Here is a 50,121-nt window from a genome sequence, read left to right as displayed (position 1 = left end):
CGGTTCCGCGGTGCCGGGGCGGACGCCGCGGAACCGTCCAGCCCGCCGGCCCCTCCTCGGCCGCGGACCGCGCCCACCACGGCCGGCATTGCATACCAACCGGTCGGTATGTTGTGATCGAGGCGCGCGCCCCGGCAGGCGGGCGCCCCCCGGACGGAGGTCACCCCGGATGCGGACGTTCAGCGGTGTGGACGACTACGCGAAGGCCGTCGGAACCCACCTCGGCCACAGCGAGTGGCACACGATCACGCAGGAGCAGGTGGACCGGTTCGCGGACGCGACCGGCGACCACCAGTGGATCCACATCGACCCCGAGCGCGCCGCCGGAGGGCCGTTCGGCGCGACGATCGCGCACGGCTACCTCACGCTCTCGCTGATCCCCATGCTCGCCGCCGAGATCTACCGGGTCGAGGGCCTGCGGATGGGCGTGAACTACGGGACGGACAGGGTCCGCTTCCCGGCACCGGTGCCGGTCGGCTCGCGGGTCCGCGCGGGGGCCGAGTTGCTGGCGCTGGAGCGCGGCCCCGCGGGCGCCCGCGCCACGGTCCGCGTGACCATCGGGCGCGAGGGCGGCGGCAAGCCCGTCTGCGTCGCCGACACGCTGTCCGTCCTCGTCGAGTGATTGACGGCGGCGGGCCGCGGAAATTATTGTGAACCGACCGGTCGGTATGTGCTGAATTCAGCGCCGTCCCGGCCCTTCCCATCGCCGTCGCGCGCCTTCGGAGAATTGCCATGATCCCCAGCACGATGCAGGACTTCCCGCTGTCGGTCGCCGCGATCCTGCGGCACGGTGCGCGCGTCTACGGCGGTAGCGAGTGCGTCACCTGGACGGGCGGTGGCCCGCCCCGGCGGGCGACCTTCGCCGAGGTCGCCCGCAACGCCGGGCGGCTGGCGTCCGCGCTGGCCGGGCTGGGCGTCCGCCGCGGCGGCCGGGTGGCGACCTTCTGCTGGAACAACCAGGAGCACCTGGAGGCGTACTTCGCGGTGCCGGCCATGGGGGCGGTGCTGCACACGCTGAACATCCGGCTGTTCCCCGAGCAGCTGTCGCACATCGTCAACCACGCCGACGACCAGATCATCATCGTGGACGACAGCCTCGTCCCGCTGCTGGCGCGGGTCGTCCGGGAACTCCCGGCCGTCGAGGCGTACGTCGTGGTCGGCGACGGCGACGCCACGGCGCTGGAGGACAACGGCAACGGCGCCCCCGTCCTGCGCTACCGCGACCTGCTCGCCGCCGAGGAGCCCGGCTACGCGTGGCCCGACGTGGACGAACGCTCCGCCGCGTCCATGTGCTACACGAGCGGCACCACCGGCGACCCCAAGGGCGTCGTGTACTCGCACCGCTCGACGTTCCTGCACGCGATGGCCGTGCAGTCGGCGTCGATGGTCGGGATCACCGAGGCCGACCGCGTCCTGACCATCGTCCCGATGTTCCACGTCAACGCGTGGGGCCTGCCCTACGGCGCCTTCCTGTCGGGGGCCACGCTCCACATGCCGGGGCCGTTCATGCAGCCGGAGCACCTGACGAGGTTCATCGCCGAGGAGAGGAGCACGCTCGCCTCCGCCGTCCCCACCATCTGGAACGGGATCCTCGCCCACGGCGAGCAGCACGAGATCGACCTCTCGTCGCTGCGCTCGGGCACGTCCGGCGGCGCGGCCGCTCCCCGCGTCCTGCTGGAGCGCTTCGAGCAGCGCTACGGCCTGCGCATCATCCAGGGCTGGGGCATGACCGAGACCAGCCCGCTCGGCGGGATGGCGTTCCCGCCGCCGGGCGTGGAGCCCGGCACCGGCGAGGACATGGAGTGGCGCCTGAAGTCCGGCCGCGTCGCCGCCGGCGTCGAGATGCGCATCGTGGACGACGCCGGCGCCGAACTGCCGTGGGACGGCGAGGCCGTCGGCGAGATCGAGGTCCGCGGCCCCTGGATCACCGGCTCCTACCACCGCGACCCGGCGCCGCGGAAGTTCGACGGCGGCTGGCTGCGCACCGGCGACATCGGCACCATCGACGACCGCGGCTTCTTCCAGATCACCGACCGCGCCAAGGACGTCATCAAGTCGGGCGGCGAATGGATCTCCTCCGTCGAGCTGGAGAACCACCTGATGGCCCACCCCGCCGTCGCCGAGGCCGCCGTCATCGGCATCCCCGACCCGCGCTGGGACGAGCGCCCGCTGGCCTGCGTCGTGCTGCGCCCCGGCGCCACCGCGACGCCGGAGGAACTGGCGTCCTTCCTGGCCGGCAGGGTGGCGCGCTGGCAGGTCCCCGAGAACTGGACCTTCCTGGACGAGATCCCCAAGACCACGGTCGGCAAGTTCGACAAGAAGCCGCTGCGCGCGAACCACGAGAACGCGACCCTGAAGATCGAGCGCATCGAACGCTGACCGGACGGCGTCCGGAGGACGTCGGCGGTGGCCGGCGCCGCCGGGCGCCGGCCACCGAGTGGTTCCCGCGGCGTGGTGGCGATGCGGTCAGGGGGCCGGGGGGACGGGGTCCTTCAGGCCGTTGAGGAACAGGTCGACGTAGTGGTCGCTGATGGCCTCGGTCTTCAGGGTGCCGCCGTGGCGGTACCAGACGCCGATCTGGTGGACGGTGCCGAAGAAGAAGTGGACGGCGATGTCGGCGGGGACGGCGGTGCGGAAGCCGCCCTCCCGCTGGCCCTCCTCGACCAGGGCGCGGAAGCGCTCGTGGTAGCGGCGGCGCTCGGCGCGGACGGCCTCGCGGCGGTCGCGGGCGAGCAGGTGCGTGGAGCGGAAGAAGACCGTGAAGTCGTCCAGGTAGCGGAACGAGGTGTTGAGGACGTCGACGGCGGCGGCGCGCAGGCGCTCCTCGGCGGTGCCGCCGCCGTCGGCGATCTGCCGCAGGCGGGACATCTGCAGGTCGAGGAGCCGGTGGTAGATCTCGTAGAGGAGGTCGTCCTTGGAGCCGAAGTAGTGGTACATGGCTCCCTTGGTGACGCCGGCGGCGTTCACGATCTCCTGGACGGAGGTGTTCTCGAAGCCCTTCTCGGCGAACAGGCGGGTCGCCACGGCCAGCAGCCGGTCGGGCAGCGGCAGGTTGCCGGGCAGCCGGCCTACGGGCGCCTGCGTCATCACTCCTCCTCGTGCCGGGAATCCCCCGGGGTCGCGCCGCCCCGGCACGGCCGCCCGCAGTCCGCCGATCAGCCTACCGGCCGCGCGATGGTTCGGCGCGCTAGGTGATCGGGCCCGCGAATCGGCTGTTGACCGGAGCCGCCCGATGATTCTATCTTCATGGAATCCGACCAGTCGGTATGTGTATTTCGGCCTCGGCGGATTTCGCGCTGATTCATCGGCGAGGTGAGGCGTTATGTCCGGCTCCTCTGCGAACTTGGAACTACGAGAGGTGACCGTCCGCTTCGCCGGGCTGGTCGCACTGGACGGCGTGTCCCTCTCCGCGCCGCAGGGCCGGGTCACCGGTGTGATCGGCCCGAACGGCGCCGGCAAGACCACCCTGTTCAACGCCGTGTGCGGCTTCGTCCGGCCGGAGTCGGGCGAGGTGCGCTGGCGCGGCCGGGTGCTCGGCCGGCACCGGCCGCACGATCTGACCCGGCTCGGCATCGCCCGCACCCTGCAGGGTCTCGGGCTCTTCCCCGGGCTGACGGTCCTGGAGAACGTGATGGTCGGCGCCGACCGGCGCGCCGGGGCCGGGTTCTGGTCCGGGCTGCTCGCGCTGCCGCGCGCCGACCGCGACGAGGCCGCGCTGCGGGAGCGCGCGCTGGAGCGGCTCGCGGAGCTCGGCGTGGCGGGAGAGGCGGCGCGGCTGCCCGGCCAGCTGCCCTACGGGGTGCAGAAGCGGGTCGCGCTCGCGCGGGCGCTGGTCGCCGAGCCCGAACTGCTGCTGCTGGACGAGCCCGCGGCCGGGCTGTCGGCCGCCGAGATGGACGAACTGGCCGAGCTGATCCGCGGGATGCGCGGCGGGCCGGCGGTCGTCCTCGTCGAGCACCACATGGACCTGGTGATGAGCGTCTGCGACCAGGTCGTCGTGCTCGACTTCGGCAAGGTCATCGCCGCCGGCGCGCCCGCGGACGTGCGCGACGATCCGGCCGTGCTCGACGCCTACCTGGGGGAGGAGGTCGCCGGTGCTTGAGGTGACGGACCTCACGGTCCAGTACGGGGCCGTCCGCGCGCTCGGCGGCGTCGGGCTGTCGGTGGACGAGGGCTCGGTGACCGCGGTGCTGGGGGCGAACGGGGCCGGGAAGACCACGCTGCTGCGGACGATCTCCGGCCTGCTGCGCCCCCGCGCCGGCCGCGTCGAGCTGGACGGGAGGGACCTCACGCGGATGCCGGTCGAGGACATCGTCCGGCTCGGCGTCGCGCACGTCCCGCAGAGCGGCGGCGTCATCACCGAGCTCACCGTCGAGGACAACCTGCGGCTCGGCGGGCTCTGGCGCCGCGACCGGGCCGCGCTGGCGCGGCGGGTCGCCGAGATGTACGAGCTGTTCCCGCCGCTCGCCGAGCGGCGGGCGCGCACCGCCGCCACCCTGTCCGGCGGGGAGCGGCAGATGCTCGCACTGGCGCGGGCGCTCACCGGCGCGCCGCGGCTGCTGCTGGTGGACGAGCCGTCCCTCGGCCTGGCGCCGCGCGTGGTCGCCCAGCTCATGGCCGTGCTGCGGCGGCTGTGCGACGAGGACGGCCGCACCGTGCTCCTCGTCGAGCAGAACGCGCGCAGCGCGCTGTCGGTCGCCGACCGCGCGGTCGTGCTCGACCTCGGCGCGGTCGTGGCGGCGGAGGACGCCGCGGCCATCGCCGCCGACGACCGCCTCCGCCACGCCTACCTGGGGTTCTGATGGTGCGCTTCATCAATCTCACGCTCGCCGGCATCACCTCCGGCGTGGTCTTCGCGGCGGTGGCGCTCGCGCTGGTGCTGATCTGGCGGGCCACGCGGGTCGTGAACTTCGCGCAGGGCGCGATGCTGATGTTCACGACGTTCCTCGCCTGGAGCGTCATCGACGCCGGCGGGTCCTACTGGCTCGCGCTCGGCGTCGCGCTGGCGTCCGGGCTCGTGCTCGGCGCGGTCATCGAACGGGTGGTGGTCCGGCCCGTGGAGAACAAGCCGCCGCTGAACGCCGTCATCGTCACGCTCGGCCTGTACGTTCTGCTGCAGGCGGCCGCGGGCATGATCTGGGGCGACACGCCGCACTCCTACCCGCCCGCGTTCACGATCAAGGGGCTGTCGGTGGCCGGGACGCGGCTGCTGCTGTCCCCGTTCGACCTGTTCGTCATCGGCGCGGTCGCGGCGGTCATGGTGCTGCTGACGCTGCTGTTCGTCCGCACCGACCTCGGGCTGCGGCTGCGGGCGTCCGCGTTCGCCCCCGAGATCGCCCGGCTGCAGGGGGTCCGCGTCGGCCGGATGCTGACGCTCGGCTGGGCGCTCGCCGCGCTCGTCGGGTCGCTCGCCGGGGTGCTGATCGCCCCGTCGGTGTTCGTCGGGCCGGCCCAGTTCGACGCGATGCTCGTGTTCGGGTTCACCGCGGCGGTGATCGGCGGGCTGGACAGCCCGGCCGGCGCCGTCACCGGCGGGCTGGTGCTCGGCTGCGCGCTCAGCTACGTGTCCGGCTACGTCAGCTCCGACCTCGTCACGTTCGGGGCGCTCGCCGCGCTCATCACCGTCCTGATGGTCAGACCCAACGGCCTGTTCGCGGCGAGCACGGGACGGAGGGTCTGACGAGGTGGACACCGTCCTGAACGTCCTGCGCCGCTCCACGCTGACGCGGCACACCGCCGGCGCCCTCGCGGCGCTCGCCGCGCTGTACGTCCTGACCACGGCGGTCGGCCCCTACCGGGACCTGCAGATCGCCCAGGTCGCCTACCTCACCTGCGCGGTCGCCGGGCTGACCGTGCTGACGGGGCTCGGCGGGCAGATCTCCCTCGGGCACGGCGCGTTCATGGCCGTCGGCGCCTACACCGCCGCGCTCGTCATCGGGCACTGGGGCTGGCCGCTCGCGGCGGTCCTGGCGGCGGCCGCGGGCGTCACCGCCCTCGCCGGCGTGCTGGTCGGGGCGGTCGCCGCCCGGCTGCACGGCCCCTACCTGGCCGGCGCCACGCTCGCGTTCGCGGTCGGGCTGCCCGGACTCGCCAACTACGCGCCGCTCACCGACCTGCTCGGCGGGCAGAACGGGCTGACGCTCGTCCCGCCGATCCCGCCCGAGTCGCTCGGCGCGACGTTCCCGCTGGAGCGCTGGCAGGCGTGGATCTCCTGCCTCGGCGCCGTCATCACGCTGTTCCTGCTCGCCAACCTCACCCGCGGCCGGTTCGGCCGGACGCTGCGGGCCAGCCGCGACGACGAGATCGCCGCCGCGCTCGCCGGGGTCCGGGTCGCCCGGCTGCGGATCACCGCGACCGTCGTGTCGGCGGCCTGCGCCGGCCTCGGCGGCGGGCTGCTCGCCGTGGTCGCCACGCTCGCCGCGCCGGGCGCGTTCCCGCTCACCCTCTCCCTCCAGCTGATCGCCGCGATCATCATCGGCGGGCTCGGCAGCCTGGCCGGCGCCGTCTGGGGGTCGCTGATCCTGGTCTACGTGCCGACGTGGGCGTCGGACCTGTCGTCCTCGTCCGGCCTGTCGCACAACGTCGCCTCGAACCTGCCCCTCGCCGTCTACGGCCTCGTCCTCATCGTGGTGACGCTGGCCTTCCCGCGCGGTCTCCACGGAGGACTGCGCGACATCGGCGGCGCCGTCCGGCGCCGCGTGCCCACGAGGCGCGACCGTGCTCCCGGGTCGCGCGGTTCCGCAACGACCAGCACATCGGGGCCCACCACCACGCACCCAGGAGGAGCAGATGAATCGATTGCGGACGAGGGCGCTCGCCGTGATGACCGCGGCGACGCTGGCGGTCGCGGCGAGCGGCTGCGGCGGTGACGGCGGCGACGACGGCGGCTCGGCGGCGCCCGGCGTCACCGCGACCACCGTCACCATCGGCAGCCACCAGCCGCTGACCGGCCCGGCCGCGCCCGGCTACAGCGCGAACTCGGCGGCGTCGAAGGCGTTCTTCGACTACGTCAACGCCAACGGCGGCATCAACGGGCGCAAGATCGTCTACAAGTACGTGGACGACGCCTACAACCCGACCCAGACCGTCAGCGTGACGCAGAAGCTCGTCCTGCAGGACAAGGTCTTCGCGATCTTCAACGGGCTGGGCACCCCCACCCACTCCAAGGTCGTCGACTACCTCAACGCCCAGCGCGTCCCCGACCTGTTCGTCGCGTCCGGCTGCGGCTGCTGGGACGAGCCGCAGAAGCACCCGCAGACGTTCGGCTGGCAGGTCGACTACATCCGCGAGGGCAAGATCCTCGGCGACCACATCAAGAAGACGTTCGCCGGGAAGAAGGTCGCCTACTTCTTCCAGAACGACGACTTCGGCCAGGACGGCGTGAAGGGCCTCGACAAGTACATCCCGAAGGCCGACGTGGTGTCCCGGCAGTCCTACCAGCCCGGTAGCACCGACATCGGCGCGCAGGCCCAGGCGATCGCCCAGTCCAAGGCCGACGTCGTCGTGCTGTTCAGCATCCCCACCTACACCGCGCTGTTCCGGCTCGCCTCGCTGAAGCTGAACTACAAGCCGACGTTCGTCGTCAGCAACGTCGGGTCCGACCCGATCACCCTCACCGGGCTGCTGGAGAGCTTCGCCAAGAAGGGCGGCGCCGACGTCAAGGGCAGCCCGCTCATCCAGGGCATGATCACCGACGGCTACCTGGCGGCGCCCGGCGACGCCTCCAACAGCTGGACGCAGCTGTTCAAGAAGATCCACGCCCAGTACATCCCGAAGCTGCCGTTCAACGGCAACATCGTCTACGGCATGTCGGCCGCCTACACCTTCGTGCAGGCGCTGCAGGCGGCCGGGAAGAACCCGACCCGCAAGAGCCTCGTCGAGGCGCTGGAGAAGTCGCACTTCACCGGGCCGGGCGTCGTCCCGTTCGCCTTCAGCAAGGAGTCGCACGCCGGGTACACCGGCGCGGTGATCGGCACGATCAAGGGCGAGAACGTCGTGCCCGAGGGCCAGCCGCTGACCACCGACGACGGTGACGGGCCGATCCAGCCCTACACGACGCCGCAGCCGCAGGCGCCCGCCAACGGCATCCCCCCGGCCGGCTGACGGGCCCGCCGCCGTCCCGCGCGACCGCCCCCGAGGGCGCGGGACGGCGGCCCCGCCGCCCGCCGGCCGCGGCCGCCGCTCAGGCCCGGACGATCTCCGGGCCGGCGGCGGCGAGGTCGGCGGCGAGGTCGGTGTCCAGCCCGGTGTCGGTGATCAGCACGTCGATCTCGGCCAGGCCCGCGAACCGCACCAGGTGGTCGTGCCCGATCTTGGTGCGGTCGGTCAGCAGCACCCGCCGCCGCGACGAGGCGATCATCGCCTTCTTCACCGCCGCCTCCGCCTGGTCGGAGGTGGTCAGCCCGCGCTCGACCGAGCAGCCGTTGGTCGCCATGAACGCCACGTCCACCCACAGGTCGGCGAGCGGGCGCAGCACCCAGTCGTCGACCGTGGCGAGCGTCCGGCCGCGCACCCGGCCGCCCAGGATGATCACGGTCAGGTTGGGGCGGGTGGCGAGCACCGCGGCGTGCGGCGGCGAGTTCACGATCACGGTCAGCTCGCGGTCGGTCGGCAGCAGCTGGACGAACCGGGCCGTGGTCGTGCCCGCGTCCACGATGATCGACCCGTCGGCGGGCAGCTCCGCCAGCGCCGCCTTGGCGATGCGCTGCTTCTCCTCGGTCATCACCGCGTCCCGCGCCGCCAGCTCCGGTTCGAAGCCGAGCCGCTCGACCGGCATCGCGCCGCCGTGCACCCGCCGGACCGTCCCGGCCCGCTCCAGGACGGTCAGGTCCCGGCGGATCGTCTCGGTCGTGACCGAGAACTCCTCGGCCAGCGCCACCACGTCCACCCGGCCCTTCGAGCGCGCCAGCGCAAGGATCGCCTGCTGCCGTTCCTCGGCGTACATGCCCCTCCCACCCGTCCCGCGTCAGGTCAGCTCCGTCCCGCGTTCATTGTGGCGGGTCCGGGCGATCTCGCGCGCCTCGGCCGGATTATCGGCGGCGAGAACGTGCCCGGCCGGCTCCGCGCACCCGGCGAACGTGAACCGCAGCAGCGCGGCGCGGACGGCCCGCAGTGCGGCGGAGGGACCTCGACCATCACGCCGGCCAAGGGCAGCCCCAGCGACCGGGCGAGGATCGCGGTGTGCCCGGTCGGGCCGCCGCGCTCGGTCACCAGCGCGAGGACGGCGGCGGTGTCGAGCGCGGCGGTGTCGGCGGGCGACAGGTTGTCCGCGACGAGGACGAACGGGTGCCCGGCACCGGCAGGCCCAGCACGGCGGCGGCGGCGCGGCCGGACAGGTCGGTGAGGTCGGCGCCCCGCTCGGCGAACACGCCGCCCGCCGCCAGCAGCGGCCGCGCCTGCTCACCGAACGCGCCGTGCTGCGCGTGCGCCGCGTCCGCGCCCTCCTCGACGCGGCTGCGGACGCCGGCGGGCGGTATCGGGTCGCCGGTGATCGCCGCCTGCGCCGCGAGGATCTCGCGGGCCTCCGGCGTCGGCGCGGTCGCCGCCCGCTTCTCCAGCTCGGCCGCGACCGCCGCCGGCGCCCGGACCGCCGGCCGCTCCTCCTCCGCCGCGGCGTCGGTGCCGGCGCGCGGCGGCGGGAGGGCGGGCGGCGGCGCCATCACCTCCACCGGGCCCGCCGCCCCGGGGCCCACCCGAGACCGGTCGGCTCACGCATGGTCGGGCTCCTCGGCGTCCAGGTCGCGGGCGAGGAGGCCGGCCAGCTCGTCCAGGGCCTCGGCGGCGCCGTCCCCGTCGGCGGACAGCGTCACCTCCGTGCCCTGCGCGGCGCCGAGCGACAGCACGCCGAGGATGCTGTTCGCCGGGACGGGCGCGCGGTCCCCGACCCGGATGGACACCGGGACGGGCTGCTGCGCGGCGATGTGCACGAAGATCTTCGCGGGCCGGGCGTGCAGGCCCTGCGCGGAGCCGATGATGACGCTGCGTTCGGGCACGGCTGCCTCCTTGGGGTGATGGTCAGGGTTCGATCGTGACCTTGATGGCCGCGCCCCGGGTGACGAGGTCCAGGGCGTCGTGCAGGGCGTCCAGGGGGAGCCGGTGGGTGATGAGGTCCTCGACCGGGACCTGCCCGGAGCCGATCAGCTCCAGCGCGCGGGCGTTGTGCGCGGGGCTGGACCCGTTCGCGCCGACCAGCGACAGCTCCCGGTAGTGGACGCGGTTGGCGTCCACGGAGATCACCGGGTCGTCCTTCGGCAGGCCGCCGAACAGGCTGACCCGGCCGCCCGGCGCCATCAGCCGCTGCGCCTGCTCCTGCGCGGCGGCCGACGCGGCGGCGGTGATCGCGACGTCGGCGCCCCGGCCCCCGGTGCGGGCGAGGACCTCCTCGACCACGTCGGTGGCGCTCCCGTCGATCGCGGCGTCCGGCTTGACGATCGCGGCGGCCCGGTGCAGCCGCTCGGCGTTGACCTCGACGAGGAACACGCGGGCGGCGCCCCGGGCCCGCGCGACCCGCACGTGCAGGCAGCCGACCGGGCCGGAGCCGAACACCACGACGTCGTCGCCCTCGCCGACGCGCGCCAGCTCCTGGCCGTTCAGGACGCAGGCGAGCGGCTCGGCCACCGACGCCTCGGCGAACGACACGCCGTCCGGGATGCGGTTCACCCCGTCCACGGCGAGCACCTTCGCCGGGACGATCATGTACTCGGCGAACCCGCCGTCGTAGTGGTACCCCATCGACTCCTGCGCGGTGCAGACCGTCATGCGGCCGCGGCGGCACTCGGGGCACGTCCCGTCCGGGACGGCCGCGATGACCTGGACGCGGTCGCCCGCCGCCCAGCCCTCCGCGCCGTCGCCGGCCGCGACGACCTCGCCGGCGATCTCGTGGCCCATCACCCGCGGCGGGACGATGTGGTGGTGCCCGAAGCGGGAGATCTTCACGTCGGTCCCGCAGGTGGAGCAGTTCCGGACGCGGATCTTCAGCTCGCCGGGGCCGGGCTCCGGCTCCGGGGCCTCCTCCAGCCGGATGTCGCCGGGTGCGTAGAAACGGGCGACCTTCATACGGTGTGTCCCTGTTCTGTCGGTTGCTGGTCTTCTGCCTGAGGGGCGAGCAGCGCGAGCACCTGCTCGGGCTCGGTGGCCTCGCGCAGCGCGCGGGCCCGGCCGGGGTCCATGAGGATCTCGGCGAGCTCGGCGAGGATCTCCATGTGGCCGCCGCCGCGCGCGGCGATCGCGATGCACACGGTGACCTCGTTGCCGTTCCAGTCCGCCCCGTCGGGGAACCGGACGACGGCGAGGGCGTCCCGGTGGATGAGGTCGCGCCCCTCGCTGGTGCCGTGCGGGATCGCCACGCCCTCGCCGAGGTAGGTGGAGATCGAGCGCTCCCGCTCCAGCATCGCGTCGATGTAGCCGGGCTCGACGGCGCCGGTGTCCACCAGGACCTGGCCGCACAGCCGGACCGCGTGGTCGCGGCCCGCGGCGCGGGCGTCCAGCCGGATCGCCTCCCGCGCGAGCAGGCCGGCGGCCCGGTCAGCCACCGACCTCACCGCCGTCCTTGATCGCCTTGACGAGGCGGTCCACGGCGGGGTCGCCGATGTAGACCTCGAAGGTGATCACCGGGGTGTCCCCGGCGCCGCGCCGGGCCCGGTCGGCGAGCCCGGTGTGGGTGACGACCACGTCGGCGTCGGCGGGGATCGAGTCGACGGGCGTGTGCTCGACCGTCACGTCGCTCTTCTTCAGCTTCTTGCGCAGCTGGCCGGCGAGCATGACGCTGCTGCCCATTCCGGCGTCGCAGGCGATCACGAGCTTGCGGATGTCCTTGCCGTTCATCGTTGCCGTGCCCTTCCTCGGACGGTTCGGGGGATGGTTCAGGACGCGGCCGCCTTCTTCGCGGCCGCCTTGTTCTCCGCCGTCTTGCTCTTGGCCTCTGCCAGCTCGTCCTCGGCCGCCGACTCGTCGTCGTCCTCCTCCTTGGGCTCGGCGAGCCTGCCGAAGCCGAGCAGCGCGGCGCCGACCCCGAAGGACACGGCCGCGGAGGCGAACAGGCCGGTGTAGACGCCGATCCAGTTGCCGACGCCGCGCGGCGTCTGGGCGAGGTAGGCGAAGATGCTGCCGGGGGACGGGGTGGCCACGAGCCCGACACCGGTCGCGACGAAGATCGCCACGCCGGTCATGCCGCCGGCGATCGCGGCGAGGATCATCCGCGGCTTCATCAGGATGTAGGGGAAGTAGATCTCGTGGATGCCGCCGAAGAAGTGGATGATGGTGGCCGCCGGGACGCTCGGGCGCAGCCGCCGCGGGCCGAAGAACCAGTAGGCGAGCAGGACGCCGAGGCCGGGCCCGGGGTTGGACTCCAGCATGAACAGCACCGACTTGCCGTGCTCGGCGGCCTGCTGCACGCCGAGCGGACCGAGCACGCCGTGGTTGACGGCGTTGTTCAGGAACAGCACCTTCGCGGGCTCGATGAGCAGGGACGTGAGCGGCAGCACGTCGTGGTCGACCAGCCAGCTCACCCCGTCCCCGGCCCAGTCGGAGAAGGTGTTCATGATCGGGCCGATCACCAGGTGGCCGGCGACCGCCATGGCGCCGCCGATGATCCCGGCGGAGAAGTTGTCCACCAGCATCTCGAACCCGGTCCGGACGCGCTCCTGGACGAGGCCGTCGAACAGCTTGATCAGGTACGCGGCCAGCGGGCCCATGATCATCGCGCCGAGGAACATCGGCACGTCCGCGCCGACGACGATGCCGACGGTCGCGACGGCGCCGACCACCGCGCCGCGCTGGCCGTGCACGATCCGGCCGCCGGTGTAGCCGATCAGCAGCGGCAGCAGGAACTTGATCATCGGATCGACCAGCTCGGCCAGGTCCTTGTTCGGCAGCCAGCCGGTGGGGATGAACAGCGCGGTGATCAGACCCCAGGCGATGAACGCGCCGATGTTCGGCATCACCATCCCGGCCATCTTGCCGCCGATGCGCTGGACGGTCGCCCGGAGCCCGCTGCCGGTGGGCTCCGGTGTGTACGTGTCGGCCATCTCCGGCCTCCCGTCGATCGGGGGTGGGTACTGCGGAATCGTCAGGTGGGTCGTCAGGTGAGGAGGGGCCGGGCCAGGTCCGGCCGGGGGTGGATGCGGACGATGTCGCGCCGGACGTCGGCGGCGCCCGGCATCCGGCTCGCGGGCATCCGCACGGCCGCGGCGCCCCAGGCCAGCGCCTCGGTGAGCGCGCGGGCCCCGCGGGCGCCCGCGGCGAGGAACCCGGCGAGCAGGGCGTCACCGGCGCCGACCGTGCTGCGCGGGCCGGCGACGGGCGCCTCGCCGGTGAGGACGCCGTCGTCGTCGACGAGCACCGCGCCCTCGGCGCCGAGGCTGACCAGGACGGCGCGGGCCCCCCGCGCCCGCAGCTCCGCGGCGGCCCCGACGACGTCGGCGACGGTGTGGACCGGTCCGCCGACGGCCTCGGCGAGCTCCTCCCGGTTCGGCTTGATCAGGTCGGGGCCGGCGGCGACGGCGGCGCGCAGCGCCGGGCCGCTGGAGTCGACCGCGACGCGGATGCCGTCCGGCGCGAACCGGCGGCACAGCGCGGCGTAGGTGTCGTCGGGGACGCCGGGCGGGAGGCTGCCGCAGCCGACCACCCAGCTCGCCGCGCCGGCCTCGGCGACCACGACGGAGCCGATCTCCTCCAGTTCCGCGGCCGTCAGCGCGCCGCCCGGCTCGTTGAGCTTGGTGTCGACGCCGCCGGGCTCGACGATCGTCACGTTGGACCGGGTGCGCCCCTGGACGCGGACGGCGCGGACGCGCATGCCCTCGGCGGCCAGCAGCCGGTGCAGCTGGTCGCCGTCGGCGCCGCCCACCGCGACCACGGCGGTGGACGCGACCCCGTTGGCGAGCAGTGCCCGGGACACGTTGACGCCCTTGCCGCCCGGGTCCAGCCGCGCCGACCGGGCCCGGATGACGGCGCCGCGGGTCAGTACGTCCACCTCGATCGTGCGGTCGAGGCTCGGGTTGAGCGTCACCGTCACGATCATGCGCGGGCCGTTCCCCGGTACATGTTGCTTCCCTTCCGTTTGATTTTGTTTCCCTTGTATTTAGGCCCGTTTAGCGCCGTCGTCAAGAGGTACCGACGGGTTTTCACCCCGGAGGACGCGTCCGCCGCCAGAGTCCGGAACGGCTGCGCGGGAACCGGGCGCGACCGGGGGAGGACGCGCGGCGGGAGGGCAAGTCGGGGCGGCCGTTCATGGTCGTCTTGTCCGATCGTGGGGAGGATGGACGGAGGGGGTGGAGCGATGCGCGAGGCGGGAGGGGCGTCGTGACCCGGGCCGGCCCGGCCGCGTCCGGAGCGGAGGACGGGGACGGCGACGGGGGACGGGCGGGGTCGGCGGCGCGCGAGATCGTCACCGCGCTGGCCGTCCTGGTCGTGTACCTGGTGTTCACCCACGCGTTCAGCGGCGACCGCGCGGCCAGCGACGCGCACGGGCGCGCGCTGCTGGACTTCGAGCGCTGGGCCCGCCTGGACGCCGAGCGCCCGCTGAACGACCTGCTCGCCCGGCACGGCGGGCTCGGCGCCGCCGCCGCGTGGGAGTACGCGACGACGTACGTGATCGGTACCTTCGGGTTCCTGATCTGGCTGTGGTGGCGGCGGAACCCGGCCTACGAGTGGGCGCGCAACACGCTGATCCTGGTGACGCTGATCGCGATCTGCTGCTTCGCGGTCTGGCCGACGACCCCGCCCCGGCTGCTGCCGGGCGAGGGGTTCACCGACATCATCGCCATGCACCATCCGCCGGCCACCTGGGGCAGCGAGGTCGTGTCCGCGGGCGCCAACCCGTACGCGGCGATGCCGAGCCTGCACATCGGCTGGGTCGCGTGGATCGGGGTCGCGGCGGTGCGGGCCCGCTGCCGCCCGTGGTTCACCTGGCTCTGCGCCCTGCACCTGGTGGTGACGGGACTGGTGATCGTCGCGACGTCCGCGCACTACGTCGTGGACATCCCGGGCGGGCTGCTGCTCCTCCCGGCGGCCGCCGCCGCCGAGCGGGCGCGCGCCCGGCTGATCGGCGGACGCCGGACGCCGGGCGGCGCGGCAGTGGGCGAGGCGGCCCTGGGCAGAGCTGCGCCGGGCAGGACGGTGCCGGGCAGGGCGCGAGCGGGCCGCGCAGGGCGGCGCAGGGAGCAGCGGGTGGCCGCCGCCGACGCGTTCTTCCTGCACGTGGAGAGCCGGGCCGTCCCGCAGGTGGTGGGCGGGGTCGCCGAGTTCGCCGGGCCCGGGCCGCCGGCGGAGCGGGTGCGCGCGCTGTTCGCCGAGCGGCTGCCCCGGCTGCCGCGGCTCACCCAGCGGGTCCGCCCCGGCGGCGCCCTGCGCCGGCCGCGCTGGGTGGACAACGGCGCCGTCGACCTGCGCCGGCACGTCCAGGTACTGGAGCTGCCCGCGTCCGGCGGGCGGCGCGCGCTGGACGGCCTCGTCGCCCGCCTCGTCGCCGAGCCGCTGGACCCCGGGCGCCCGCTGTGGCGGTTCTGCCTCGTCCGCCGCGGGCCCGCCGGCCCGGACGCCGTCGTGGTGCTGTTCCACCACGCGATCGCCGACGGCATCGGCGTCGTCGACATCCTGCGCGGGATCCTCGACCCCGCGCTGCCGGAGGCGGCCCCGGCGCGCGGCCCTGGCCGCCTCGCGCGGGCCGCCGCCGTCCTGCCCGGCCTGGTCCAGCTCGGCCTCGACGGCGCCGCCCGCACGGTGTCGGTCGCCGGCCCGCTGGGCCCGGAACGCTTCTTCGGCACCGCCACGCTGCCGCTCGACCGGGTCCGGGCCGTCGCCCGCGCGGCCGGTGCGCGGGTCACCGACGTGCTGCTCGCGCTGGTCGGCGAGGCCGTCGCCGGCGTCCTGGCCGAACGCGGCGAGCCGGTGGACGGCCGGCCGCTGCGCACCGCCGTCCCGATGACGCTGCGCGCCCCCGAGCCGCCCGGAACGGGCCGCACCGCCGTGCCGGGCAACCTGACCGCCGCGCTGCGCCTGGACGTGCCGGTCGGCGCGATGCCGGTCCTGGACCGGCTGGCCGCCGTGCACGCGGCGGCCGAGCGGCGCCGCAGGTCCGGCCGGGCGCCGGCGAGCACCGCCGCGATGCGGCTGATGGGCGCGCTGCCGCCGCCGCTGCACGCCCGCGCCGCCCGCCGCACCTACCGGGCCGGCTTCTTCGGTGGGATCGTGTCCAACATGCCCGGACCGCCGCTGCCGATGTCGCTCGTCGGGGCGCGGCTCGGGGACGTCCACCCGATCCTGCCCCTCGCCGACGGGGTGCCGTTCGCCGTGGGCGCGCTCAGCTGGAACGGGGCCCTGCACATCTCGGTGACCGCCGAGCCGAACGTGCTGCCGGAGGGGGCCGCGTTCCCGGACGCCCTGCTGCGGGCCTTCGAGCGGCTGGCCGCCGCCACCGCGGGCGACGGCGCGGGGAGCGGCGCGGGCAGCGAGGCGCAGAGCGGGACGGCCTGATGGCGTGGTCGGTGGGCTTCGCCGTGCTCGCGGCGTTCCTGTTCGCCGCCGCCGCCGCGCTGCAGTACCGGGCCGCCCGGCGGGCGGTGCGCGGCGGCTCGGACGCCGGTGCCGCGCACGGGCTGCTCCGGCGGCTGGTCCGGGACCCGGTGTGGCTGACCGGGTGGGGGGTGAACCTCGCCGGCTTCTGCGCCCAGGCGATCGCCCTGCACTTCGGCTCGACCGCGATCGTCCAGCCGCTGCTGGTCACCCAGCTGGTCTTCACGATCGCGCTCGGCACGGTCGGCACGGGGCGCCGCCCCGCGCGGATCGACCTGCTCGGCGGGGTGTTCGTGTCGGCGGGCCTCGCCGTGCTGTTCACGGTGCCGGGCGCGATCCCGCCGGAGGGCGAGCCGTCCCGGCCCCGGATCTTCGTCGCGGGCCTGATCGCGGCGCCGGTCATCGTCCTGCTGTCCCGGGCGGCGTGGCTGCGCGCGGGCCCGACGCGGGCGGCGCTGCTCGGCGTGTGCGCCGGGCTGTTCTTCGCCGCCACCGCCGTGCTGATCAAGCTCACCACCGCCGACCTCGTCGATCACGGGATCGCCGCCACCGCCGCCGACTGGCCCGGCTACGCGCTCGCCGGCAGCACGCTGCTCGGGCTGGTCCTGGAGCAGCGGGCGTTCGCCGCCGGGTCGCTCCCCGCCGCGATGACCGCGATGACGATGACCAACCCGATCGCCTCCTACCTGGTGGCCGCCTTCGCCTTCGCGACGCTGCCGCCCCGGACCGCCGCGGCGTTCGTCGCCGTGTCGTTCACCGTCGTGCTGCTCACCATCGGGGTCGCGCTGCTCTCCCGCTCCGCGCACGCCGCCCGCGGGCACGACGAGCCCCGTACACTCCCGCCATGAGGGATCGCAGTTGATCACCCGCCGCGCGCTCCTGCTGGGCGGGCTCGCCGGCGCCGGTGCCGCCGTGGCGATGTCGGGCACCGGATACGCGCTGGTGGAGAACGAGGTGCTGCCCGGCAAGGTCCGCCTCGACCGCGCACTCGGCCGATGCGGGCAGGTGCCCGCGCCGCCCGCCGCGTCCGCCGCCGTCCAGCGGATGACGTGGCGGTCCGCGCACCGGCGCACCACCGTCACCGCCACCATCGTCCCGCCGGCGCGGGGCCGCTCCCTGCGCGGCCTGCCGGTCGTGGTCGCGCTGCACGGCAGCGGCGGCACCGGGGCGAGCGCCGTGTCGGGCCTCGCGCTGGACCACTACCTGCCGGACGCCGTCGCCGGCGGGGGCGTCCCGCCGTTCGCCCTGGTCGCGGTGGACGGCGGCCCCGACACCTACTGGCACGCGCGCGCCGGCGGCGACGACCCCATCGCGATGATCGTGGACGAGCTGCTGCCGCGGCTGCGCGAACGCGGCGCCCGGACCGGCCGCATCGGTGCGATCGGCTGGTCGATGGGCGGCTACGGCGCGCTCGTGCTGACCCGCAGGCTCGGCGCCGGGCGGATGGCGGCCGCGGTCGCCTCGTCCCCGGCCCTGTTCACGTCGTACGAGGACGCCCGCGCCACCAACCCGCGCGCCTTCGACGACGCGGCCGACTACGCGCGCAACGACGTCTTCGCCGCGCTGGACGAGCTGAAGGGCGTCCCGCTGCGCGTCGACTGCGGGACGAGCGACCCCTTCGCCGCCATGGCGCGCAGGTTCCGGGACCGCGTCCACCCGGCGGGCGCGATGGCCGGCGGCTGCCACGACGGCGCCTTCTGGCGTCCGCGCCTGCCCGCCCAGCTCGCCTTCCTCGGCCACCGCCTGGCCGGCGGCTGATCAGGCCGTCCGGGCGGCGCGGCCGGCGCGGACCAGCCAGCTCAGCATCAGCATGAGGTCGAGCCGGCCGTCCACCTGGGTGAACCGCCCGCCGGTCAGCTCGGCGATGCGGCGCAGCCGGTACCGGACGGTCTGCTCGTGGATGTGCAGCCGCTCCGCCGCGATCACCGCGTTGTCGCCGCACTCCAGGTAGGTCAGCAGCGTCTCGGCGAGCGGCTGGCGGCGCGCCGGGGGCAGTTCCAGCAGCGGCCCGAGGACGGCCTCGGCGGTCGCGCCGATCAGCTCGTCGGCGGCGAGCGCGGCCAGCGACGCGATGTGGTCCGCGCACCGGACGGGGGCGTCGCGCGGCAGCAGGCCGCGCTCGGCCAGCGTCAGCGCGTGCCGGGCCCAGCGCAGCGAGACCGCGCCCTGCCCGAGCGGCACCGTCGGCCCGATCGCGGCGGTGCCGAGCCTGCGCAGCACCGGCCACAGGCGATCCTGGCCGGGGCCCTCGGGGTCGGGCACCACCAGGAACGGGACCGGCGCGTCCCAGTCGGCGAGCACCCCGGGCGGCAGGATCCGCGCGCCGCCGGGCGCGCCGGCCGGCAGCGCGACCAGGGCGATGCTGCGGGGCGGCTCCCAGCGGGCCGCGACCGCCAGCTCGGTGATCGTCTCCGCGGCGGGCGGCGGCTCGGCGACCAGCAGGTCCCGCAGCCGCTCGCGGCGCCGCTCCCGCTCGGTCGCCAGCTGGCCCTGCTGGCGGGCGTACCCCTGCGCGGCGGCGTCGGCGACCCGCGCCAGCAGCATGAACAGCGAATCGGTCAGCCGGCTCAGCGTCTCCCGCGACCAGCCGAGCCGGTAGGCGTCCTTGATGAACCGCCGGCAGGCGACCTGGCTGCTCACCCGCATCGCGTTCTGCAGCGCGCCGAGGCTGCGGCCCTGCCGGGCCTCCTCCTCGCCGAGCCGCAGGTACAGCTCGGTCAGCTGCCGCGCGTCGGCGTTCGGGTGGTCGACGGAGTCGACGAAGAACGCGACGGTGTCGGCGACGGTCCGCTCCACCCGCTTGGCGTACTCGCCGCCGTCGTCGCCCGCGTACTCGGGGACCTGGTCGCGGATCTCGCGTTCCATCTCGTCGACGGCGGCCTGGAGGTGCTGCCGCAGAAGTTCCGGCAGCTCGGCGGGCATGGGCCCTGATGTCATCCGGTGTCCGTTCCGACGGGCTGGGGGCTGGGCGGATCGGCCTCACCCTAAGCAAGAACCGGGTGGCTGTCATCACTCGGCCCCCGGCCCCCGGCCGCCGCCGGACGGCGGTCAGGAGCGGGTCGGCTGCGGGGCCGTGTTCGAGGCCGTGTTCGGGGCGCCGCCCGCGCCCGCGCCCGGGGCGGCTCGGTGCCGGGCCGTGAGGCGGCGCCCGAGGCGCTGCGCGGGGCGTTCGACGTACCGGTGGGTGAGCGCCGCCGACACCAGCACGCCCGCGACCAGGACCACGCCCCAGGCCGCCCGGACGGGGACGGGCAGGCCCCAGGTGTCCTCGCCGGCCGCGTACCAGACCACCTGGACGACCAGCGGATGCAGCAGGTAGAGGGAGTAGCTGACCAGTCCCGACCACACCAGGAACCGGGGCATGCGGCGGCCGCGGAGGGCGAGGCCGGCCAGGAAGGTCAGCCACGCGGCCGCCACGGCGATCGTCCAGTCCCGCCCGAGCGGGTTCGGGTTGGCGTACAGGGCCCAGGACGTCGGGGTGCGCAGGCCCGCCACGAGCGACAGGGCCGGGACGACCGCGACCATCGCGACGGCGGGCCACCTGCGGAGCCGCCCCTCCTGGATGGCCCGGACGGCCGTCCCGGCGAACATCGTGGCGATGATGCACAGGCTCTCGATGGCGCCGATGCGGCTGTTGAGCACGAGCAGCGTCAGGGCCAGCCCCGCGACGACCGCGACCCCCGCCCGCCGCGTCGCGCGCCGGTTGCCGAGCATGGCGGCGAGCCCGCCGACCAGCAGCAGCGCGGCCGCGATGATCGTCCCGCCGGGCCAGCGGGAGGCCAGCAGCCCGGACGGCAGCGCCACGCCGAGGATCGCCGCGCCCACGCCGAACCCCAGCGCGACGCGGGCGCTGGAGCGGTGCACCCCGGCGACGAACATCGCCGTGATGAGCAGGTAGAACACCATCTCGTAGGACAGCGTCCAGAGCACGTTGACGGCGTTCGGCACGCCCAGCAGGTCCTGCAGCATCGTCAGGTGGGCGAGGGCGGCCTCCCAGGGCCGGTCGCCGAGCGCGGCGGGCAGCCCGTAGGTCACGCCGGCCGTGGCGAGGACCAGGGTGAGCACCAGCGACACGCCCCAGGCGGGGTACAGCCGGAAGAACCGCCCGGTCCAGAACTCCCGGACGTTGCCACGCCGCTGCAGCGAGAACGGCACGACGTAGCCGCTGACGAGGAAGAACACGAACACCCCGTACCGGCCGAAGTCGAACCAGGGGCTGGCCGTCCGGCGCACCTCGGGCAACAGCACGTCGAGGGAGTGCTCGAACACCACCACCAGGGCGGCGAGGCCGCGCAGGGCGTCGAGCCACCCCATCCGCGAGGCGTGTCCCGATGCGGTACCGGTCGTCTGGGCTGGAGGCAGGGTGTTCGTCGGCATCGGGGGCCACCATAGGGGCCGAACCGTTACCTTCTCTAACGGGTGAATGAGATTTTTGTGGGATAACGGCCCGCCGGCTGACTCAGCGTAACGGGGCGGAAGCAGCCGTACGGCGGGCCGGAGCAGGGCCGCCGCCGGACGGGACCGGAGCCCGCGCCGGGATGCCGGTGTGATCAACGCCACACCCCGCCGGGAGGCGTCAGCGGACGCCGACGGCACCGTACAGCAGCGGGCCGCCGAGGGGCGCCGGGCCGGTGATCGGCACCACCCCGGGCGGGAGCGGCCGGAACGGTCCGAGCAGGCGCGCCACGTCGGCGCCGCCGCGCGGGTACAGCGGGACGCCGCTCGCCTCGCGGTAGCGCCGCGCGGCCTCGGCGGCCGCGGCCGGGGCGAAGTCGGCGGTGAGGTGCGAGACGACCAGGGCGCTGCCCGGCGCGGCGGACGCGGCGAGCCGGGAGATGAGGCCGCCGGCGCCGGGCAGGAAGTGCAGGACGGACGACAGCACCAGCGCCACCGGCTCGGCCGGGTCGATCAGCCGGCGCACCTCGGGGCTGCCCAGCACCGCGTCCGGGTCCCGGACGTCGGCCCGCAGCGCCGCGATGTTGCCGCCGTCGATCAGCAGCGCGCGGGCGTGGGCGATGACGAGCGGGTCGCGGTCGACGTAGACGACGCGGGTGCCGGCGATGTGGCGGGCGGCCATCTGGTGCAGGTTGTCGGCCCGGGGCAGGCCGCAGCCGAGGTCGACGAACTGCCGGACGCCGCGCTCGGCCAGCAGCCGGACCGACCCGGCGAGGAAGGCGCGGGCGGCGCGGGCGGCCTCCGCCGCCTGCGGGAGGACCTCCAGGATCCGGTGCGCGAGCAGGCGGTCGCAGGAGTAGTTGTCCTTGCCGCCGAGGAGGTAGTCCTGGACGCGGGCCGGACCCGGCCTGTGCAGGGCGAGCGGGGCCTCCGGCGCCCGCGTCCCGGCCGTGGTCATGTCGTTCACCTATCGCCTTCCCTGAGGGGAGGAGTGCAATGGCTCCTTCCGACGGTAGGCGGCCGGGCCGGGGAGCGCGCGGCCGGGTCCGGTGGGCGGGGGGCGGGCGGCGCGTCCGGTGGCCGCATCGGGCCAACCGTGTTTGGCGGGCGCCCCGCCGGGCCGGGGGGCCGCGCGGCGGGCATCAGGAGCGCGGCGGGGGACGGACGGTCGCCGCGCGCTCACAGCGGCGTGCGGACGCGCGCGGCGCGTGGCCGCATCCGGCCATGACACGGACCTGACCGCCGCGGTCGGCGCCCTGTCGGAACCTGGTTCAGCTCCCCTGCCCGGGGTCCCGCCACATGAGCCAGACCGGCGGGCAGCCCCGCCCCGGGAGGGCCAGCTCCCGGGTCACCCGGAACCCGAACCGCTCGTAGTAGGGGACGTTCTGCTCCTTGGAGCTCTCCAGATAGGCGGGGATCCCCGCGGTGTCGCAGCGGTCCAGCCGGGACCGCAGCAGCGCGCCGCCGAGGCCGCCGCCCTGCGCCGGGGGATCGGTGCCGAGCACCGACAGGTACCAGTGCGGCTCCCGGGGATGGTGCCGCTCGATCGCGCCGAGCGTGCGCAGCGTGACCGGCACCCGCGCGCCGAGGATCCGCAGCAGCGGCACCGCCTGCGCCGCCTGCAGCCGGACCGGCACCCGCCAGTGGCCGGGCGGGTCCCACAGCGCGGCCGCCGCGACCGCGCCGTCCCGGCCGGCCGTCTCGGTGGCGCCGTGCCGCAGGTGCACCCGCCGCAGCAGGACGCCGAACAGCCCGGTCAGCCGCCGCACCCGCGACGCGTCATCGGGCAGCAGCCAGCGCCAGACCGGGTCGTCGTCGAAGGCGCGCGCCAGGACCGGCGCGATCGCCGCCGCGTCGGCGCCGGCGGCCGTGCGGACGAGCGGGGACGGCTGGGAGGGGGATGTCATGGCGCGGCCTCCAGGAGGGACGCGCCGATCCTCTCACGCGCAGAAGCGGCGGCGGCGGCGCCGGTCGCCGCGCGGCCGGGTCAGCTCGTCCAGGACCAGGCTCGCGCCCGCCCCCACCAGCCAGGTGTCCTTGGCGAGCGCGATGCCCTCCTGGGTCGGCCGGATGCCGCCCTCCTGGCGCATGCCCGGGAGCCGCAGGTAGAGGCCGGCCAGCCCGGCGGAGAACGCGGTGAGCGCCGCGCCCGCGACCAGCGACGGCACGAACGGCGCCAGCAGCGCGCTGCCGAGCGCGAGCTCGGCCCGGGCGAGGTTGCGGGTGAAGGTCCGCGCGTCCTGCGATTCCAGGAACGGGTAGGCGGTCTTCGCCATGCCGTGGGTCGCGTCGGCCGACTCGTCCAGGGCCTGGATCTTCGACAGGCCCGAGTTCAGGATGAAGGCCCCCACGGTCAGCCGGATCGGGACCTGGTGGGCGCGAACTAGAAAACGCATCGTTCCCCATAACGATCGGTGGATCGGGCGCAGGGATCATTCCCGCCGTTCGTCCGCCGCACCTGAAGCCGGGGTCAAGTCTCGCCCTACCGGGGCGCGGGCCGGCAGGCGCTCCGCTCGCCCAGGTAGACGCGGGTCGCGGTGCCGTGCGGGCCGGTGTGGACGCGGACGAGGTCGGCGAGGTGGTGCACCAGCAGGATGCCCCGGCCGCCGTGCGGGCTCATGTCCGCGGGCCGCCGGCCGGCGAGCGGGTCGGTGATCGTCCCGGCGTCGCTGACCTCGCAGACGGCCCGGCCGTCCTCCGACCAGAACCGGGCGGTGCCGGCCCCGCCGCCGTGCAGGCAGGAGTTGGCGGCCAGCTCGCTGACGGCGAGCTCCATGTCGCCCGCGGCGTCGGCGCCGAGGCCGAGCGCGGACGCCCAGCGGCAGGCGAACTCGCGGAGGCGGGGGAGCGCGTCCAGGTCGAAACGCATCGTGACCGCGCCCCGCGGTTCCGGCAGCGGCCGGTTGTAGGCGCGGATCACGCGGTGCGGCGCGTACTCGGCGCTCGCGCGCTCGCCGCGCCGGTCGATCACGGTGGGATGGGTGGCGCGGGCGTCGGCGAGCGCGACGGGGTCCAGACCGGACTCGTCGTAGGGGCACAGGATCGACACGCCGCGGCCCGCGAACGCCAGGTTGATCAGCGCCTCGTGCTGGGCGCAGGCCGGGTACTCGGCGGCGGTGCGGCCGGGCCAGACCGGCTCGCCGATGATCCGGACCCGCCCGCCGGTGTGCCGGTCGGCGAAGTCGCGCAGCACGCCGGGGATGATGCGGCCGGGGTTGCGCCCGGCCTCGGCCATGTCCAGCCAGGTGACCTCGCCGGCGGTCGCGCCGAGCGCGTCGCGCAGCAGGCCGAGGCGGCGGCCCGGCACGGCCACCGCGACCGGTTCGCCCGCCGCCCGCCCCGCGCGGACGAACGGGACGGTGCCGGCGAGGTACTCCTCGTCGTCCCGGTAGAAGAGCGCGGGGTGGAGGAACGGGCCCCGTGGCGCCACGCCCGGTGCACCGGGCCTGATGCTCATCTCGCGGTCGCTCCGTCCGGGCTCGCTGCGGTCACCTGCATCGGATCGAGGGTACGCGCCTGGGCACGGCGGTGCGAGACGGGCCCATGGTGGCGTCCCCCGACGTCAGCGATGACTGGTTCAGACCAGTGGTACCCACGCCTGACCGGGGAAAACGGGGGAAATGTGCAAAATTGTCTTTTCGCACCGCGGGGGCGCCCGGCGGCTCACCGGCCCGGGAGCAGCGCCGCGTCGACGACGTCGGCCAGCCGGCCGCGCCTGCGGTAGGCGGCCCGCTGCCGGTCGGCGCCCGTCCCGCCGGCGAGCAGCCGCCAGACGCCGGCGGTGACGAACGCCGCCTCCCCGGCGTCGCCGAGCGCGGGCAGCACATGCGCCAGCAGGTCGCCGGCCTGCTCCCGGAAGCCGGCCGGACGGCCCGTGCACACGTCCACGCCCCGGCCCGCGAGGCCGTCCCGCGCGGCCAGCCAGTACGCCGCGCGCAGCATCTCCTGCGGCGGGTCGGGCGCCCGCTCCCCGGCCTCCACCGCCCGGGACGACACCCGCACCAGCGCCCGGACCAGCGCGGCGAAGACGGCCGCCTCGGCGCTGGTCGGGGCGACGTCGGCGAGCCGGACCTCCACGGTGGGCAGCCGCGCCGACGGCCGGACGTCCCAGAAGACCGTGCCGGTGTCCAGCAGGGCGCCGCAGCCGAGCAGTGTCCCGACGAGGTCGTCGTAGTGGGCGGCCGAGGCGAAGAACGGCGGCGGGCCCGCCACCGGCCAGCGCGCCCACGCCATCGCCCGCCAGCAGGCGTGGCCGGTGTCGCGGCCGGCCCAGTACGGCGAGTTCGCCGTCAGCGCCAGCAGCGTCGGCAGCCACGGCCGCAGGTGGTTGCCGACCTGGACGGCCCGCTCCCGGTCGGGCATCTCGACGTGGACGTGGCACGAGCAGATGCTCTGCTCGTCGTCCAGCCCCCGGTAGACGGCCAGGCTCTCGGCGTAGCGGGGGCCGGCGCCGATCGGCGCCGGGACCACCTCGCCCAGCACGGGCGTGCCGGTGGCGGCGAGCCGGACGCCCTCGGCCGCCGCCGCGGCCGCCATCGCGGCCCGCATCGCGCGGATCTGCTCGCGGAGCTTGCCGAGGTCGTGGCACGGCGAGGTCTTGGCCTCGGCGAGGAACGCGACCAGCTCGGTGGAGGCGCGCTCGCCCAGCGCCGCCCCGGCCCGCCGGACCACGGCGGGGGCACGGGGGACGACCTCCCGGGAGACGGGATCGACGACGAAGTACTCTTCCTCGACTCCGAATCGCAGGGTGGTCCACCACCTCGGTCTCGGGGCGACGCAGCCGGCCACGCTTCCCTCGACCGTACGTCGGCGCCGCCGCGCCCGCACGTGGCGGTCCGTCCGTAAACGGTGGTAATGGATCTTCTTGACCCTCCGCCGACCCACCGACCCGCCGGCCGGGGTCAGGGGGCGGTGCTCGGGCCCGGGTCGAAGAAGTACATCGACAGCGCGATGACGTGCGTGATGACGACCACGGCGATGCCGAAGAAGAACAGCATCTTGGCGGGCGCGTGCGGGAAGACCTTCCCGGGCTTGAGGGGCCCGAGCTCGCGCTGCCGGGCGGCGATCCGCTCTTCCAGCGGAGGGCGGCCGAACATGGCTAGTGCCCGGGTCCGTCCGCGACGACGTCGCTCATGATGTCGACGGCCAGCGCGAAGATCCCGCCGATCACGATCACCGCGGCGCCGATTCCGGTCACGACCCAGTCGGGCCCGAGGGTGATGCCGACACCGCCGACGACGAAACCGACGAAGATGATGGCCACGGCGACCCAGGACTTCGGGCGCCCGGCGTGGCTGCCAGTCGACATGTGCTGCTCTACCTCTGCAAGGATCCGGTGGGGCGGTACGGCGCCGACTCTAGCAACGCCCCTGGCCGGTGGGGCTTCCGGGGTGCCTCCTAGATCGTCCCGGGGGAGGGGCGGATCACACGAACGCGCCCATTCCGGTCGCGGCCCGGCCGACGATCAGCGTGTTGATCTCCCGGGTGCCCTCGTAGGAGTACAGCGCCTCCGCGTCGGCGACGAACCGGCCGATGCCGTAGTCGAGGACGATCCCGTTGCCCGCCATCAGCTCGCGCGCCCAGCCGACGGCCTCCCGCATCCGGGTGGTGCAGTACGCCTTGGCGAGCGCTGAGTGCTCGTCGCGGTAGAGGCCGTCGTCCTGCAGCTGGGCGAGCCGCACCACCATGCCGAGGCAGGACGTCGCGTTGCCCAGCATCTTGACCAGCAGGTCCTGGACGAGCTGGAACTTGGCGATCGGCCGGCCGAACTGCTCGCGCTCCACCGCGTAGTCGCGGGCGATCTCGTAGGCGGCGAGCATCACCCCGGCGGCCTGCCACGCCACGCCGCTGCGGGTCCGGCGCAGGATCGCCGCGGTGTCCCTGAAGCTGTTCGCGCCCGCGAGCCGGTCGGATTCGGGCACCCGGCAGTCGGTGAGCGCGATGTCGGCGTTCTGGACGGTCCGCAGCGCGATCTTGTTCTCGATCGGGGTGGCGGTGAACCCCGGCGTCCCCGCGGCGACGACGAAGCCCTTCACCTGGTCGTCGGCCTCGTCCCGCGCCCAGACGACGGTGTGGTCGGCGAACGTGGCGTTGCCGATCCAGCGCTTCGCGCCGTTCAGCACCCAGTGGTCGCCGTCGCGGCGCGCCGTGGTGCGCAGCCCGAGCGCGACGTCCGAGCCGCCCTCGGGCTCGGTGAGCGCGAACGCGCCGATCTTCTCCATCCGCCCCATGGCGGGCAGCCACCGCTCGCGCTGCTCGGGGGAGCCGCACCGGCCGATGCTGCCCATCGCGAGGCCGGTGTGGACGCCGAAGAAGGTGGCCATCGACGGGTCGACGCGCGCCATGTCCATCGCGAGGAACCCGGTGAGCAGGCTGCTCGGCCTCTCGCCGGGGCACTCGTCGTAGGCGAGGCCGGCGATGCCGAGCTCCCCGTACTGCGGGATCAGGTCGAAGGGGAACCGGGCCCGCGCCCAGCAGTCGTTCGCGATCGGCGCGACCTTCGACTCCAGGAAGGCGCGCACCCGCCCGACGATCTCCTTCTCCCGCTCGTCGAGGAGATCCTGCATGCGGTAGAGGTCGCCGGGGAGCGCATCCAAGGTCATGGGCGTGCTCTTCCCGGACGCCGCGCCGCTAACCGGCGCGCCGGTTGGCGGCGGGCCGGGCCGTCCCGGATTTCTGGTCACCGGGACCCGATTCAGAGCGGCGTTCGGTCGCTCGCCTACGATCCTGGGCATGACGGTGCCGCCTGAGGAACTCGAACTGGCCGCCGCCTTCCCCCCGGCCGAGCGCGACCGGTGGCGGGAGATGGTGAAGGGGGTGCTGCGCAAGTCCGGCGCGGCGACCGACGACACCCCCCTTGAGGAGATCGAGGGTCTGCTGACCCGCGAGTCCTACGACGGGGTGCCGGTCGCGGCGCTCTACACGCGCGGCGACGCCCCGCACGGACGGCCCGGCCTGGCCCCCTACGTCCGGGAGGTCCGGCCGGACGGGGAGGGCCTCGCCGGATGGGACGTCCGGCAGTGCCACGCCGGCGCCGACCCGGCCGCGGCCCGCGAGGCGATTCTCGCGGACCTGGAGAACGGCGCCACCTCGGTCTGGCTGCGGCTCGGCGAGGGCGGCCTGCCGGTGGCCGGCCTGCCGGACGCGCTGCGCGGCGTCCTGCTCGACCTCGCGCCCGTCGTGCTCGACGCGGGCGCGGCGGCGGGCGAGGCCGCGGACGCCTTCCTCGCCCTGGTGACCGAGCGCGGGAACGCCGCCGACGCGTCCGGGAGCCTCGGCGCCGACCCGCTCGGGCTGCAGGCCCGCACCGGCGCCGCCGGATCGCTGGACGGGGCCGCCGCGCTGGCCGTCCGGTGCGCCCGCGAGTTCCCGAAGCTGCGTGCGATCACCGTCGACGGCACCCCTTACCACGACGCGGGCGGGAGCGACGCCGAGGAACTGGGCGCGGCCGTCGCCGCCGGCGTCGCCTACCTGCGCGCCCTGACCGGCGCCGGGCTGAGCGTGGACGAGGCGTTCGGGCAGATCGAGTTCCGCCTCGCCGTCAACGCCGACCAGTTCTCCTCGATCGCCAAGCTGCGCGCCCTGCGCCGCCTGTGGGCGCGGGTCGCCGAGGTAAGCGGCGCCGCCGACGGCACGGCCGCGCGGATCCACGCCGTCACGTCGTCGGCGATGATGACGCGCCGCGACCCGTGGGTGAACATGCTCCGCACCACCATCGCGGCGTTCGCGGCCGGCGTGGGCGGCGCGGACGCGGTCACCGTCCAGCCGTTCGACGCCCGCCTCGGGCTGCCGGACGGCTTCGCCCGCCGCATCGCCCGCAACACCCAGACCCTCCTGCTGGAGGAGTCGAGCCTCGCCCGCGTCGTCGACCCGGCCGGGGGCTCCTGGTACGCCGAGAGCCTCACCGAGGACCTCGCGCGGGCCGCGTGGTCGTGGTTCACCGGGATCGAGAAGGCGGGCGGCCTCGGCGCCGCGCTCGGCTCCGGGCTCGTCGCCGACCGGATCGCCGCGACCTGGGCGCGGCGCCGCGCGGACATCGCCCGGCGCAGGGCACCGCTCACCGGCGTCAGCGAGTTCCCCAACCTCGCCGAGACGCCGCCCGCGCGCGACCCCGCACCGGCCCGGCCCGGCGGCGGCCTCCCGGTCGTGGCGTACGCGCAGGACTTCGAGGCACTGCGGGACCGCTCCGACGCCCACCTCGACGCGACCGGTGAACGCCCCAAGGTGTTCCTCGCGACGCTCGGGCCCATCGCCGTCCACACGGCGCGCGCGTCCTTCGCCGCCAACCTCTTCCAGGCGGGCGGCATCGAGACCGTCACCGGGGCCCCCGAGGAGTTCGGGACGTCCGGCACCACCGTTGCCTGCGTCTGCTCCAGCGACGGGCTGTACGCGGAGCGGGCCGCCGACGCCGCGCGGATCCTGCGCGAGGCGGGCGCGGTGAAGGTCTGGCTCGCGGGTAAGGGAACGTACGAGGGGGTCGACGCCAACGTGTACGCCGGATGCGACGCGATCGGTGTCCTGGAGACCGCCCTCCACGATCTGGGAGTGAACGAATGATCCCCGACTTCACCGAGATCGAGCTCGGAGCGGCGCCGTCCGCCGACGAGGCCGCCAAGCGCTGGCGCGCCGCCGTCCCCGACGGCGACGCCGAGACCTGGGACACGCCCGAGGGCATCGGCGTCAAGCCGCTCTACACCGGCGACGACCTGGCCGGGCTCGACTTCCTCGACACCCTGCCGGGCATCGCGCCGTACCTGCGCGGCCCCTACCCGGCGATGTACGCGACCCAGCCGTGGACGATCCGCCAGTACGCCGGGTTCTCCACCGCCGAGGAGTCCAACGCCTTCTACCGCCGCAACCTCGCGGCCGGGCAGAAGGGCCTGTCGGTCGCGTTCGACCTCGCCACCCACCGCGGATACGACTCCGACCACCCGCGCGTGGCGGGCGACGTCGGCATGGCCGGGGTGGCGATCGACTCCATCTACGACATGCGCCAGCTGTTCGACGGCATCCCGCTGGACCGGATGAGCGTGTCGATGACCATGAACGGCGCCGTCCTGCCCGTCCTGGCGCTGTACATCGCCGCCGCCGAGGAGCAGGGGGTGAAGCCGGAGGCCCTCGCCGGGACCATCCAGAACGACATCCTCAAGGAGTTCATGGTCCGCAACACCTACATCTACCCGCCGCAGCCGTCGATGCGGATCATCTCCGACATCTTCGCGTTCACCTCGCAGCGGATGCCGAAGTACAACTCCATCTCGATCTCCGGCTACCACATCCAGGAGGCCGGGGCCACCGCCGACCTGGAGCTGGCCTACACCCTCGCCGACGGCGTCGAGTACATCCGCGCCGGGCGCGACGCCGGCCTCGACATCGACGCGTTCGCGCCGCGGCTGTCGTTCTTCTGGGCGATCGGCATGAACTTCTTCATGGAGGTCGCCAAGCTCCGCGCCGCGCGGCTGCTGTGGGCGAAGCTCGTGCGGCAGTTCGACCCGGGCAACCCCAAGTCGCTGTCGCTGCGGACCCACTCGCAGACGTCCGGCTGGTCCCTCACCGCGCAGGACGCCTTCAACAACGTCGCCCGCACCTGCATCGAGGCGATGGCCGCCACGCAGGGCCACACCCAGTCGCTGCACACCAACGCGCTGGACGAGGCCCTCGCGCTGCCGACCGACTTCTCGGCCCGCATCGCCCGCAACACCCAGCTGCTCCTGCAGCAGGAGTCCGGGACGACCCGCACCATCGACCCGTGGGGCGGCAGCGCCTACGTCGAGCGGCTCACCTACGACCTCGCCCGCCGCGCCTGGGGCCACATCAGCGAGGTCGAGCAGGCCGGCGGCATGGCCAAGGCGATCGACGAGGGGCTGCCCAAGCTGCGCATCGAGGAGGCGGCGGCGCGCACGCAGGCCCGCATCGACTCGGGGCGGCAGCCCGTCATCGGCGTCAACAAGTACCGCCCGGACACCGAGCAGGAGATCGAGGTCCTGAAGGTCGACAACGCCTCCGTCCGGGCGCAGCAGATCGACAAGCTGCGCCGCCTGCGGGAGGAGCGCGACGAGGCCGCGACCCGGTCCGCGCTGGAGGCGCTGACGCGTGCCGCCGGGGCCGCCGAGGACGGCACCCGCGCGTCCGGGCTGGACCACAACCTCCTCGCGCTCGCCATCGGCGCCGCCCGCGCCAAGGCCACCGTGGGCGAGATCTCCGACGCCCTGGAGAAGGCGTACGGGCGGCACGCGGCGCAGATCCGTACGATCTCCGGTGTGTACCGGGAGGAGGCGGGCCAGGTGACCGCGATCGAGAAGGCGCGCGCGGCGGCCGCCGCGTTCGAGGACGCCGAGGGCCGCCGCCCCCGCATCCTCGTCGCCAAGATGGGCCAGGACGGCCACGACCGCGGCCAGAAGGTGATCGCGACCGGCTTCGCCGACCTCGGCTTCGACGTCGACGTGGGCCCGCTGTTCCAGACCCCGGCGGAGGTCGCCCGGCAGGCCGTCGAGGCCGACGTGCACATCGTCGGCGTCAACTCCCTCGCCGCCGGCCACCTCACGCTGGTGCCGGCGCTGCGCGAGGAGCTCGCCGCGCTCGGCCGCGCCGACATCATGATCGTCGTGGGCGGCGTCATCCCGCCGCAGGACTTCGACGAGCTGCGCGCCGCCGGCGCCGCCGCGATCTTCCCGCCCGGCACCGTGCTCGCGGACGCGGCGACCGGACTGCTCGACGAGCTGACCGCGCGGCTGGGGCACGTCTCGCCGTGAGGCCGGGGCTCGACGACTACGTGACCGGGGTGCGGGACGGGTCGCGCGCGTGGATCGCACGGGCGGTCACGCTCGTGGAGTCGACCCGTCCCGACCACCGGGAGCTCGCGCAGCGGCTGCTGGTCGAGCTGACCCCGCACGCCGGGGACGCCCGCCGCGTCGGGATCACCGGCGTGCCGGGGGTCGGCAAGTCCACGTTCATCGACGCGCTCGGCACGAAGCTGACCGGGGAGGGGCACCGGGTCGCGGTGCTCGCCGTGGACCCGTCCTCGACCCGGACGGGCGGCAGCATCCTCGGCGACAAGACCCGCATGCAGCGCCTCGCCGCCGACCCGGACGCCTTCATCCGGCCCTCCCCGACCGCCGGCACGCTCGGCGGCGTCGCCAAGGCCACCCGCGAGGCGATGGTCGTCATGGAGGCCGCCGGGTACGACATCGTCCTCGTGGAGACCGTCGGCGTCGGGCAGTCGGAGACGACCGTCGCCGAGATGGTCGACTCCTTCCTGTTCCTCACCCTCGCCCGCACCGGCGACCAGCTCCAGGGCATCAAGAAGGGCGTGCTGGAGCTGGCCGACGTCATCGCGGTGAACAAGGCCGACGGCGACCACAAGATGGAGGCCAAGCGCGCCGCGCGCGAGCTGTCGGGGGCGCTGCGGATGCTGCGCAGCGACGAACGCGTCCGCGACACCCCCGTCCTCACCTGCAGCGCCCGCGAGGGCACCGGGCTGGACGAGGTGTGGGGCCAGATCGTCGAGCACCAGGAGCGGCTGCGCGACTCCGGCGGCCTGGAGGCCCGGCGGCGCCGCCAGCAGGTCGGCTGGACATGGGCGATGGTGCACGACCGGCTGCTCGCCGAACTGCACGCGCACCCGGGCGTCCGGAGCCTCGTGCCGGGGCTGGAGCGGGAGGTCGCGGACGGGACCCTCACCCCGGCCCTCGCCGCCGACCGCATCCTGGCCGCGTTCTCGCGGGACGGCTGACCCCGGTTCCGGGCACCGGATGTCCGGGGTCGCGGCCGCGGCGGGCCGGGATCCGGTACAAAAGTCTGATGGACGTCATCGCGCTCGACGCTCCGACGGACGCGCAGATCCGCGCGTGGCACGAGGTGCTCGCGGCCGTCCACGCCGCCGACCCGGCCGGGGACCCCGCCCCGGACCCGGCCGGCACGGCGCGGCGGCTGCGGTCGGCCGAGCCCGGCTCGCGGCAGCGGCTCTGGGCGGCGGCGGACGGCGGACGGCTGGTCGCGGTCGCGGCGCTGCGGCTGCCCGGCGAGCCCGGCACCGGCCGTCCCGGCGAGATCGACGTCCAGGTCCGTCCCGGGTACCGCCGCCGCGGCATCGGCCGCGAACTCCTGACCGCCGCCGCCGAGGGGATGCGCGCCGACGGGTGCTCCAGCGTGATCGCGCAGGTCCTCGCGGGGACCCCGGCCGTGCCGTTCCTGGAATCGCAGGGGTTCGAGTGCGTGCTCACCCTGCGCGGCATGCTGCTGCGCCTGGACGACGTCCCCCCGGACCGCGTCACCCGGCTCCTGGCCGGCGCGCCCGCCGGGTACGACCTCGTCCGCTGGCAGGGCATGGTGCCGGACGGGCACGCGACCGCGCTGGCCCGCGCCAAGCACGCCATGGCCGACCTCGCCGAGTACGAGGGCGCCGTCTGGGACGCCGACCGCGTCCGCGAGATGGCCGAGGTCGTCGCCAAGCGCGGCGACGACCTCTACACGGTCGCCGCCCTGGACGGCCGCACGATCGCGGGCTTCACCGAGATCGTCGTCCCGCACGACTCGGCCGGCCGGGCCGCCCAGTACGACACGGCCGTCGTACCCGAGCACCGCGGCCGCCGCATCGGCATCTGGGTGAAGGCCGCGATGCTGGCCTGGCTGACCCGCGAACGCCCCGACGTCCGGGAAATAGAAACAGACAATTCAGGCGATAACGCGCACATGATCGCCGTCAACGAGGAACTGGGCTTCCGCACCGAACGCGAGTCCCTGGAATACCAGGCCGCCATAACAGCCCTCCCCTGACCCCGCCATCCCCCACCGTCGCGCGTACACGACGCCAGAACCCTTTCGCGGCCACCCCCTGCGGCGACCGGGGGCCGTGTCGCGCCACCCCTGAACCCCCCACCACCCCGCACGGGCGTCCGTATGGGACGTCAGGAGCCTTTTGCAGCCGCCCCTGTGGCCGCCGAGGCCGTGTCGCGCTACCCCGACCCTCGACCCCACCACCCTGCGCCGGCGTATGTGCGGGACGTCAGGAGCCTTTCGCGGCCGCCCCCTGCGGCCACCGGGGGCGTGTCACGCCGCCCCTGAACCGTGGCACTGCCGTCCAGCGGGCGCGTCGGCGTGGGTTATCCACAGGTTCGCGTTCCGGGGCGGTCGGGGTGGCGTGGGGGTCAGGGTGGGGGCGTCGGCAGGCCGGAGCGGGCGTGCCTCGGCGGAGGGGCGGGACATGGAGGAGCGGTTCGTGCTGACGGTGCCCGGCGTGGTGACCGCGCGGTTCCTGGTCGCGACGGACGCGCGCGCCGTCCCGGGGGCGGGCTACCTGCGGGACGCGGTCGGCCACCGGGGGCCGGGCCGGGTCGCGGCGGGGCTTCTCGGATCGGGGCGGCTGACGGTCGAGCCGGTGACCGAGGTCACCGGGGAGCTGAAGGAGCGTCTGCACCGGCTGGGCGGGCCGCCCGAGCGGCTGCGGGACGTGTTCGGGGCGGCCCGGCACATCACGGTCACGGCGGCCACGGCACCGGACGGCCGGCCGCGCGGCGCGCAGGCGGCCCGGCTCACCGCACGGGTCCTCGCCGCCGCCGTGCGCGGGACGGTCGCCGACCTGGACTCCGGCCGGATCCTGCCGCCCGAGGACGGCCCGCCCGCCGAACCGGGGCGGTTCGTCCTCGGCCGCGACTGGGCGCCGGTCTACATCACCCTGGAACCGGACGACGCGACGCGCGCCAGGGCGGAGACCGCGGGGCTGCACCGGTTCGGGCTGCCGGAGGTGGCGGTGCGGCGCGTCCCCTACGGGAGCATGCTCACCGCCGCGAACCTGGCCCGTGGTCTGGCGTGGCAGCTGTTCGCCGAGCAGGCGGCCTGGCTCGGGAGGGGGCGGCGGCGGGGGGCCGCGCGAGATCCACGCCGAGAGATTTGTCAGTGGGGCGGACGTGATGAACTTCTGGGGCGCCCCGAAACCCGCGAACACCGCCGAGGCCGCCCGCGTCCGGCTCGGCTGGACGGACAGCGGCTGCCCCGACTGCCCGGCCGCGATCGAGGCGCACCCCGCATCCGAGGACGACGACACCTGGTGGAGCGGGTCCGCCGCAAGAGCGATGCCGAAACTGATCCGCCCAACCCCACCCGACTGACCCCGAAACCCGCCCCGGCCCCCACGACCGCGTCCGCGCCGAGTTCCAGCGGGCGCCGCAGGTACGGGGAGGCCAAGGTGTTGTCGACGGCGAGCAGCGTGCCCGCGTCGTGCGCGACCGCCGCACCGCTCCGCGGCGCCCGGTTGACCGTCCGCCGACCGGCCACCGCCCCGGCGGACCGGCCGCCCGATCCGGAAATGGTTCGACGGCGGTGCGGTGGCGGAGGGCTCCGCGGCGTCCGGTTCGCCGCCTTCGGCGGAGCGGCTGGTCACCGTCCCGGCGGTGCGGCCGGCCATTGCCTCGGCGGTGCGGTCGGCTACCGCCTGGCGGAGCGCGTGGCCGGTTCGGCGGTGGGTTGGTGGTGGGGGGCTGCGGGACGTTCGGTTCGCCGCCTTCGGTACCGGGTGGCGGGGTGAAAATGCGTTGGCGTTCTGAGGTGGGGATCGGCATTCTTAGGGGGTCTTCCGGGGGAATCCCCGGGAGGGTGAAGAATTGCCGGAGTATTTCCTCGTAGTTCAACGGCAGAACGCCGCACTGTTAATGCGGATATCCAGGTTCGAATCCTGGCGGGGGAGCGGCACACGGGCAAGGAGGTGACCCGGTGAACGTGCTCGTCCTGAACGCGTCGTACGAGCCCTTACAAAGGGTGGACCTGCGGCACGCCATCCGCATGCTGGTGCGCGGGGTGGCGGTCGTCGAGGAGGCGGAGGAGGGCCGGACCTTCGGCCGCTTCCCGGTGCCGCGGGTCCTGCGGCTCGTCCGGTACGTCGCGATGCGCTGGCGGCACGGCAGGCGCCCGCCCTGGAGCAAGCGCGGCGTGTACCTGCGCGACCGCGGCCGCTGCTGCTACTGCGGCAGGCGCGGGAACACCATCGACCACGTCCACCCGCGGTCGCGCGGCGGCGGCGACACCTGGGAGAACACCGTCCTGGCCTGTGGGAAGTGCAACAACCGCAAGGGGGACCGGACGGTCGCCGAGGCCGGGCTGCGGCTGCCGTCGCGGCCGCGGGTGCCGCGCTGGGAGGAGCTCGTGGGCGTGTGAGGGGGCCTCGCGGGCGTGTGCGGGGGACGGGGCCGGGTCGCCACGTGGCGACCCGGCTCCGGCGTCTTGTACCGTGTGCCCGGCTCCGGTAGGCCCCGTGTGACCCTGTGTGCGTATCTGAGATTTCCGAAGCCTCTGAGGCTGAATGGGCGATTGTGGTAGCGTGCCGCCAATCTTGAGCTTTGTTATCTAGGAGAGATCTGTGGCGGCCCTCGATCCAGGCGGCGGGACGGCCCGTACGCCGCGCAAGCGCACGGTGGCGCGGCGCCTGACCGCGCTCGCCCTCGCGGTGGGCGTGTCGGCGGCGCTGCCGCCGGTGTCCGGGAGCGCCGCGGGGCTCCCCCAGGAGCCCAAGGATCTGAAGAAGGAGTACGCCAAGCTCAAGGCGCGCTCGGAGAAGCTGTCCAAGGAGTACCGGGGCGAGCTCGTCTCCCTGGAGGAGGCGAAGAAGTCCGCCGAGCGCGCGGGCGCGGACGCGGCGAAGACCGACCGCGAGTACGACGCCGCCCGCGAGGGCGTCGCCCGGCTCGCCGCCACCACCTACATGACCGGCCGGCTCGACATGATCCCGATGATCTCCGCGGCCGAGCCCGGCGCCGCCGTCCACGACGCCGCCGTCATCGAGCACATCAGCCGCAACAACGGCCGCCGCGTCGAGAGCCTCCAGGCCCTCACCGCCGAGGCCGCGCGGTCGCACGAGACGGCGAAGAAGAAGCTGGCGGCCGTCGAGAAGGAGATCGACGACCTGGAGGGCCAGCGCACCCGGGTGAAGAAGCTGCTCGCCAAGTACAAGCCCGAGGTGACGAAGGCGCCCGTCAGCGGCGGCGGACGCCCCGACGGGGTCAGCGGCGCCAAGTCCCCGATCGTCGGCAACTCGATGACCGCCCGGATGCGCACGGTGCTGCTGGCGGTCGACGGAAAATTCGGCCCGTTCCCGACCATCGGCTGCGCCCGCCCCGGCGACCCGCAGGACCACGGCTCCGGCACCGCCTGCGACTTCATGGAGAGCACCGGCGGCAAGATGCCGAGCGCCTCCGCCCAGGCGCACGGCGACCAGGTCGCCCAGTACGTCATCGACAACGCCTCCCGCCTCGGCATCAAGTACGTCATCTGGAAGCAGCGCATCTACGACATGCGCGGCAGCGGCGGCTGGCGGCAGATGGAGGACCGCGGCAGCATCACCCAGAACCACTACGACCACGTCCACGTCTCCGTCCTCTGACCCGCGCGGGCGGGGTGAGAGGCCCGGGGACGGCGTACGGCGTCGCGGAGCCCTGCGCCCCGCCGATCGCGGTCGCCGGGCCGCGCTACTGGTCGCCGAGTTCGACGGTGGTGCCCTCGGCGGCGGACCGGGCGGCCGCCTCGATGACCTCCAGGCCCGTGATCGCGTCGGCGAGGGTCGTGGGCGGCGGCGCGCCGTCGCGCAGAGTGCGCAGGACGCCCGCGTAGAACTCCTGGTAGGCGCCCGGAGCGGTCGGCTCGGGGGCCGTCCCGCCGGGCGTGCCGAGCAGGCCGCGCGACTCCGGGTCGGCGATGCCGTAGCCCGGGTCCCTCGGGGTGAGGCCCGCGTGCAGCTGCGCCTCCTGCGGGTCCATGCCGGAGACCGTGTAGGACGCGCGGCCGCCGAGCACCCGCAGGCGCGGGCCCAGCTGGGCGGCGGTCGCGCTCATCCACAGGTGCGAGCGGACGCCGCCGCGGTGGGTGAGGGCGAGGAACACGTCGTCGGGCGCGGCGGCGCCGCGGCGGCGCGTGTCGATCTCGGCGTAGACGCGGGCGGGGCGCCCGAACAGGGTGACCGCCTGGTCGATGAGGTGGGAGCCCAGGTCGAACAGGATGCCGCCCGCGTCGCGCGGATCGGTGCTCTCCTTCCAGCTCTCCTTCACCTCGGGCCGCCAGCGTTCGAAGCGGGACTCGAACCGCTGGACGTCGCCGAGGGCGCCGGAGGCGATCAGGCGGGCCGCGGTGACGTAGTCGCCGTCCCAGCGGCGGTTGTGGTAAGGGAACACCGGCAGCCCCCGGACGGCGCTGAGCGCGGCGAGCGAGCGGGCGTCCGCGGCGGAGGCCGCCACCGGCTTGTCCACGACGACGGGGACGCCCGCGGTCAGCGCCGACCGGGCCAGCGGGACGTGCTGCCGGTTCGGCGCGGAGACGACGACGAGGTCGTAGCCGCCCGGCGCCCCCCACAGCCGGTCGGTGCCGTCCACGACGTCCGCGTCCGGGTACCGCTCCCGGGCGGCCCGCTGCCGTTCCGGCGCGCGGGTGACGATCGCGGCCAGCCGCAGCCCCGGGACGGACGCGATCAGCGGGGCGTGGAACACCGAGCCGCCGGTGCCGTATCCGATCAGCGCAACACGCAGGTCCATGCACCGATCATGACCGATGGCGGGGCGGCCGCCGGGACGCGGGGGTGCCGGGACGTGCCGGAGTGGCGCGGGCCACGTAGGATTTCATCGGGGTTCTGGCGATTGAGGGGGACGCGTGCCCAAACCAGTGCTGCTGACCGTCGACGACGACCCGGGGGTGTCCCGGGCCGTCGCGCGGGACCTGCGCCGCAGGTACGCCGAGTCGTACCGGATCGTCCGGGCCGAATCGGGCCGGCAGGCCCTGGACGCGCTGAGCGAGCTGCGGCTGCGCGGCGAGGACACCGCCGTGCTGCTCGCCGACCACCGGATGCCCGGGATGGACGGCGTGGAGTTCCTGGAGCACGCGATGGACCTGTTCCCGTTCGCGCGCCGCGTCCTGCTCACCGCCTACGCCGAGACCGACGCGGCGATCCGCGCGATCAACGACGTCGACCTCGACCACTACCTGCTGAAGCCGTGGGACCCGCCGGAGGAGAAGTTCTACCCGGTGATCGACGAGCTGCTGGACGCGTGGGCGCGCACCGACCGGCGCCCGCCCGGCGAGCTGCGCGTGGTGGGGCACCGCTGGTCGTCCCGCTGCTACGAGGTCCGCGATCTGCTCGCCCGCAACCAGGTGCCCTACACGTGGGTGATGGACACCGACGAGGAGGGCGCCGAGCTGATCGCCGCCGCGGGATGCCCGGAGCTGCCGCTGGTGGTGAAGCCCGACGGCGGCACGCTGTCGGCGCCGTCCGACACCGAGCTGGCCGCCGCGATCGGGCTGTCCAGCACCCCGTCGACCGGGTTCTACGACCTGATCGTCGTGGGCGGCGGCCCGTCCGGACTCGGCGCGGCCGTGTACGGCGCGTCGGAGGGGCTGAGGACGGTCGTCGTCGAGCGGCACGCCCTCGGCGGCCAGGCCGGGCAGAGCTCCCGCATCGAGAACTACCTCGGCTTCCCCGACGGGGTGACCGGGGCGCAGCTCGCCGACCGGGCCCGCCGGCAGGCCGGCCGGTTCGGCGCCGAGCTGCTGCAGGCCGGGGAGGTCACCGCGCTGGAGGCGCGCGGCACCGCGCGGGTGGCGCGGCTGTCGGACGGCACGGAGATCGCCGCGCACGCGGTCATCCTCGCGACCGGCGTCTCCTACCGGCGCCTCAACGCCGAGGGCGTGGAGGACTACGTCGGCCGCGGCGTCTACTACGGCGCCGCGCTCACCGAGGCCCCGGAGTGCAAGGACGAGGAGGTCGCCATCGTCGGCGGCGCCAACTCCGCCGGGCAGGCCGCCGTGTACCTCGCCCGGTACGCGCGCAAGGTGCACATCATCGTCCGGGCGGACGGCCTGGAGCGGTCGATGTCGCACTACCTGATCGAGCAGATCGAGGCGACGCCCAACATCGAGGTCCACACCGGGAAGACCGTGTGCGCGGCGGAGGGCGCCGACCGGCTGGAGCGGCTCACGTTCGCCTGGCCGGGCGGCAAGAAGACGATCGACGCGCACTGGCTGTTCGTGTTCATCGGCGCCGAACCGGGCACCGCGTGGCTGGACGGCCTCGTCGAGCGCGACCCGCGCGGCTACCTGCTGACCGGGCCCGACCTCGTCGCCGGGGGCCGCCGCCCCGCGCGCTGGCCGCTCGCCCGCCAGCCCTACCACCTGGAGACGAGCGTGCCCGGCGTGTTCGCGGCGGGCGACGTCCGGGCCGAGTCGATGAAGCGGGTCGCCTCGGCGGTCGGCGACGGCGCGATGGCCGTCGCCCTCGTCCACCGCTATCTGGAGCAGGCATGAGCGAAGCGAGCCGGGGGTGCCGGGGGGCCGCCCCCCGAAGGGAGCGGGCATGAGCACCGCGTCGGCGCAAGAGCTGCGGGGGCTGTTCCTCTTCGAGTCCCTCGATGAGGACAAGCTCGGCTGGCTGTCGGAGTGCGGGACGGTCGAGGAGTTCCCCGCGGACGGCGTGATCTGCGCGCAGGGCGACGCCGCGGAGTTCCTGTACGTGCTGCTGGACGGCGAGATGGTGATGACCCAGACGGTGCGGGGGCACGCGGTCGAGGTCAGCCGGACCGCCCGCCGCGGCACCTACGGCGGCGCCGTGCAGGCGTACCTGGGCGACAAGATCGAGCAGAAGTACCAGCACACGCTGCGGGCGACCGCCCCGGCGCGGGTGTTCCGGCTGCCGGCCCGCAAGTTCTCCAAGGCCGTCCGCAAGTGGTTCCCGATGGGCGCGCACCTGCTGGAGGGCATCTTCTTCGGGATGTCCAACGCGCGGCGGATCGTGGACCAGCGGGAGCGGCTCACCGCGCTCGGCACGCTCACCGCCGGGCTCACCCACGAGCTGAACAATCCGGCCGCGGCGGCGGCGCGGGCCAGCGCCGAGCTCGGCGACCGGCTGCTGGCGTCGCAGCGGACGCTGGCCGACCTCGCCGCGCAGGGCGTCGACTGCACGCATCTGAGCGCGCTCGTGTCGCTGCGCCCGGAGCTGCCCGCGCCGCCGGGCGGCCGCCGCAGCCCCCTGGAGGTCAGCGACGCCGAGGACGAGCTCGGCGACTGGCTGGAGGAGCACGGCGTCGGCGAGGCATGGGACCTCGCGCCCGGCCTGGTCTCCGCCGGCATCGGGATCGAGCAGGCCGAGGAGGTCGCGGGCGCGGCCGGCGGGCACCTCCCGGCGGCGATGCGCTGGCTCGCCGAGGTGCTGGAGGTCGCGCAGCTGCAGGCGGAGATCTCCGACGCGATGGGCCGCATCACCGCGCTGCTGGACTCGGCCCGCCAGTACTCCCAGCTCGACCGGGCCGCCTACCAGCGCGCCGACCTGCGCGAGCTGCTGGACAGCACGCTCACCATGCTCAAGCGCAAGTTCGGGCCGGACGTGACGGTGAAGGTCGACTACGACGAGTCGCTGCCGCCCGTCCCGGTCTACGCGGCGGAGCTGAACCAGGTGTGGACGAACCTGATCGTCAACGCGCTGCAGGCGATGGGCGGGTCGGGCACCCTCACCGTCCGGACCGCCCGGGAGAACGATCAGGCGCTGGTGGAGATCGGCGACACCGGGACCGGCATCCCCGAGGAGAACCTCGACCGGATCTTCACGCCGTTCTTCACCACCAAGGCGGTGGGGGAGGGCACCGGCCTCGGCCTCGACATCTCCTGGCGCATCGTCGTCGGCCGCCACGGCGGCGACCTCCGGGTGGTGTCCTCCCTGCCCGGCGACACCCGCTTCCAGGTGCTCCTCCCGCTCACCGAGCCCGACTCCGCCGACTCCGCCGGCTCCGCTCCCTAGGACCGGAGTTCCGGCGGGCCGGCGCCGGGGCCTACTCGAACAGGTCGGGCTGCTCGCGGGTGATCTGGTCGTAGAGGGGCTGGTAGTTGATCCAGCCGACCAGGTCGTTGCCGATCTGCTCGTGCGTCAGGACGGCGTTGTCGTGCTCGATCGGCACGACCTCGCCGGCGGCCTTGGCGAGGAGCTGCACCTGGCAGGAGCGCTCCATCGTGATGAACCACCAGGCGGCGGCGTCCACGGTGTCGCCGACGGTCAGCAGCCCGTGGTTGCGCAGGATGACGGCCTTGTGGCCGCCGAGGGCCGCGGCGATGCGCTTGCCCTCCTCCAGATCCGTGACGACGCCGGTGTAGTCGTCGAACAGGCCGTGGTCCTGGTAGAAGGCGCACACGTCCTGGGTGATCGGCTCCAGCTTCTGGCCGAGCGCGGAGATCGCCCGGCCGTGGGTGGAGTGGCTGTGCGCGGCGGCGACCACGTCCGGGCGCGCCTGGTGCACCTGGGAGTGGATCGCGAACGCGGCCTCGTTGACCGGGTAGCGGCCCTCGACGACCTTGCCCTCGTGGTTCACCAGGATCAGGTCGCTGACCTTGATGTGCTTGAACGACATCCCGAACGGGTTGACCCAGAAGTGGTCGGTGCGCCCGGGGTCGCGGGCGGTGATGTGCCCCGCCACGCCCTCCTCGAAGCCGAACTTCCCGAAGATGCGCAGCGCGGCCGTCAGCCGCTCCTTGCGGTGCCGGCGCTCGTCCTCGACGTTGTCGAACGCGGGCGGCAGCCGGAAGATCAGGTCGGTCGGCAGTTTCTCCAGGAACTCGTCCTCGTCGGACATCGGCGCTACTCCTCAGGCTCGTCCTCCCCCAACCGAACACCATCGCGGCGGTGCGCGGCTAGACCGGAGCGGCCCAACCGCCCCGCGCCCGGTTGTCCGGACGGGACAACGGCGCGGCAGAATGCAGGGATGGAGGTGACGGGCGACCGGTTCCTGCGGCTGCTGATCGAGCGCAGCGGCGACCCGGGGGTGCTGGAGGCGACGGTCCGCGCCGCGCGCGGGCGGTCGGAGCTGGTCGCGGCGCTGCCCGAGGAGGAGACCAGGCGGCACGTCCGCGCCCTGGTGCAGGGGGTGCTGGCCGCGCTGGAGGACGGCGGTCCCGGCGCGGACGTCCTCGCGGCGGCGGAGCGGCTCGGCTCGGACCGGGCGCGGCAGGGGGTGCCGGTCGCGGCGTTCCTGGACGGCTTCCAGGCGGGCCGCGCCCACCTCGTCCGGATGCTCGTCGCGGAGGGCCGCCGCCGGGGCGTGCCGGACGCCGTGCTGCTGGACGGCGTGACCCGCATCGACGAGATCACCACCGCGCTCGTCCACCGGATGGTGCACGCGCACCGGGTCACCGAGCTGGAGACGGCCCGGACCGCGCGGGAGGCCCGCGTCCAGCTGCTGCGGCAGCTGCTGCACGGCGAGGCCGTCCCGGTCGGCGCGCCGCTCGACCCGGCCGCCGCGTACCACTGCGTGGTGTCCGACGTCAGCGACCCGGCGGTCGCGGCGCGGCTGGAGACGGAGCTGGGCGCCGCCGGGCCCGCCCTGTGCGGGCTGGTGGACGGCCGGTTCGCCGCCCTCGCCGCCCGGCTGCCGGAACCGGTGCCCGGCGCCGCTCGGCCCGGCCCGCTGCTGGTGGCCGCGCCGCCCGCGCCGCCCGCCGAGGTCGCGCCGATGTACGGGCTGGGGCGCCGGGCGCTGCGGGCGGGCGCCGGTGCCGGGCTCACCGGCCTGCGGGAGCTGGCCGACCTCGCGCTGCTCACCGCCACCGAGGCCGAGCCGGAGCTCGGCGGCCTGCTCGCCGCCGCGCTGCTGGCCGGGCTGAACCGCGACGACCCGTTCCACCTGGAGCTGGCGGAGACGGCGCTGGCCTACCTCGACCACGGCGGCCGGATCGAGCCGACGGCGGCGGCGCTGCACGTCCACGGGAACACCGTCAAGTACCGGATCCGGCGGCTGCGGGAGCTGACCGGCCGCCCGCTGTCCGACCCGGCGGGCGGCGCGGCGGTGGCGCGGACCGCGCACTGGTGGTGGGCCCTGCACCGGTGGATCGCCGAGTCCACGGCATGATCGGGTGCGGACGTTGACCGAGCGACGAGACGTGATGAGAGCGGAGGAGCGGTGGCGGCACCGAAGATCAGCACGGTGATGTGGCCGATGCAGTCCTGGCCCGAGGCGGGGGAGCTGTGGCGGCGCGCCGAGGACCTCGGGTTCCGGCACGCCTGGGTCTACGACCACCTCGCCTGGCGGGGCACGACCCCGTGGTACGACGCGTACACGACGCTGGCCGCCGTCGCCGCGGTGACCTCGCGGATCCGGATCGGCACGCTGGTGACCTCGCCGAACTTCCGGCATCCCGTCCCCACCGCGCACGCGATCAAGACGATCGACCACGTGAGCGGCGGGCGGGCGACCATCGGCATCGGGGCGGGCGGCACGCGGCGCACCTCCGACGCGGGCGTCCTCGGCGGCGAGGCGTGGATGCCCGGCGAGCGCGCCTCCCGCTTCGCCGAATGGGTGGAGCTGCTCGACCGGCTGCTGACCGGGCCGAAGACGTCCTTCGAGGGCGACTACTACACCGCGCGGGACGTCATCGAGGAGCCCGGCTGCGTCCAGCGGCCCCGGGTGCCGTTCGTCGTCGCCGGGGACGGGCCGCGCGGCATGCGGGTCGCCGCCCGGCACGGCACCGGATGGGTGACCGGCGGCGGCGCGGAGGACAGGGAGCCGCACGACGTCGTGCGGACCCGGCTCGCCGCGCTCAGGGCGGCGTGCGAGGCGGAGGGCCGCGAACTCGACGACCTCATCTTCATGACGGGGTTCACCGACGAGCCGTGGCTGGCGTCGCCGGGCGCGTTCGCCGACCTCGCGGGACGCTACGCGGAACTCGGCATCACCGAGATCGTGCTGCACTGGCCGCGTCCCGGCACGCCGTGGGAGGCCGACATGAAGGTGTTCGAGGCGGTCGCGGCCGAGTACGGAGAGGCGCGCTGATGCCGTTCGTGCTGCTCGGGTTCGCGATCGCGTTCGAGGTGACGGCGACGCTGGCGATGCGGGCCTCCGAGGGGTTCACGAAGCTGTGGCCGTCCCTGATCGTGGTCGCCGGGTACCTGATCTCGTTCGTGTTCATGGCCAAGGCGCTGACCTCGCTGAACGTCGGACCGGTCTACGCGATCTGGTCCGCGCTCGGCACGATCGGCGCGTTCGCGGGCGGCGTCCTGCTGTTCGGCGAGCAGCTCAGGCCCGCCACGATCGCCGGCGCGGTGATCATCGTGGCCGGGGTCGTCGTGATGAACCTCGGCGGCGGCGTCCACCAGGGCTGACCCGGGCCCGCGTCAGGCGGCGCCGCGTCAGGCGCTGGGGTCAGGCGGCTCGGGTCAGGCGGGTTCGGCGAGGGTGGTTGCGCGCTGCTGCTCGAGCTGCCCGCCGACCAGCTCGGTCGGGGTGCAGCCCGACAGGGCGCGGAACTCCCGGTTGAGGTGCGCCTGGTCGTAGTAGCCGCAGGCGGAAGCGGCCTCGGCGAACCCGGCGCCGCCGGTCAGCAGCCCGACCGCGCGCCGGAAGCGGAGCACCCGCGCCATCACCTTGGGCGGCAGCCCCGCCTGCTCGCGGAACCGGTTCGTCAGGTGCTTGCGGCTCCACCCGACGTCGGCGGCGAGGTCGGCGACGGTGACGGCGGGGTCGCCGTCCAGCAGCCGCCACGCCCGGGCCACCTCCCGGTCGGGGGCGGGGCCCGCGTCCAGGCGGCGCAGCAGGAAGCCGTCCAGGAGGTCGAAGCGCGCGGCCCAGGACGGGGCGCCGGCGAGCCGGTCGACCAGCGCGCCCGCCTCCCGGCCGAGCACGTCGGGCAGCTCGGCCGCCGCGTTGGTGAGGTGGGCCATCGGGACGCCGAGCAGCGTGTACGCGCCGAGCGGCGTCACGTCGAGCTGGATGCCGCGCTGCCCGCCGGGGCTCACGTACATGCCGTGGCCGTCGTGCATCCCGGCGACGAACGACCCGTACTCCCGGTCGCGGACGCCGGGGTCGGGGACCTCGAGGTACAGCGGCGGGCCCAGGTTGATGATCACGACGGTGGTGCGGGTGGGCAGCGTGCGCATCCGGGACGGGACGGCGGCCGTCTCCCAGTAGCCGTCGTAGGAGCGCAGGAACGGGCGCAGCGCTGGATGCGGGCGCCCCCGCGCCCGCCACCAGCCGTCCCGGTCGGCCAGTTCGACCGGCCTGTCGCTCATGCCCCCAGTCCTACCACGCGGGTCCGACAGGGCCGGGGACGGAACCGGGGCTACTCGTACACCTGGCCGCACACCGCGATGCGGGCCAGGTCGTCCCAGGTCATGGTGGTGATCGTGCGGACGTAGGAGCGCGCGGGCGGCTCCCCGGGCCGGGGCGGCAGCGGCACGCGGGCGCCGTCGGCGGCGTCCCAGCCGCCGAGGCTGCCGGCGACCGCGCACTCCAGGTACGTCGCCGGGTCGAAGTTGTACCAGCGGGCCGGGGTGGCGCGGGCGCCCGAGCCGGGCGGGCGGGGCGCGTCCACGCCGAACCGGGCCTGCGGGCCCGGGGGATGGACGAGGAAGTCCTCCAGGTCGGCGATCTGGGACAGCAGGACCCGCTCCCAGTCGGCGTACCCGTCCGGCTCGGCGCCGGGCAGCGACAGGTCCTTGACGCTCCACGCCGGGTCGACGTCGGCGGGCGGGGTGGTGGACGCCGCCGCGAACATCGCCGCCACGTCGTCGGCCTCCAGCCGGGCCCGGTCACTCAGCGGAGCGCCGACCTTCCACAGGGACCGCAGGAACGCCGACAGCGACCAGGACGCCGCCCGCGCCTCCTGACCGAGGTACAGGAACACCAGGTACAGGTCGCGGTTGGTGCGGACGGCGGGCCCCGGCGGGCCCTCGACCCAGTAGGTCTGCTTGTGCGCGACGCCGCTCTCCATCGCCAGGACCTGCGCCAACGCCGCTATGCGCGAGTCGTGGGAGGCCACGTGGAAGGTGTTCCCGAGATCGTCCTGGCGCATGACGTCCCACGTCTGCATGCGGCTCCCTCACAGGTCGCGGTGCGGTCTCCACGGCCCCCGCTCAGAAAGTGTCCCATTCCAGGAGCCGACCACCAGTAGTGGCCATGTCACTTTCCGGACTCGAAGTCGTGACTTTCCGCTCATGTAATACGCGGGCGGGACGGGTAAGGGCCCGGCGTCCGCGCCGGGCCCTCACCGAGGGGCGTTCAGAGCTTCGAGCGGTGCATCACCTGGAGCTCGGTGAAGCCGTAGAGGCCCCACGGCCCGTTCTCGACGCCGACGCCGCTCCACTTGAACCCGCCGAACGGCTGGTTCGGGGCGAGAGCCAGGTGGGTGTTGACCCAGGCGGTGCCGCACTCCAGCCGCCCGGCGATCTCGGCGGCCCGGTCGGCGTCGGTGCCCCACACCGAGCCGGACAGCCCGAAGTGGGTGCCGTTGGCGCGGGCGAGCGCCTCCTCGACGTCGGTGTACTTCACGATCGGCAGCGCGGGGCCGAACTGCTCCTCGTCCACGATGCGGGCGCCGTCCTCGATGTCGGCGAGGATGGTGGGCTCGAAGAAGTAGCCCGGCCCGTCGACCGGCCCGCCGCCCGCCGCCGCGCGGGCGCCGCCCGCGATCGCGTCGGCGACCAGCTCCGACACCCGCTCGTACTGCGGCCTGTTGTTGATCGGCCCGTACTGGACGCCCTCGTCCATGCCGTCGCCGACCTTGGCGGCCTTCGCCCGCTCGGCGAGGGCGTCGACCACGTCGCCGTAGAGCGCCTCCGGCACGTACACGCGCTTGATCGCCGAGCAGACCTGGCCGTTGTTCTGGAACGCGGCGCCGAACAGCCGGTCGGCGACCGCGGCCGGGTCGGCGTCGTCCAGCAGGATCGCCGGGTCGTTGCCGCCGAGCTCCAGCGTCACGCGCTTGAGGTCGGGGGCCGCCGCGGCGGCGACGCGCTTGCCGGTCGCGACGCTGCCGGTGAAGCTGATCTTGCGGGGGACGTCGTGCGCGGTCATCCACGCGCCGAGCTCGTCGCCGCCGGTGACGACGTTCAGCACGCCGGGCGGCAGCACGTCGCGCAGCACCTCGCCGAGCTTCAGGCTGGACAGCGGGGTGAACGGGGACGGCTTGAGCACGAGCGTGTTGCCCGCGAGCAGCGCCGGCGCGATCTTCCACACGCCGAGCAGCAGCGGGAAGTTCCACGGCGTGATCGCGGCGACCACGCCCATCGGGCGGCGGACGACCTCGACCAGCGCGCTGGCGTCGTCCTGGATGACCTCGCGGGGCAGTTCCAGCTCGGCGAAGTACTTCAGCCAGACGCCGGCGCCGACGACCTCCATGGTCGCGTCGGCGAGCGGCTTGCCCTGCTCCAGGGTCAGGATGCGGCCGATCTCCTCGGACCGGGCGAACATGACGTCGGCCGCCGCGAGCAGCGCCTTGCGCCGCACCGACTCGTCGCGGCGCCACTCGGCGAAGGCGGCCCGCGCCGCGGCCATCGCCGCGTCGAGCTGCTCCCTGGAGGCGTCGGGCGCCTGCTCGGCCACCTCGCCGGTCGCCGGATTGATCACCCCGAAGGTGCCAGGCGCGTCCACGGCCGCGCCGTCGATGGTCATCGAGAAGTTCTCGGACACCGTTGATCCTCCGCTTCAGGGGGGTTACCGAATCAGATTCAGTATTCACCTTCGCGGCCTGCCTGACGAGGTCCCGCGCCCCGGAACCGCCCCGGAACCGGCCTCGGGACCGGCCCGGACGCGGCCGGAGCCGGACCCGGGCGGGCGGCGCGCCGGTGGCCGGATCCGGCGAGATCCCGGCCCGCGCGGCGGAACCGAGTGATGATCATCACATGCGATCACGTCTCACCGCGGTGTTCGCCCTCACCCTCGCCCTCGCCGCATCCGGCGGGGCGACGGCGGCCGCAGCACCCACAGCGTCCCCGCCCTCGCCGGCCCCGCCGGCACCGCCCGCGTCCTCCGCGTCCGCGCCTCGGCTGGCCGATCCGCACCCGTGCGCGGGCAAGACCGGGTTCACCTGCGCGTTCCTGACCGTCCCGCTCGACCACCGCCGTCCCGGCAAGGGCTCCCTGAGGCTCCAGGTGGCCATGGCGGACAACGCCGGCGCGCCCAAGGGGATCCTGCTCTTCCTCACCGGCGGGCCGGGCCAGCCCGGGGTCCCGTTCATCGACGGGATCTCCGCGCGGATGCCGGAGCTCACGAGGAACTACCGGTTCGTCATGATCGACCAGCGCGGCACGGGCGAGTTCGGCGCGATCGACTGCCCGAGGCTGCAGGCGGAGGTCGGCAGCAGCGACATCGAGCCGCCCGCGCCCGGGGCGGTCACCGAGTGCGCGGGCGTCCTCGGGGACCGGCGGCACTACTTCACCACCGAGCAGACCGTCGGCGACCTCGAGCTGCTGCGGCAGGCGCTCGGCGTGCGGAAGATGACCGTGGACGGCGTCTCCTACGGCACCATGACCGGCGCGAGCTACGCCGTCCGGTACCCGCGGCACGTGAGCAGGCTGGTCCTGGACTCCGTGCTGCCGCACGCCGACCCGCAGGGCGACGACATGCTCTACCTCACGAGCCTGCGGGCCACCGCCCGCGTCCTGCGGGACGCCTGCGAGGCCGCGCCCGCCTGCGGGTTCGACCCGGCGGAGGACCTTGCCTGGCTCGCCCGGCACCGCGACGACGCCGTCCTCATCTGGGACATGCTGGTGTCCTACGAGTTCCTCGACCCGACCTACCGGGACGAGAACTCCCTGCCGAACGGCTGGGGCGACGCGGTGGCCGCCGTCCATGAGGCCCGCCATGGGGATCCGGCCCGGCTCGACCGGCTGCTGCAGATCATGAACTCCGGCGGCGACGACGTCACCCACTACAGCTCCGGCCTGCACATCGCGACGATCTGCGGCGACGGCCACTTCCCCTGGGGGACGTCCGAGACCGCGCCCGCCCGGCGCCCGGCCGCGCTCGAGCGGACGCGCCGGCACCTTCCCGCCCGCGCCACCTGGCCGTTCACCGCCGACACCGCCGTCGGCGGCGGGTTCGTCCAGGAGTGCCTGCACTGGCCCTGGTCGCGGCACACGGCCGAGCCGCACCGGACGAAGATCACCGTCCCCGTCCTCCTGCTGAACGGCGACCGCGACCTGTCCACGCCGCTGGAATGGGCGCGCGAGGAGCTCGGCCGCGCCCCGCGCGGCAGGCTCGTCGTGGTGAAGGGCGCCGCGCACTCCATCCAGAACCGCGAACGCGGGACGCAGGGCCGCGAGGCCGTCTACCGATTCCTCAACGGCTGACCACCGGCGGCTCGCCCGGAAGCGGACGGGCGCCCCGCGGCTCGTCGCCGCCCGGCGCCCCGCGCGGGCCCCCCCCCGGCGCCCGGCCGGGCGGGGGGGGCGCCGCGGGCGCCGCAGCCGCCCCCGCGCCCGCGCCGAGCGGGCGG

General features: G+C 74.7%; 47 protein-coding genes, 1 tRNA gene and 1 pseudogene. 23 read left to right on the top strand and 26 right to left on the bottom strand.

The annotated features are described in order from the left end of the window. Nucleotides 1–169 precede the first annotated feature (169 nt). The gene (locus ABZ806_RS31075; protein ID WP_500220985.1) at nt 170–622 is read left to right on the top strand and encodes a MaoC family dehydratase; all 453 of its coding nucleotides are present in this window, start codon (nt 170–172) and stop codon (nt 620–622) included. A 110-nt stretch (nt 623–732) separates the two neighbouring features. Further along, nucleotides 733–2,379, top strand: a complete 1,647-nt coding sequence (locus ABZ806_RS31070) for a long-chain fatty acid--CoA ligase (RefSeq protein ID WP_500220984.1) — start codon at nt 733–735, stop codon at nt 2,377–2,379. An 87-nt stretch (nt 2,380–2,466) separates the two neighbouring features. Here the strand turns inward: ABZ806_RS31070 and ABZ806_RS31065 are convergent, their stop codons facing one another. Continuing rightward, nucleotides 2,467–3,087 (bottom strand): TetR/AcrR family transcriptional regulator, encoded by a 621-nt coding sequence (locus ABZ806_RS31065; RefSeq protein WP_500220983.1) that lies wholly within the window; start codon nt 3,085–3,087, stop codon nt 2,467–2,469. Nucleotides 3,088–3,322: 235 nt separating this feature from the next. On the opposite strand from ABZ806_RS31065, the gene ABZ806_RS31060 reads away from it, so the two are divergent. From ABZ806_RS31060 to ABZ806_RS31040, 5 genes are read left to right on the top strand one after another with little or no spacing between them, the layout of a single operon-like run. Then, nucleotides 3,323–4,102 carry an ABC transporter ATP-binding protein gene (locus ABZ806_RS31060; RefSeq protein WP_500220982.1) on the top strand — a complete coding sequence of 260 codons (780 nt, stop codon included), beginning with the start codon at nt 3,323–3,325 and terminating at the stop codon, nt 4,100–4,102. Then, complete coding sequence (locus ABZ806_RS31055) at nt 4,095–4,802, top strand: ABC transporter ATP-binding protein (RefSeq protein ID WP_500220981.1); 708 nt, start codon at nt 4,095–4,097, stop codon at nt 4,800–4,802. The genes ABZ806_RS31060 and ABZ806_RS31055 overlap by 8 nt, the downstream gene beginning before the upstream one ends. Further along, nucleotides 4,802–5,680, top strand: a complete 879-nt coding sequence (locus ABZ806_RS31050; protein ID WP_500220980.1) for a branched-chain amino acid ABC transporter permease — start codon at nt 4,802–4,804, stop codon at nt 5,678–5,680. The genes ABZ806_RS31055 and ABZ806_RS31050 overlap by 1 nt, the downstream gene beginning before the upstream one ends. A 4-nt stretch (nt 5,681–5,684) precedes the next feature. After that, nucleotides 5,685–6,869, top strand: a complete 1,185-nt coding sequence (locus tag ABZ806_RS31045) for a branched-chain amino acid ABC transporter permease (RefSeq protein ID WP_500220979.1) — start codon at nt 5,685–5,687, stop codon at nt 6,867–6,869. After that, entirely contained in the window at nt 6,790–8,103 is a 1,314-nt protein-coding gene (locus ABZ806_RS31040; protein WP_500220978.1) for an ABC transporter substrate-binding protein, read from the top strand. Before ABZ806_RS31045 ends, ABZ806_RS31040 begins: the two co-directional genes overlap by 80 nt. A 79-nt stretch (nt 8,104–8,182) precedes the next feature. On the opposite strand, the gene ABZ806_RS31035 is transcribed toward ABZ806_RS31040, so the two are convergent. Genes ABZ806_RS31035 through pfkB form a run of 9 tightly spaced genes read right to left on the bottom strand, consistent with a single transcriptional unit; the run spans nt 8,183 to nt 14,017 of the window. After that, nucleotides 8,183–8,944, bottom strand: coding sequence for a DeoR/GlpR family DNA-binding transcription regulator (locus ABZ806_RS31035; protein WP_500220977.1), 762 nt, complete (start codon nt 8,942–8,944; stop codon nt 8,183–8,185). A 26-nt stretch (nt 8,945–8,970) separates the two neighbouring features. Further along, nucleotides 8,971–9,261 (bottom strand): PEP-utilizing enzyme, encoded by a 291-nt coding sequence (locus ABZ806_RS31030; protein ID WP_500220988.1) that lies wholly within the window; start codon nt 9,259–9,261, stop codon nt 8,971–8,973. Beyond that, a complete protein-coding gene (locus tag ABZ806_RS31025) occupies nt 9,207–9,662 on the bottom strand; it encodes a phosphoenolpyruvate-utilizing N-terminal domain-containing protein (RefSeq protein ID WP_500220987.1) in 456 nt (151 codons plus the stop codon). The genes ABZ806_RS31030 and ABZ806_RS31025 overlap by 55 nt, the downstream gene beginning before the upstream one ends. 45 nt (nt 9,663–9,707) lie before the next feature. Then, complete coding sequence (locus tag ABZ806_RS31020) at nt 9,708–9,992, bottom strand: HPr family phosphocarrier protein (protein ID WP_500220976.1); 285 nt, start codon at nt 9,990–9,992, stop codon at nt 9,708–9,710. Nucleotides 9,993–10,014: 22 nt separating this feature from the next. Beyond that, a complete protein-coding gene (locus tag ABZ806_RS31015) occupies nt 10,015–11,055 on the bottom strand; it encodes an alcohol dehydrogenase catalytic domain-containing protein (RefSeq protein ID WP_500220975.1) in 1,041 nt (346 codons plus the stop codon). Then, a complete protein-coding gene (locus ABZ806_RS31010; protein WP_500220974.1) occupies nt 11,052–11,540 on the bottom strand; it encodes a PTS mannitol transporter subunit IIA in 489 nt (162 codons plus the stop codon). Before ABZ806_RS31010 ends, ABZ806_RS31015 begins: the two co-directional genes overlap by 4 nt. After that, nucleotides 11,524–11,823, bottom strand: coding sequence for a PTS lactose transporter subunit IIB (locus tag ABZ806_RS31005; protein WP_500220973.1), 300 nt, complete (start codon nt 11,821–11,823; stop codon nt 11,524–11,526). The genes ABZ806_RS31010 and ABZ806_RS31005 overlap by 17 nt, the downstream gene beginning before the upstream one ends. 38 nt (nt 11,824–11,861) lie before the next feature. Continuing rightward, nucleotides 11,862–13,025: a mannitol-specific PTS transporter subunit IIC gene (gene mtlA / locus ABZ806_RS31000; RefSeq protein ID WP_500220972.1), complete on the bottom strand. Its 1,164-nt coding sequence runs from the start codon at nt 13,023–13,025 to the stop codon at nt 11,862–11,864. 53 nt (nt 13,026–13,078) lie between these two features. Continuing rightward, nucleotides 13,079–14,017: a 1-phosphofructokinase gene (gene pfkB, locus ABZ806_RS30995; RefSeq protein WP_500220971.1), complete on the bottom strand. Its 939-nt coding sequence runs from the start codon at nt 14,015–14,017 to the stop codon at nt 13,079–13,081. Between the two features lie 281 nt (nt 14,018–14,298). Here pfkB and ABZ806_RS30990 point away from each other — a divergent pair, with 281 nt between their 5' ends. Genes ABZ806_RS30990 through ABZ806_RS30980 form a run of 3 tightly spaced genes read left to right on the top strand, consistent with a single transcriptional unit; the run spans nt 14,299 to nt 18,267 of the window. Further along, the gene (locus ABZ806_RS30990; protein ID WP_500220970.1) at nt 14,299–16,470 is read left to right on the top strand and encodes a bifunctional phosphatase PAP2/O-acyltransferase family protein; all 2,172 of its coding nucleotides are present in this window, start codon (nt 14,299–14,301) and stop codon (nt 16,468–16,470) included. After that, nucleotides 16,470–17,357, top strand: a complete 888-nt coding sequence (locus tag ABZ806_RS30985; RefSeq protein ID WP_500220969.1) for a DMT family transporter — start codon at nt 16,470–16,472, stop codon at nt 17,355–17,357. The genes ABZ806_RS30990 and ABZ806_RS30985 overlap by 1 nt, the downstream gene beginning before the upstream one ends. A gap of 10 nt (nt 17,358–17,367) precedes the next feature. After that, entirely contained in the window at nt 17,368–18,267 is a 900-nt protein-coding gene (locus ABZ806_RS30980) for an alpha/beta hydrolase (RefSeq protein WP_500220968.1), read from the top strand. Here the strand turns inward: ABZ806_RS30980 and ABZ806_RS30975 are convergent, their stop codons facing one another. From ABZ806_RS30975 to ABZ806_RS30930, 10 genes are all read right to left on the bottom strand, one after another. Next, on the bottom strand, nt 18,268–19,446 hold the full coding sequence (locus ABZ806_RS30975) for a PucR family transcriptional regulator (protein WP_500220967.1): 1,179 nt from the start codon (nt 19,444–19,446) through the stop codon (nt 18,268–18,270). It abuts the gene before it with no gap. Between the two features lie 111 nt (nt 19,447–19,557). Further along, on the bottom strand, nt 19,558–20,886 hold the full coding sequence (locus tag ABZ806_RS30970; protein ID WP_500220966.1) for an acyltransferase family protein: 1,329 nt from the start codon (nt 20,884–20,886) through the stop codon (nt 19,558–19,560). A 199-nt stretch (nt 20,887–21,085) separates the two neighbouring features. Then, nucleotides 21,086–21,862 (bottom strand): SAM-dependent methyltransferase, encoded by a 777-nt coding sequence (locus ABZ806_RS30965; protein WP_500220986.1) that lies wholly within the window; start codon nt 21,860–21,862, stop codon nt 21,086–21,088. Between the two features lie 313 nt (nt 21,863–22,175). Then, the gene (locus ABZ806_RS30960; RefSeq protein ID WP_500220965.1) at nt 22,176–22,811 is read right to left on the bottom strand and encodes a GNAT family N-acetyltransferase; all 636 of its coding nucleotides are present in this window, start codon (nt 22,809–22,811) and stop codon (nt 22,176–22,178) included. A 33-nt stretch (nt 22,812–22,844) separates the two neighbouring features. Beyond that, complete coding sequence (locus ABZ806_RS30955) at nt 22,845–23,300, bottom strand: hypothetical protein (RefSeq protein ID WP_500220964.1); 456 nt, start codon at nt 23,298–23,300, stop codon at nt 22,845–22,847. An 86-nt stretch (nt 23,301–23,386) separates the two neighbouring features. Beyond that, nucleotides 23,387–24,361, bottom strand: coding sequence for an anti-sigma factor RsbA family regulatory protein (locus tag ABZ806_RS30950; RefSeq protein WP_500220963.1), 975 nt, complete (start codon nt 24,359–24,361; stop codon nt 23,387–23,389). 206 nt (nt 24,362–24,567) lie between these two features. Then, on the bottom strand, nt 24,568–25,692 hold the full coding sequence (locus ABZ806_RS30945) for a carboxylate-amine ligase (RefSeq protein WP_500220962.1): 1,125 nt from the start codon (nt 25,690–25,692) through the stop codon (nt 24,568–24,570). A 113-nt stretch (nt 25,693–25,805) separates the two neighbouring features. Continuing rightward, nucleotides 25,806–26,000 (bottom strand): hypothetical protein, encoded by a 195-nt coding sequence (locus ABZ806_RS30940; RefSeq protein WP_500220961.1) that lies wholly within the window; start codon nt 25,998–26,000, stop codon nt 25,806–25,808. A 2-nt stretch (nt 26,001–26,002) separates the two neighbouring features. Beyond that, nucleotides 26,003–26,212 (bottom strand): HGxxPAAW family protein, encoded by a 210-nt coding sequence (locus ABZ806_RS30935; protein ID WP_500220960.1) that lies wholly within the window; start codon nt 26,210–26,212, stop codon nt 26,003–26,005. Between the two features lie 115 nt (nt 26,213–26,327). Next, nucleotides 26,328–27,506 carry an acyl-CoA dehydrogenase family protein gene (locus tag ABZ806_RS30930; protein ID WP_500220959.1) on the bottom strand — a complete coding sequence of 393 codons (1,179 nt, stop codon included), beginning with the start codon at nt 27,504–27,506 and terminating at the stop codon, nt 26,328–26,330. A 130-nt stretch (nt 27,507–27,636) separates the two neighbouring features. Here ABZ806_RS30930 and ABZ806_RS30925 point away from each other — a divergent pair, with 130 nt between their 5' ends. The 4 genes from ABZ806_RS30925 to ABZ806_RS30910 all read left to right on the top strand — a co-directional run bounded on the left by ABZ806_RS30925 (nt 27,637) and on the right by ABZ806_RS30910 (nt 33,678). Continuing rightward, nucleotides 27,637–29,460 carry a methylmalonyl-CoA mutase family protein gene (locus ABZ806_RS30925; protein WP_500220958.1) on the top strand — a complete coding sequence of 608 codons (1,824 nt, stop codon included), beginning with the start codon at nt 27,637–27,639 and terminating at the stop codon, nt 29,458–29,460. Next, nucleotides 29,457–31,655 carry a methylmalonyl-CoA mutase gene (scpA, locus tag ABZ806_RS30920; RefSeq protein WP_500220957.1) on the top strand — a complete coding sequence of 733 codons (2,199 nt, stop codon included), beginning with the start codon at nt 29,457–29,459 and terminating at the stop codon, nt 31,653–31,655. The genes ABZ806_RS30925 and scpA overlap by 4 nt, the downstream gene beginning before the upstream one ends. Further along, nucleotides 31,652–32,635 (top strand): methylmalonyl Co-A mutase-associated GTPase MeaB, encoded by a 984-nt coding sequence (gene meaB, locus ABZ806_RS30915; RefSeq protein ID WP_500220956.1) that lies wholly within the window; start codon nt 31,652–31,654, stop codon nt 32,633–32,635. The genes scpA and meaB overlap by 4 nt, the downstream gene beginning before the upstream one ends. A 68-nt stretch (nt 32,636–32,703) precedes the next feature. Then, nucleotides 32,704–33,678 carry a GNAT family N-acetyltransferase gene (locus tag ABZ806_RS30910; RefSeq protein ID WP_500220955.1) on the top strand — a complete coding sequence of 325 codons (975 nt, stop codon included), beginning with the start codon at nt 32,704–32,706 and terminating at the stop codon, nt 33,676–33,678. 1,353 nt (nt 33,679–35,031) lie between these two features. Here ABZ806_RS30910 and ABZ806_RS30905 read toward each other — a convergent pair. After that, nucleotides 35,032–35,133: pseudogene (locus ABZ806_RS30905) on the bottom strand (PLP-dependent transferase); the annotation flags it as partial. Between the two features lie 380 nt (nt 35,134–35,513). On the opposite strand from ABZ806_RS30905, the gene ABZ806_RS30900 reads away from it, so the two are divergent. The 3 genes from ABZ806_RS30900 (at nt 35,514) to ABZ806_RS30890 (ending at nt 37,273) form a co-directional block, all read left to right on the top strand. Further along, a tRNA-Asn gene (locus ABZ806_RS30900) sits at nt 35,514–35,584 on the top strand. 26 nt (nt 35,585–35,610) lie between these two features. After that, nucleotides 35,611–36,051 (top strand): HNH endonuclease, encoded by a 441-nt coding sequence (locus tag ABZ806_RS30895; RefSeq protein WP_500220954.1) that lies wholly within the window; start codon nt 35,611–35,613, stop codon nt 36,049–36,051. A gap of 202 nt (nt 36,052–36,253) precedes the next feature. After that, on the top strand, nt 36,254–37,273 hold the full coding sequence (locus ABZ806_RS30890; RefSeq protein WP_500220953.1) for a coiled-coil domain-containing protein: 1,020 nt from the start codon (nt 36,254–36,256) through the stop codon (nt 37,271–37,273). An 85-nt stretch (nt 37,274–37,358) separates the two neighbouring features. On the opposite strand, the gene ABZ806_RS30885 is transcribed toward ABZ806_RS30890, so the two are convergent. After that, the gene (locus ABZ806_RS30885; protein ID WP_500220952.1) at nt 37,359–38,414 is read right to left on the bottom strand and encodes a Gfo/Idh/MocA family oxidoreductase; all 1,056 of its coding nucleotides are present in this window, start codon (nt 38,412–38,414) and stop codon (nt 37,359–37,361) included. Between the two features lie 115 nt (nt 38,415–38,529). Here ABZ806_RS30885 and ABZ806_RS30880 point away from each other — a divergent pair, with 115 nt between their 5' ends. Together ABZ806_RS30880 and ABZ806_RS30875 are read left to right on the top strand one after the other, a co-directional pair. Then, nucleotides 38,530–40,176 carry an FAD-dependent oxidoreductase gene (locus ABZ806_RS30880; RefSeq protein ID WP_500220951.1) on the top strand — a complete coding sequence of 549 codons (1,647 nt, stop codon included), beginning with the start codon at nt 38,530–38,532 and terminating at the stop codon, nt 40,174–40,176. A 49-nt stretch (nt 40,177–40,225) separates the two neighbouring features. Continuing rightward, nucleotides 40,226–41,662 carry an ATP-binding protein gene (locus ABZ806_RS30875; RefSeq protein ID WP_500220950.1) on the top strand — a complete coding sequence of 479 codons (1,437 nt, stop codon included), beginning with the start codon at nt 40,226–40,228 and terminating at the stop codon, nt 41,660–41,662. Nucleotides 41,663–41,693: 31 nt separating this feature from the next. On the opposite strand, the gene ABZ806_RS30870 is transcribed toward ABZ806_RS30875, so the two are convergent. Further along, on the bottom strand, nt 41,694–42,488 hold the full coding sequence (locus ABZ806_RS30870; RefSeq protein WP_500220949.1) for a class II aldolase/adducin family protein: 795 nt from the start codon (nt 42,486–42,488) through the stop codon (nt 41,694–41,696). 129 nt (nt 42,489–42,617) lie between these two features. Here ABZ806_RS30870 and ABZ806_RS30865 point away from each other — a divergent pair, with 129 nt between their 5' ends. Genes ABZ806_RS30865 through ABZ806_RS30855 form a run of 3 tightly spaced genes read left to right on the top strand, consistent with a single transcriptional unit; the run spans nt 42,618 to nt 45,010 of the window. Then, nucleotides 42,618–43,760, top strand: a complete 1,143-nt coding sequence (locus ABZ806_RS30865) for a helix-turn-helix domain-containing protein (RefSeq protein WP_500220948.1) — start codon at nt 42,618–42,620, stop codon at nt 43,758–43,760. 51 nt (nt 43,761–43,811) lie between these two features. Then, entirely contained in the window at nt 43,812–44,681 is an 870-nt protein-coding gene (locus ABZ806_RS30860) for an LLM class flavin-dependent oxidoreductase (protein ID WP_500220947.1), read from the top strand. After that, complete coding sequence (locus ABZ806_RS30855; protein ID WP_500220946.1) at nt 44,681–45,010, top strand: DMT family transporter; 330 nt, start codon at nt 44,681–44,683, stop codon at nt 45,008–45,010. Before ABZ806_RS30860 ends, ABZ806_RS30855 begins: the two co-directional genes overlap by 1 nt. 54 nt (nt 45,011–45,064) lie before the next feature. Here ABZ806_RS30855 and ABZ806_RS30850 read toward each other — a convergent pair whose 3' ends face one another. The 3 genes from ABZ806_RS30850 to ABZ806_RS30840 all read right to left on the bottom strand — a co-directional run bounded on the left by ABZ806_RS30850 (nt 45,065) and on the right by ABZ806_RS30840 (nt 48,314). Beyond that, complete coding sequence (locus ABZ806_RS30850) at nt 45,065–45,916, bottom strand: helix-turn-helix domain-containing protein (RefSeq protein WP_500220945.1); 852 nt, start codon at nt 45,914–45,916, stop codon at nt 45,065–45,067. A 50-nt stretch (nt 45,917–45,966) separates the two neighbouring features. Beyond that, on the bottom strand, nt 45,967–46,716 hold the full coding sequence (locus ABZ806_RS30845) for a hypothetical protein (protein ID WP_500220944.1): 750 nt from the start codon (nt 46,714–46,716) through the stop codon (nt 45,967–45,969). Between the two features lie 188 nt (nt 46,717–46,904). Further along, nucleotides 46,905–48,314 carry an aldehyde dehydrogenase family protein gene (locus ABZ806_RS30840; protein WP_500220943.1) on the bottom strand — a complete coding sequence of 470 codons (1,410 nt, stop codon included), beginning with the start codon at nt 48,312–48,314 and terminating at the stop codon, nt 46,905–46,907. 212 nt (nt 48,315–48,526) lie between these two features. Here ABZ806_RS30840 and ABZ806_RS30835 point away from each other — a divergent pair, with 212 nt between their 5' ends. Beyond that, complete coding sequence (locus tag ABZ806_RS30835) at nt 48,527–49,975, top strand: alpha/beta fold hydrolase (RefSeq protein ID WP_500220942.1); 1,449 nt, start codon at nt 48,527–48,529, stop codon at nt 49,973–49,975. Nucleotides 49,976–50,121 lie beyond the last annotated feature (146 nt).

The sequence above is a fragment of the Spirillospora sp. NPDC047418 genome (genome assembly GCF_040643275.1).
GTDB lineage: Bacteria > Actinomycetota > Actinomycetes > Streptosporangiales > Streptosporangiaceae > Spirillospora.
This window is presented reverse-complemented; position numbering and strand designations above follow the sequence as displayed.

Bases quoted from the DNA above. Each gene is read 5' to 3' on its own strand.
- ABZ806_RS31075 (WP_500220985.1), top strand. From the start codon at position 170: ATGCGGACGTTCAGCGGTGTGGACGACTACGCGAAGGCCGTCGGAACC.
- ABZ806_RS31070 (WP_500220984.1), top strand. From the start codon at position 733: ATGATCCCCAGCACGATGCAGGACTTCCCGCTGTCGGTCGCCGCGATC.
- ABZ806_RS31065 (WP_500220983.1), bottom strand. From the start codon at position 3,087: ATGACGCAGGCGCCCGTAGGCCGGCTGCCCGGCAACCTGCCGCTGCCC.
- ABZ806_RS31060 (WP_500220982.1), top strand. From the start codon at position 3,323: ATGTCCGGCTCCTCTGCGAACTTGGAACTACGAGAGGTGACCGTCCGC.
- ABZ806_RS31050 (WP_500220980.1), top strand. From the start codon at position 4,802: ATGGTGCGCTTCATCAATCTCACGCTCGCCGGCATCACCTCCGGCGTG.
- ABZ806_RS31040 (WP_500220978.1), top strand. From the start codon at position 6,790: ATGAATCGATTGCGGACGAGGGCGCTCGCCGTGATGACCGCGGCGACG.
- ABZ806_RS31035 (WP_500220977.1), bottom strand. From the start codon at position 8,944: ATGTACGCCGAGGAACGGCAGCAGGCGATCCTTGCGCTGGCGCGCTCG.
- ABZ806_RS31015 (WP_500220975.1), bottom strand. From the start codon at position 11,055: ATGAAGGTCGCCCGTTTCTACGCACCCGGCGACATCCGGCTGGAGGAG.
- ABZ806_RS31005 (WP_500220973.1), bottom strand. From the start codon at position 11,823: ATGAACGGCAAGGACATCCGCAAGCTCGTGATCGCCTGCGACGCCGGA.
- mtlA (WP_500220972.1), bottom strand. From the start codon at position 13,025: ATGGCCGACACGTACACACCGGAGCCCACCGGCAGCGGGCTCCGGGCG.
- pfkB (WP_500220971.1), bottom strand. From the start codon at position 14,017: ATGATCGTGACGGTGACGCTCAACCCGAGCCTCGACCGCACGATCGAG.
- ABZ806_RS30985 (WP_500220969.1), top strand. From the start codon at position 16,470: ATGGCGTGGTCGGTGGGCTTCGCCGTGCTCGCGGCGTTCCTGTTCGCC.
- ABZ806_RS30975 (WP_500220967.1), bottom strand. From the start codon at position 19,446: ATGACATCAGGGCCCATGCCCGCCGAGCTGCCGGAACTTCTGCGGCAG.
- ABZ806_RS30970 (WP_500220966.1), bottom strand. From the start codon at position 20,886: ATGCCGACGAACACCCTGCCTCCAGCCCAGACGACCGGTACCGCATCG.
- ABZ806_RS30965 (WP_500220986.1), bottom strand. From the start codon at position 21,862: ATGACCACGGCCGGGACGCGGGCGCCGGAGGCCCCGCTCGCCCTGCAC.
- ABZ806_RS30960 (WP_500220965.1), bottom strand. From the start codon at position 22,811: ATGACATCCCCCTCCCAGCCGTCCCCGCTCGTCCGCACGGCCGCCGGC.
- ABZ806_RS30955 (WP_500220964.1), bottom strand. From the start codon at position 23,300: ATGCGTTTTCTAGTTCGCGCCCACCAGGTCCCGATCCGGCTGACCGTG.
- ABZ806_RS30950 (WP_500220963.1), bottom strand. From the start codon at position 24,361: ATGAGCATCAGGCCCGGTGCACCGGGCGTGGCGCCACGGGGCCCGTTC.
- ABZ806_RS30940 (WP_500220961.1), bottom strand. From the start codon at position 26,000: ATGTTCGGCCGCCCTCCGCTGGAAGAGCGGATCGCCGCCCGGCAGCGC.
- ABZ806_RS30935 (WP_500220960.1), bottom strand. From the start codon at position 26,212: ATGTCGACTGGCAGCCACGCCGGGCGCCCGAAGTCCTGGGTCGCCGTG.
- ABZ806_RS30930 (WP_500220959.1), bottom strand. From the start codon at position 27,506: ATGACCTTGGATGCGCTCCCCGGCGACCTCTACCGCATGCAGGATCTC.
- ABZ806_RS30925 (WP_500220958.1), top strand. From the start codon at position 27,637: ATGACGGTGCCGCCTGAGGAACTCGAACTGGCCGCCGCCTTCCCCCCG.
- scpA (WP_500220957.1), top strand. From the start codon at position 29,457: ATGATCCCCGACTTCACCGAGATCGAGCTCGGAGCGGCGCCGTCCGCC.
- ABZ806_RS30910 (WP_500220955.1), top strand. From the start codon at position 32,704: ATGGACGTCATCGCGCTCGACGCTCCGACGGACGCGCAGATCCGCGCG.
- ABZ806_RS30885 (WP_500220952.1), bottom strand. From the start codon at position 38,414: ATGGACCTGCGTGTTGCGCTGATCGGATACGGCACCGGCGGCTCGGTG.
- ABZ806_RS30875 (WP_500220950.1), top strand. From the start codon at position 40,226: ATGAGCACCGCGTCGGCGCAAGAGCTGCGGGGGCTGTTCCTCTTCGAG.
- ABZ806_RS30870 (WP_500220949.1), bottom strand. From the start codon at position 42,488: ATGTCCGACGAGGACGAGTTCCTGGAGAAACTGCCGACCGACCTGATC.
- ABZ806_RS30865 (WP_500220948.1), top strand. From the start codon at position 42,618: ATGGAGGTGACGGGCGACCGGTTCCTGCGGCTGCTGATCGAGCGCAGC.
- ABZ806_RS30855 (WP_500220946.1), top strand. From the start codon at position 44,681: ATGCCGTTCGTGCTGCTCGGGTTCGCGATCGCGTTCGAGGTGACGGCG.
- ABZ806_RS30850 (WP_500220945.1), bottom strand. From the start codon at position 45,916: ATGAGCGACAGGCCGGTCGAACTGGCCGACCGGGACGGCTGGTGGCGG.
- ABZ806_RS30845 (WP_500220944.1), bottom strand. From the start codon at position 46,716: ATGCAGACGTGGGACGTCATGCGCCAGGACGATCTCGGGAACACCTTC.
- ABZ806_RS30835 (WP_500220942.1), top strand. From the start codon at position 48,527: ATGCGATCACGTCTCACCGCGGTGTTCGCCCTCACCCTCGCCCTCGCC.